The organism is Luteibacter sp. (assembly GCF_036499525.1).
In the GTDB taxonomy this organism is placed as follows: domain Bacteria; phylum Pseudomonadota; class Gammaproteobacteria; order Xanthomonadales; family Rhodanobacteraceae; genus Luteibacter.
On record NZ_DASYDO010000071.1, the window covers coordinates 57,672 to 111,676 of the forward strand.

Consider the following 54,005-nt stretch of genomic DNA (forward strand, 5'->3'; position numbering starts at 1 on the left):
CGATGCGGCGGAAGGCTTTCGCCAGCGCGGCGCCGTCGCGGCGCATCACGTCGCGGACGTGGTCCAGCTCTTCCGGTGTCTTACGTGCCTTCTGGGCGGTGGACGGATTCGGCGCGCGCACCTGCTTCACCGTGGCGGGCAGGCCCTCGAGCAAGGCCACGACGACGCGGCTGGCGTCGTACAGGAGCACGGCGTCGTCGGGGAGGGCGGCGATGGCCGAGCCCGCGGTGACGTAGTCGGCCAGCGAGATGCCGTCGGCGGCCAGCGCAGCTTTCACCTCGGCCGGCACTTGGGCGCCGTCCACGAACAGTGTGGCCGTGGATTCGCCGATCAGCAGGTGGGCGAGGAAGACCGGGTTGTACTCGACGTCCGCGCCGCGCAGGTTGGTCAGCCAGGCAATATCGTCGAGGCTCGAGAGCAGGTGGTGCGTGGCGCCCGCCCGGCGCATCGCGGTGCGAACATGGCGCAGCTTGTCGGTGCGCTCCACGGCGGCGAACGGGGCGGCGTGGGTGAAGACCGGTGCCGCGGGCCGGGCAGGTCGACCGATCCAGGCCGAGCCCGGCAGGTCGAGGTCCGTGCGCAAGATGGCACCGCCCTCCTGGAGGAGCCGGGCGAGATTTTCCGCCCCCGCGACCGCGAGGCTGTCGCCGGCGATGGCGAGCACATCGCCCTCGTTCAGCTTCTCGGCCAGCCAGCCCACGTGCTCGGGCGTATGTGCCACGTTGAGCTTCATCAGGGGCAGCCCACTGCCGGCGAGTTCCGCCTCGGCCTGAGAAAAGTAGCGGGAGTCGGTCCACAAGCCGCCGCCCGTGGCCGTCACCACCAGGGTTCCGGCCGAGCCGGTGAATCCGGAGAACCACTCGCGGGCCTGCCAGCGAGGCGGCAGGTACTCGGAAAGGTGCGGATCGGCCGAGGGGATGACGACCGCGGCGACGCCTTCACGGACCATGGCGGCGCGAAGGGCCTGCAGACGGGTAGGGATAGGGGAGGTGCTCATCGGCCCATGGTAGCGAAATGGCTTGCCGGGGCGATCGGGGATTTCCGTTCAGGTGGCACTCGCGAGCGGGGGCGCACTTAGGTAAAATACATATTTCCAGCACTGGCTGCTCGCATGACTCCCCTGATTTTCGTCACCGGCGGTGTGGTGTCTTCCCTCGGGAAAGGCATCGCAGCGGCGTCGCTTGCCTCCATCCTCGAGGCGCGTGGTCTTTCCGTGACCATGATGAAGCTCGATCCGTACATCAACGTGGACCCGGGCACCATGAGCCCGTTCCAGCACGGCGAGGTGTACGTCACGGACGATGGCGCCGAGACCGACCTGGACCTGGGCCATTACGAGCGCTTCGTGCGCACGCGCCTCACCGGCAAGAATTCGATCACCGCCGGCAAGATATATGAATCCGTGATCCGCAAGGAGCGGCGCGGCGATTACCTCGGTGCCACAGTGCAGGTGATCCCGCACATCACCGACGAGATCAAGCATTCCATCCACGAGGCCACCCGCGGTTTCGACGTGGCCCTGGTGGAGATTGGCGGTACCGTAGGCGACATCGAGTCGCTGCCGTTCCTCGAAGCCATCCGCCAGCTGCGCATCGAGCACGGCCCGGAGAAGTGCATGTTCGTGCACCTTACCCTGGTTCCTTACATCAAGGCCGCGGGCGAGATCAAGACCAAGCCCACCCAGCATTCGGTGAAGGAACTGCGCTCCATCGGTATCCAGCCCGACGTGCTGCTGTGCCGTTGCGAAGAGCCGCTGCCCGACGGCGAGCGTCACAAGATCGCGCTGTTCACCAATGTGCCGAAGAATGCCGTCATCAGCACCATCGATGTCGACGTCATCTACAAGCTGCCCATGTGGCTGCACGAGCAGGGCCTGGACGAACTGGTCATCCGCCGTCTCGGCCTCGACGCCGGTCCGGCCGACCTGTCCAGCTGGGAGCGCACGGTCGAGGCCGTGGAGCATCCGCGCGACGAGGTCACCGTCGCCATCGTCGGCAAGTACGTGGAACACAAGGACGCCTACAAGTCGCTGGGCGAGGCGTTGCGCCACGGCGGCATCAAGCAGAGCACGCGGGTAAACCTGCACTGGGTCGATTCCGAAGACGTGGAAGCGCGCGGGGCCCGCACGGTACTCGGCGATGCCGATGCCATCCTGGTGCCCGGTGGCTTCGGCAAGCGCGGTTTCGAGGGCAAGATCCTCGCCGCGCAGTTCGCCCGCCAGACCGGCATCCCTTACTTCGGCATCTGCTACGGCATGCACGCCGCCGTCGTGGAGTTCGCGCGCAACACCGCTGGCCTCCCGCTGGCCGATTCCAGCGAGAACGATCGCAACACGCCGGACCCGGTGATCGGGCTGATCACCGAGTGGACCACCGCCACCGGTGAAACCGAGGTGCGCACCGAGCGTTCCGACCTGGGTGGCACCATGCGCCTGGGTGCGCAGGAGTGCCGCCTGAAGGCCGGTACGCTGGCCCGCGAGTTGTACGGCGAAGACGTGGTGCGCGAGCGCCATCGGCATCGCTACGAGTTCAACAACCGTTATCGCCAATCGTTCGAGGACCTCGGCCTTGTCATCTCCGGCAAGTCGATGGACGACCTGCTGGTGGAGATCGTCGAACTGCCGCGCCAGGTCCATCCGTGGTTCCTTGGCTGCCAGGCGCATCCGGAATTCACTTCCACGCCGCGCGAAGGCCACCCGCTGTTCATCGGCTTCGTCCGCGCCGCGCGCGAGTACAAGGCCGTTCGCGATGGCGAAAGGCTCGCCATCCGCTCCGAGGAGTCCGCTGCATGAAGCTTTGTGGTTTCGAGGCTGGTCTTGACCAGCCGCTGTTCCTGATTGCCGGCCCCTGCGTGATCGAATCGATGCAGCTGCAGCTCGACGTCGCTGGCAAGCTCAAGGAGATCACCGGCCGGCTTGGTATCAACTTCATCTTCAAGTCCAGCTTCGACAAGGCCAACCGCTCTTCCGGCTCCAGTTTCCGCGGCCCCGGCCTGGAAGAAGGCCTGAAAGTGCTCGACGCCGTGAAGAAGCAGATCGGCGTGCCCGTGCTTACCGACGTGCACGAGTACACCCCGATGAACGAGGTCGCCGCCGTCGTCGACGTGCTGCAGACTCCGGCCTTCCTCGCCCGCCAGACCGACTTCATCCAGAACGTGGCCCGTGCCGGCAAGCCGGTAAACATCAAGAAAGGCCAGTTCCTCGCCCCGTGGGACATGAAAAACGTGGTGCAGAAGGCCTTTGACGTGGGCAACCACGACATCATGGTCACTGAGCGGGGCGCGAGCTTCGGCTACAACAACCTCGTTTCCGATATGCGCTCGCTCGCGGTCATGCGCGAGACGGGCTGCCCCGTGGTGTTCGATGCCACGCATTCGGTGCAGCTGCCTGGCGGCCAGGGCACCAGCTCCGGCGGTCAGCGCGAGTTCGTGCCGGTGCTGGCGCGTGCAGCGGTGGCGGTGGGCGTGGCGGGCCTCTTCGCCGAAACCCATCCCGATCCGGCCAAGGCGTTGAGCGACGGCCCGAACGCCTGGCCCCTCGACCAGATGGAAGAACTGCTCGAGACGCTGATGGAACTCGACCAGGCCGTGAAGCGCCGCGGGTTTACGAAGCACGCCTGATCGTTCCTCCGGGACGGTATCATTGACGGAATCGCGGGGGAGGCTGGCTGGATGACTGACGACAACGGGATCCACGATGCCGCCGCACCCCGCCAGCACGTGCTGCGCATGCCGCAGTCGGGTCACGGTGTCGCCTCGTTCGTCATCGCCCTGGTTTCCGGCCTCGTCATCCTGGCCGCCATCACCTTTTCCGCGTTGATCGTCGCTTCCGGCGATTCCGGACAGCATATGGCCGTGTTCGGCCTCATCGGCATCGTGATGTGCGCCTTCCTGGTGCTCTCGCTGGTGGGGCTCGTGCTCGGGCTCATCGCCCTGCGCCGCCAGGATCGCCGCCGCACGTTCGGCGCGATCGGGTTCGGGCTCAACGCACTCATCCTCGTCGGTACCGCGGGCCTCATGCTCGTCGGCACCTTCTTCAGTCATTCCAGCTCGTAACGGGAAGCGCATGACCACGTCCATCACCACCATCCACGCCCGCGAGATCCTCGATTCGCGCGGCAATCCGACCCTCGAAGCCGAGGTCACCCTCGCCGACGGTTCGTTTGGTCGCGCGGCCGTGCCCAGCGGCGCGTCCACCGGTACGCGCGAGGCCGTCGAACTGCGCGACGGCGACAAGGGCCGCTACGGCGGCAAAGGTGTGAAGAACGCGGTGGCGAACGTGAACACCACGATCGCCAAGGCACTGGTGGGCTTCGACGCCGCCGACCAGAAGGGCGTGGACACGAAGCTGATTGCGCTCGACGGCACCGACAACAAGGGCAAGCTGGGCGCCAACGCGCTGCTCGGCGTGTCAATGGCGGCCGCGCACGCCGTGGCGGCCTCCCGGAAGCAGGCGCTGTGGCAGTACCTCATGGTGGACGGTGGCGGTTCGTTGCCGGTACCGATGATGAACATCATCAACGGCGGCGCGCATGCCGACAACAATGTCGACGTGCAGGAGTTCATGGTGCTGCCGGTAGGCGCGCCGAGCTTCGCCGAGGCGCTGCGCCACGGCGCCGAGATCTTCCACGCGCTGAAGTCCGTGCTGAAGGGCCGTGGCCTCAACACCGCGGTGGGCGACGAAGGCGGTTTCGCACCGAACCTGAAGTCCAATGTCGAAGCGCTCGACACCATCCTTGAAGCCGTGCACATGGCCGGCTACAAGGTTGGCAGCGACATCCTGCTCGGCCTCGACGTGGCCAGTTCGGAGTTCTTCAAGGACGGCAAGTACGACCTCGAGGGCGAAGGCAAGGTCTTCACGCCGGAACAGTGGGTGGACACGCTGGCGTCCTGGGCCAGGCAGTACCCGATCGTCACGATCGAGGACGGCATGGCCGAAGGCGACTGGACCGGCTGGGCCCACCTCACCAAGGCGCTGGGCCAGGGCGTGCAGTTGGTCGGCGACGACCTGTTCGTGACCAATCCGAAGATCTTCGCCGAAGGCATCGAGAAAAAGATCGCCAACGCCATCCTCATCAAGGTCAACCAGATCGGCACGCTGTCGGAAACGCTCGAGGCCATCGCCATGGCCGATCGCGCTCAGTACGCGGCCATCGTGTCGCATCGCTCGGGCGAAACCGAAGACACCACGATTTCCGACATCGCCGTAGCCACCACCGCGACGCAGATCAAGACCGGCTCGCTGTGCCGGACCGACCGCGTGGCCAAGTACAACCAGCTGCTGCGCATCGAGGAAGCCCTCGGCGCGAAGGCGAAGTACGCCGGCCGGGCTGCGTTCCCGAACCTGTCGAAGCTGCCTGGCTGAGTCCTGTCTTGAGCAACGCGGCAATCCTGCGCTGGGTCGGCCTGATCCTCGTCATCGTCCTCATCGCACTGCAGCTGAAGCTGTGGGTCGGCGGTGGGGGCATGGCCGAGGTCGATTCCCTGCGCGAATCGGTCAGGAAGCAGACCGAGGAGAACGCGGGGCTGCAGAAGCGTAATCAGGCCCTGGCCGCCGACGTCGAAGACCTGAAGCATGGCGAGCAGGCCACCGAGGCACGCGCACGGCAGGAATTGGGCCTGGTCAAGCCGGGCGAAACCTTTTATCAGGTGGTCGAACCGGGGGCGGCCACCAGCGCGCCGCCGCCGCCGCCCCCCGTCGCGCCCGGCGGCCAGTGATGGACGCGCTGTGGTGTGTCCTGCCGGCCGCCGGAAAGGGCGTCCGCGCAGGCGGCGACCGGCCGAAGCAATATCAGCCGATCGGAGGGCGGCCAATGCTCGACCACACGCTCGAGCGTCTGGCGGCGCATCCCTCGATCGCCGGCCTCATGGTGGCCATCGCTGCGGACGACCGACACTTCGCCGCGGTGGACAGCATTGGCGGCAAGCCGCTGCGGGTCGCCATCGGCGGTGGCGAGCGCAGCGACTCGGTTCTGGCGGGGCTGCTGGCGCTGCCTGCGTCCGTTCGCGACGACGACTTCGTGCTCGTCCACGACGCCGCGCGTCCGTGCGTACGCGCGGATGACATCTCGCGCCTGATCGAGCGGGCAGGGCAGGTGGACGGCGGGCTCCTGGGCGCACCGCTGCGCGACACCCTGAAGCGCGCGGATGCCGGTTGTCACAGCATCGACACCGAACCGCGCGAGGGTCGCTGGCGGGCATTCACGCCGCAGATGTTTCGTCGCGGGGCGCTGGTCCATGCACTTCGCCTTGCCGGCGAAGCGGGTATCGTGGTGAGCGACGAGGCGATGGCCATGGAACGGCAGGGCGTGTCGCCCCTGCTGGTGGAAGGCTCGGAAGACAATATCAAGGTGACCACGCCGGCCGATTTCGCGCTGGCGGAGTTCCTTCTAGGGAGAACACGGTAATGCGCATCGGCCAGGGATTCGACGTCCACGCATTCGGCGAGGGCGACCACGTGATGCTGGGCGGCGTGCGCGTGCCACACACGCACGGCGTGCTGGCGCATTCCGACGGCGACGTGGTGCTGCACGCGCTGTGCGATGCGTTGCTCGGTGCATTGGCGTTGGGCGATATCGGCAAGCACTTTCCGCCATCCGACGAGACGTGGCGTGGAGCGGATAGCCGCCGCTTCGTTCGCGCGGTGGGCGCGATGCTGAAAGAACGAGGCTACGAACTCGGCAACGCGGACATGACCGTCGCCTGCGAAGCGCCGAAGGTAGGCCCGCACGCGTCGGCCATGCGCGAGATCATCGCCGCGGACCTCGGCGTGGACGTGGACCGCATCAGCATCAAGGCGACGACGACCGAAACCCTCGGCTTCACCGGTCGCCGTGAAGGCATCGCGGCGCTCGCCACAGTCCTGGTACTGCGCGCATGAGCGAGATCGAACCGCGCCCGGCGACGCCTCGCCTGCACGACAGGCTGGAGGCGATCACCGACCTGCTTCGGCGCAGGGAAGACCTGCTCGCGTTCGCGGGTGCGGTGCCAGGCGGCAACGACGCCGCGCTGGATGCCGCCGATGCGGAACTGCAGTCGCGGCTCGACGAGTTGCATCCAGCTGACCTGGCCGACGTGCTCGAATCGTTGCCGCTGGTGGATCGTCTCGCCGTCTGGCAGCGCGTGCGCTCGGATCGCGACGGCGACATCCTGCTGGAAGTCTCGGATTCCGTCCGCGAAACGCTGATCGCGGACATGGACGATCGCGAGATCCTCGCCGCCGTCGAGCCACTGGACGCCGACGAGCTGGCCGACCTGGTCGACGACCTGCCGACCGAGGTACTGCCGGAACTGATGGCCAGCCTCGACGCGCAGGAGCGCGAGCGCGTGCAGGCCGCGATGTCCTACGAGGACGACCAGGTCGGTGCATTGATGGACTTCGACATGGTCACCATCCGCGAGGACATCAGCCTCGAGGTGGTGCTGCGCTATCTGCGACGTTTCGACGAGCTTCCGGCGCAAACGGACAAGCTGTTCGTCGTGAATGCGGACAACGTGCTCACCGGCGTGCTGCCGCTGCACTGGTTGCTGGTGAATCCGCCCGAGAAGATGGTCCACGAGATCATGGCGCCGGACGTGAACACCTTCCGTCCGGAAGACGATGCTTACGACGTGGCCCAGGCCTTCGAGCGCTACGACCTGGTGACGGCGCCAGTCGTCGATGCGCAGCAGCGCCTGATCGGCCGTATCGCCGTCGACGCGATGCTCGACTTCATCCGCGAGGAGAGCGAAACCGAGGCGCTGTCACGCGGCGGCCTGCGTGAGGAAGAAGACATCTTCGCCTCCGTGTGGAAGTCCGTGCGCAACCGCTGGGCCTGGCTGGCGATCAACCTCGTCACCGCCTTCATCGCCTCGCGCGTCATCGGCCTGTTCGAGCATTCCATCGAAAAGCTCGTGGCCCTCGCGGCGCTCATGCCCATCGTGGCCGGCATTGGCGGCAACTCGGGCAACCAGACCATCACGATGATCGTGCGCGCGATGGCGCTTGAGCAGATCGGCGTGTCGCAGGCCAGGCGCCTGTGGCGCAAGGAGCTGGCCGTCTCGCTGGTCAACGGCATCGTCTGGGGCGGGGCCATCGGCATCGTCGCGTGGATGCTCTACGGCAGCATCCCGCTTGGCGTGGTGATGACGGCCGCCATGACGCTGAACCTTCTTCTCGCGGCCTTCATGGGCGTGGGCATTCCCATGCTGATGACGAAGCTCGGGCGCGATCCTGCGCTGGGCTCCAGCGTGCTCATCACGGCGATGACCGATAGCGGGGGCTTCTTCATCTTCCTCGGCCTCGCCACGCTGTTCCTGCTGTAGGACTTTCCATGAGCGACACCGAACTCCCCTTCGCCTTCGGCGCGCCGCCGCTGCGTGCGCGTCTTCGCGCGACGCCCCAGGATTTCTTCGTCGAGGAGGTCCTTGGGTACGAGCCGGACGGCGCGGGCGAGCACGCCTTCCTGATCGTCGAGAAGCGCGGGACGAACACCGACTGGGTCGCACGCGAACTGGCGAAGTTCGCCGGTACGGCGCCGATGAATGTCGGTTACGCGGGCATGAAGGATCGGCACGCCGTGACGCGGCAGGCGTTCACGGTGCAGTTGCCGGGCAAGGCGGATCCGGACTGGTCGACGTTTCCGCATGCGGAAGTTTCGATCCGGTCACTGGGCCGGCATTCGCGCAAACTCAAGCGCGGGGCGTTGCGCGGAAACCGGTTCGTGCTCGTGCTACGCGAGATCGAAGGCGACCGCGGGGAAGCGGAAGCGCGTCTCGCCGCCATCGCGGCGCGCGGCGTGCCCAATTATTTCGGCGAGCAGCGTTTCGGGCTTGGTGGCGGCAACGTGGCGCAGGCGCGGGCGATGTTCGGCGGGCGGCGCGTTGATCGCGACAAACGTTCCATCCTGCTTTCGGCGGCGCGTTCGCACATCTTCAACGGCGTGCTCGCGGAGCGCGTGGCTGCCGGCACGTGGGATGCGCCGATGGATGGCGAGATCTGGGCGCTCGACGGTTCACGTTCGTGGTTCGGGCCTGAGCCGTTCAACGACACATTGGCTGAAAGGCTGGGTCGTTTCGACATCCATCCGTCCGGGCCGCTATGGGGCCGCGGCGAAACGCCTGCGGGCGATGCTGCCGGTGAACTGGAGCGGGCGGTCGCTTCACGCGACGAGGATCTTGCGAAAGGCCTGGCCGATGCGCGCATGGACCAGGAGCGCCGCGCGCTGCGCTTGCAGCCGCGCGATTTCGCGTGGCGTGGGCTGGAGGATGGTGCGCTTGAAGTGTCCTTCGGCCTTCCGGCCGGTGCCTATGCCACCACGGTAATCCGCGAACTGGCGGTGATTTCGTAGGAGCGCGCCCTGCGCGCGACATGTTTTGAGGCCATGACCCGGAGCTTGCGCGCCAGCTCCGGGACTGTCGCGAAAAGATGTCGCGCGCAGGGCGCGCTCCTACGTTCCTCTCAGCAGCACGACCACCGCCCCGGTCCCGCCCTGCATCGGCCGCGCGGAAGCAAAAGCCACCACATCGTCACGCCGCCGTAGCAATCGATCCGTCAGCCCCTTCAACACCGGGCCGGCGGCTTTCGAGCGAAGGCCCTTGCCATGGATGATCCGCACACAACGAATTCCGTCGTGCCGGCATTCGGCAAGGAATTCGGAGATGGTCAGCTGTGCCGCCGCCGCGTTCATCTGGTGCAGGTCCACGTCGGCCTGGATACTGAACTGCCCGCGCTTCAGCTGTTTCAGCAGCCGGGGAGGGTAGCCGTCGCGCAGGTACGACAATTCCTCGCCCACCTCGAGATCGGCCGGGTCGTAATCGAACAGTATGGAATCCGCGGGCACGGCGGCCTCGTCGGCGTCGCGCATGTGCGGATGCGGCGCCGGACGCGGCTTTTCGGGCACGGCCTCGACCTCGGGAAGAGGGCGAACTTCCCCGATCGCCTCGCGAAACAGGCGGCTGTCGTCGTCGTTTACCTTCGGCGGGCGTCGCGTCATGCCCCCATCCTAACCTACGGTGTCTGCGTGGCCGTTCCGTGAATCCCGCGGCCCGCTCCGGTAGACTTGGACGGTCGGGCGGCTCCCTCGAGATCGGGTCGCCCCGCCCGTTTTTCGATCTGGATCAGCATGCAAGTTCTGGTTAGCAACGACGACGGCGTGGAGGCCCCTGGCATCCAGGTGCTGGCCGAGCGTCTGGCCGAGTTCGGTACGGTGACGGTGGTCGCTCCCGATCGCGATCGCTCCGGCGCGAGCAATTCGCTCACGCTCGATGCGCCCATCCGCGTGCACCGGCTGGACAGCGGCGCGTACCGCGTCGCCGGTACGCCTACCGACTGCGTGCACCTGGCGCTTTCGGGCCTGCTCGACCACGAGACCGACATCGTCGTGTCCGGGATCAACAGTGCCGCCAACCTCGGCGACGACGTCATCTATTCGGGTACCGTGTCCGCCGCGATGGAAGGCCGCTTCCTCGGGTTGCCCGCGATCGCCGTCTCGCTGGTCACGCATGAGGATTCCGGCCGCCATTTCGATACCGCCGCGAGCGCGGTGCTGATGCTGATGCGCCGCCTCATCGTCGACCCGCTGCCGGCCGACACCATCCTCAACGTGAACGTGCCCGACCTTCCCTGGGAGCAGGTGCGCGGCTTCGAGGTCACCCGCCTCGGCAAGCGCCATCGCTCGGCGCCCGCCATCCGCACGGCCGATCCGCGCGGCCGCGCGATGTGGTGGATTGGTCCGCCCGGCGAGATCGACGACGACGGTCCCGGTACCGACTTCGACGCGGTCCGTCGCGGCTACGTTTCGGTCACGCCGATCCACACCGACCTCACGCGCGTGCAGGCGCTGGAGAAAGTCAGCAGCTGGATGCTGTCGCTTTCCTCGGCGATGGACGACGAGGAGGCGGCCTGACGTGGTGAACATGCATGCACTTCCTCCATCGGCCCTGCGCGGCGAGGGAATGACCTCGCAACGCGCGCGCGATCGCCTGGTGGCCAAGCTCGTGGAAGAGGGCATCCGCGATGAACGCGTGCTGGAAGTGATCCGGCAGCTGCCGCGCCACCATTTCATCGACCAGGCGCTGCATTCGCGCGCCTACGAGAACACCGCGCTGCCGATCGGCCACGGCCAGACCATTTCGCAGCCCTGGATCGTGGCGCGCATGACCGAGGCACTGATCGAGCACGGCATTCCGGAACGCGTACTGGAGATCGGCACCGGGTCCGGGTACCAGGCCGCGGTGCTCGCCGGCATCGTGCCGACCGTCTATACCGTGGAACGGATCGAGGAACTGCTTCGCCAGGCGCGCCGCCGCTTCCGTCAACTCGGCATCGCGAACCTGCGTTCGCGCCACGACGACGGCAAGCTCGGCTGGGAATCGGACGCCCCTTTCGACGCCATCATCCTTACCGCGGCGGGCGATCGCGTGCCGGCGGTCCTGTTCGACCAACTCAAGCCCGGCGGCGTGCTCGTTGCGCCGGTGGGCAGTCCCAGCCAGCAGGTGCTGGTGCGCATGCGCAAAGACGAAAACGGAGAGATCCACCGCGAGGACCTCGGCGCGGTGAGCTTCGTTCCGCTACTGGGCGGCATTGGTTGATGCCAGGCAATCATAAGGAAACCGGCTGAATGCGGATGTTTTCATCGCTGTACGAGCGCGCGATCGTCTGGGCGCGCCATCGCCATGCGGTCCGCTACCTCGCGGTACTTTCCTTCGTCGAAGCCTTCATCTTCCCGGTGATGCCGGAAGTGATGCTGGCGCCCATGATGCTTGCGCAGCCGCGCAAGGCATTCCGCTTCGCGAACTGGAGCCTGCTGTTCTCGCTGCTTGGTTCGCTCGTCGGCTATTCCCTCGGCCATTACGCGTACGAGGCGCTGAAGCCGCTGCTTGAGTCGATGCACCTGCTGGCACCGATCCAGAAAGGCGTGGCCAACCTGCAGCAGGATATGCAGGCGCATTCGCTGGGCCTGTACATCGTGCTGGCGATGGCGGCGCTGCAGCCGGTGGTGCCGATGAAGTTCGTGACCTGGGCCTCCGGCATCGTCGGCGTGCCGGTGTTGCCGTTCCTCATCTGCATGCTGATCGGCCGCGGCAAGCGGGTATGGCTGCTGGCGCTACTGGTGCGCGTCTTCGGCGAACGCGCTGAACAGATGCTTCGCAAACACATCGAGTGGATAGGGTGGGCTGTTATCGTAGCCATCATCCTGCTTGCCGCCTGGTGGTTCCTGTTGCGATGAGTGACCGTGAAGGGAGATCCGCGATGCTCGTGACCCGTCCGCTTGCCCTGCTGGTCGTCCTGGCCGCGAGCCTCGTGCTTGCCGGCTGCGACCTCGCTCCGCGCAGTTCGGTGGTCGTCACGCGCAGTAGTGCCGGTGGCTACACGCCAGCCAAGGTCTCCACGCCGCCGCCGGCGCCCGGTGGCAGCTACCGGGTGGTGAAGGGCGACACGCTCTATAGCATCGCCTTCCGCAACAAGGTGGATTTCCGCGACCTTGCCAGCTGGAACGCCATCGCGTCGCCGTACACGATCTGGCCGGGGCAGGACCTGCGGCTGTCGCCGCCGGGTCGCGAAGCGAAGCCGGCCGCGCCGGCGACGCATCCCGCGCCCGTGGTCGCCGCGGTACCGCCACCGCCGGCCGGGCACCCCAGCCAGCCGAACCAGCCCAGCCCCGCACCCCGGCAGGGTTTCGCTCCCGTCACCGAGTCCGACACGACGCCTCCCGCCGTGCCGGCGCCGGCCACGACGACGAACACGCCGGTGGTCATTGCCGGCAAGCCGGCCGAGTCCCTCGTTCCGCCGCCCCCGGCACCGACGGCTCCCGCTACCCAAGCCCCGGAACCCGTCGAGAATCCACCGGCTTCCACACCCGTCGTCACCAAGGGCGCCACGCGCAGCGTGGGCGGCATCGCCTGGCGCTGGCCCGCCGACGGCACCATGCTGAAGAAGTTCTCATCCGGCGACGCGATCCCCGGCATCGAAGTTGGCGGCAAGGCGGGCGACCCGGTCCGTGCCGCCGCCGACGGCGTGGTGGTCTACAGCGGCAATGGCCTCGTGGGCTATGGCGAACTCGTCATCATCAAGCACAGCGACAGCTTCCTCTCGGCGTACGGCCACAACCGGAAGCGTCTGGTGAAGGAAGGCGAGAAGGTGAAGGCAGGGCAGAGCGTGGCCGAGATGGGCTCCACCGGCGCGACCCGCGACGAACTGCAGTTCCAGATCCGTCGCGACGGCAATCCAGTCGACCCGCTGCAGTACCTGCCACCGAGGTAGGAGCGCGCCCTGCGCGCGACAGCTTTTCACGAGGAACAGCAGGCCCTGCTTCTCACCGCCTCAAAACATATCGTACCCGACGCGGGCATAAACGCGCAGGGCGCGCTCCTACATGGAATGGGCTTCGCGGTCGCGGCGCGTTTCGAACGCCTGAAGATGCGCATACGCCACTTCAAGCATCGGCGCCGCCACACCTGCATCGCGCGCACGACGAAGCATGTCGCCGACGATGTGGTCGGATTCGATCCGCTGTCCCGCTTCCAGGTCGCGCAGCATCGATGCCGTGAGCGTCGAGCCTTCCGCGGTCAACGTCTTCCAGGCGAATGCGCGGGCGTTGTCGGGTACGGCATGCCCCGAGGCGCGGGCCACGTTCAGGCATTCCTCGTACATGCGCTCGATGAGCTGCCGTCCATCGCCGGTGGCGACGATATCGCCGACACTGGCGCGGAACAGGCACGTGCTTCCCGCCAGCGTGGCGAGGAAGGCGAACTTCGCCCACAGGTCGCGCTGGATGTCGTCGGAGTGTTTGTAGTCCACCTTCGCGGTGGCAAAGGCTTCGGCGATGGCGGCGCACCGTCCGGCATGCTCTTGCCCATCGCGCTCGCCGAAGGTCACCGAGGCGCCGTTGCCGAAATGGATGATTTCGCCGTTGGGGCCCCTGGCCGCGCTGATCACGCATAGGCCGCCGACGACCCGCTCGGGACCGAAACGGCTGTCCAGCATCGGATAGTGGGCCAGGCCGTTGAGGACCGGCAGGACAGCCGTGTCTTCGCCCACCGCGGGATCGATGGCCTCGATGGCGGAATGCAGGTCATAGGCCTTGCTGGACAGCAGGACGAGATCGAACGAGCCGGCGTCCGCCACCGTCTCGGCCAGCACATGCTTCACCCGCAGGCTGGCGTCTCCGAACGGGCTGACGATCACTAGCCCTTTCGCATCCAGTACGCGGGCCCGCTCCGGACGGACCAGGAAGGTGACATCCAGTCCGGCCTGGGCGAGCCGCCCCCCGAAATATCCGCCGGTGCCGCCGGCGCCAAGGACGAGGATGCGCATTGGGTTATGCCTTCATGGGAGGATGAATGCCGCCAGAACCCGCCGCCCCTCGCCCGCAAGCAGGCTATAAGTGCGGGCCGCCGAGCCATTGGTCATGGCTTCGATGCCGATACCCCGGCGGAGGAAGCCGGCCATGACTTCGGCCGGCGGGAACACCTGGCGTTCGCCCGTGCCCAGGAGGACGAGTTCCGGCTCCAGGGCGGCGATCTTCTCGACATCGGCCAGGGTGAGGCGGGAGGCGTCCGTGACGTCCCAGTCCTCGATGACCTGTTGCGGTGTCAGCAGGATGCTCTTGTGGAAGTCGCGGTCGACCACCGTGACCGTATCGGCGCCGACGCGGCGCACGAAAAGATAATCGCCGGGATGTTCGAACGACAGGTCCATGGGAATTACCGGGGCAGGGCGAGCTTCGGATCCTGCTCGTTTCGACGGAACAGGACCACGACATGGCCGATCTCCTGGACCGCTTCCGCGCCGGTCTGGCCGGCGAGGAAGGCAATCTGCTCCTGGCGCTCGTCCTTGTCGCCCCCGGAAAGCTTCACCTTCACCAGTTCATGGATGTCGAGGGCCTGGGCCAGCTCCTTGGCGACGGCCTCGGTGGCTCCCTTGTTCCCCAGGAGGATGACGGGGCGGAGGTCGTGGGCGAGGCTGCGCAGGTAGCGGCGCTGTGTAGGGGAGAGCATGCGTTCAGTTTCGGTTCGCGGCGGATAGGCGGCAAAGGGTATCATGCGAGGCTTGCCCACTTCTTCCGCGGGTCCACCCGATGTCACGCAGCAAGAGCAGTTCCCGCTGGCTTCGGGAGCATTTCGACGATATTTACGTCAAGCGCGCCCAGGCCGAGGGCCTGCGTTCGCGCGCCGTATTCAAGCTCGAGGAGCTCATCGACCGCGACCGCCTGATCAAGCCCGGCATGACCATCGTCGACCTCGGCGCGGCCCCGGGCGGCTGGTCTCAGCTGGCCCGGCAGCGTCTGGGCGATACCGGCAAGGTGATCGCCCTGGATATCCTGCCCATGGCAGGGCTGGCCGGCGTGGATTTCATGCAGGGCGATTTCCGCGAGGAATCGGTCCTGCACGAGCTGGAAGGCAAGCTGGAAGGTCAAAAGGTCGATCTTGTCCTATCGGACATGGCCCCCAATATGTCGGGTGTGGCACTAGCCGACCAGATCCGCGCCATGGACCTTTGCGACCTGGCCCGCCAATTCAGCCTCGACTGGCTGAAGCCCGGTGGTTCATTTCTAGTGAAGCTGTTCCAGGGGGCGGGTTTCGACGAGTACCTCAAGAACTTGCGCGCGGACTTCAGTCGCGTGACGATGCGTAAACCGAAGGCTTCCCGCGCGCGTTCGCGGGAAGTTTATGCGCTGGCGACAGGACTGAAGTCCGCGTCCCGGCAACCAGGCGAGAACCGCGCATGAACGAGATGGCAAAAAACCTGTTGCTCTGGCTGATCATCGCGGTGGTCCTTCTAACCGTATTCCAGACCTTCAACCCGCACAGCGGCGCGTCGCAGGACATGTCCTACACCACCTTCGCCCAGCAGGTGGATAACGGCAACGTCGCCAGTGGCACCATTACCTCCACCGCCCCGCCGACGGTCACCGGCAAGCTGAAGGACGGCGGTTCCTATCGCACCGTGGTGCCGGTAGTGGGCCTGTCCACCAGCGACCTCGTGAAGACGATGCGCGACAAGGGCGTCGAACTGCGCCAGGAGCCGGCCGATAACGGCTTCTCCCTGATCGGCCTGCTGTTCAACTGGCTGCCCATCATCATCTTCGTGGCCGTGCTGATCTGGTTCATGCGCCAGATGCAGGCGGGCTCGGGTGGCCGCGGCGCCATGAGCTTCGGCCGCTCGCGCGCCAAGCTCCAGGGCGAAGACCAGGTCAAGGTCAACTTCAACGACGTCGCCGGTTGCGACGAGGCGAAGGAAGAAGTTGGCGAACTCGTCGAATTCCTTCGCGACCCGGGCAAGTTCCAGAAGTTGGGTGGCAAGATCCCGCGCGGCGTGCTCATGGTCGGTCCCCCCGGCACCGGCAAGACCCTGCTCGCCAAGGCCATCGCGGGCGAGGCCAAGGTACCGTTCTTCTCGATCTCCGGTTCCGACTTCGTCGAGATGTTCGTCGGCGTCGGCGCCAGCCGCGTGCGCGACATGTTCGAGCAGGCGAAGAAGCACGCGCCCTGCATCATCTTCATCGACGAGATCGACGCCGTCGGCCGCCATCGCGGCGCCGGCATGGGCGGCGGTCACGACGAGCGCGAACAGACCCTCAACCAGTTGCTGGTCGAGATGGACGGTTTCGAAGGCACCGAAGGCATCATCGTCATCGCCGCCACCAACCGTCCCGACGTGCTCGATCCGGCGCTGCTGCGTCCGGGCCGTTTCGACCGCCAGGTGGTGGTTGGCCTGCCCGACGTGAAGGGGCGCGATCAGATCCTAAAGGTGCATATGCGCAAGGTGCCGACCGCGGCCGATGTCGACCCGATGACCATCGCGCGCGGCACGCCGGGTTTCTCGGGCGCCGACCTCGCCAACCTCGTGAACGAGGCCGCGCTGTTCGCCGCCCGCGAGAACGCCCGCGAAGTGCGCATGAGCCACATGGACCGCGCACGCGACAAGATCCTGATGGGCGCGGAGCGCCGCTCGATGGCGATGAACGACGAAGAGAAGCGTCTCACCGCCTATCACGAAGCCGGTCACGCCATCATCGGACGGCTCGTTCCCGAGCACGATCCGGTCTACAAGGTCACCATCATTCCGCGTGGCCGCGCGCTGGGCGTGACGATGTACCTGCCGGAAGGCGACCGCTATAGCATGAACAAGGTCGCGATCGAATCGCAGCTGTGTTCGCTGTACGGCGGCCGCGTGGCGGAAGAGATCATCTTCGGCCACGACAAGGTCACCACCGGCGCGTCGAACGACATCGAGCGCGCGACGAAGATGGCGCGCAACATGGCCACGAAGTGGGGCCTGTCCGACGAGCTTGGCCCGGTCACTTACGGCGAAGAAGAAGACGAAGTCTTCATCGGTCGCTCTGTCACGCAGCACAAGAGCGTGTCCAACGAAACCGCACGCAAGATCGACGAAGTGGTGCGCACCATCCTCGACCGTGCCTACGCGCGCAGCAAGGACCTGCTCACCACGAACATCGACAAGCTGCACGTAATGGCCGAGACGCTGCTGCTGTACGAGACGATAGACGCGCGCCAGATCGACGACATCATGAACGGTCGCGAGCCAGGTCCGCCGGCTGACTGGCAGAAGCCTGGGTCGACGCCACCGCCACCGCCACGCGGTGACGCGGGCTCGGCACCCGACAAGGTCGGGAAGCCGGCGACACAGCTCTAAGAGGAAAGGGCGGCCAGTGTGCCGCCCTTTCTCGTTTTTACCCCCTCGCGTGCGGGTGTGTTACCGATTTGCGAAAAAAAAGATGTAAAAAGTGTTGACGCACACGCCGGATATCTGAATAATTCCGCTTCTCGGCACGGCGCTAACGCCTCACGGCGGTAGTCTCCGGGTCAACGGTTTAAAGTGTGCGCCCGTAGCTCAGTTGGATAGAGTACCAGGCTACGAACTTGGTGGTCGGGAGTTCGAATCTCTCCGGGCGCACCATCTTTAAGCAAGACCATCGCGTTTGTGCGGCGGTCGCGGTTGTTGAAAGTGTGGTGTGTTCAAAACGGATTGACGGGCTTGGCTTTGACCCGTAACATTTGAAGGCTTCAGCCCAATGTATCGGGATGATGCTTGAAGTTTCGGGGTATAGCTCAGTCTGGTAGAGCGCCAGCTTTGGGAGCTGGATGTCGGGGGTTCGAATCCCTCTGCCCCGACCAGTTGGCGTTCTACGTACAGTGCCTGCGCCTGTAGCTCAATCGGATAGAGCATCGGCCTTCTAAGCCGACGGTTGCAGGTTCGATTCCTGTCGGGCGCGCCAATTGAAGTTTTATGGTGGGCGTAGCTCAGCTGGTTAGAGTACCGGATTGTGATTCCGGATGTCGTGGGTTCGAGTCCCATCGTCCACCCCACTTACAACGCAAGTTTCAAACGGGCCGTTAGCTCAGTTGGTAGAGCAGTTGACTCTTAATCAATTGGTCGTAAGTTCGAATCTTACACGGCCCACCAAATGCAAAGGCGCTCAGGGGAACCTGGGCGCCTTTTTCTTTTTGTGCGCAGGGCGTCGCCCCGACGATCCGAAGAAAGTCGTTTGTGACATGATTGTGTCAGTGTAGTTTCACGACTTTCAGCGCCTCGCGAATCTGGCGGGCCGAGCAGGGGCCCGAATGATCGTTCAAGACCAGGCGGCCCGCGGCCCCGAAAAACGCGCGCTGCCAGCGCTGGTGCTGAGCGCTGCTGTGGCTGTCTACATCCTCGCGGCACTCAATCGCAGCCTCTGGTCCGAACTGCATGAGGCACTGTCGGCCTCGCGGAACATGGAAGGATTCTGGGCGCTGAGCGCGACCGTTTGTTGTCGACTCGCAGGCAACCTCATCATGATCGTCGCACTGGTCACGTGGCCGCGCATCGGCAAGGGCTTGCTGGCCCTGTTGATCCTCGTGTCGGCGGCAAGCGCGTATTACGCTCAGACCTTCGGCGTGCGCCTGAACGAAGAAATCATCCAGAGCGTCTTCGAGACGCAGCGTGCCGAAGCGGCGGCCTTGATTACCCGGGATTCCGTCACATGGATCGTCCTGTTCGGTGTGCTTCCCGCCGTGCTCGTCCTGCTGGTACCGCTGCGCTTCATGCCGAAGTGGCGGCTGCTTGGCTGGCGGGCGGTCATCGTGGCGGCTGCCGTCGTGTTGATGTTCGTGCCGCCCCTGTTTGCCGGACGCAGCTACGTCTACTTCGAACGCAATCATCGCGGGATGTACGACGTATTCAATCCCTATGCCGCGCTGAGCGGCACCTTCCACTACCTGCAGCGCAACGTCCTCCGCCGCAAGCAGGCGATGGCGCCCATCGGTACGGACGCCGCGCTTGCTCCCGACGCCGGCGCGACCAGCCACAAGCGCGTGGTCGTGCTGGTGGTGGGAGAGACCGCGCGGGCGGAGAACCAGTCGCTACAGGGCTACGCGCGCGAAACCAATCCCGAGATGAAGCGCGCCGGCGCCATCTATTTCAGCGACGCCTGGTCGTGTGGCACGGCGACCACGGTGTCGGTCCCCTGCATGTTCTCCAACATGACGCGCGAGAAGTTCGACAAGCCCGCGGCGAAGGCACACTGGAATGCGCTGGATGTCCTGCAGCATGCCGGCGTGGATGTGTACTGGCGCGACAACGACGAAGGCTGCAAGGACGTCTGCCTGCGCGTGCCCAACGACGATCTCACCCATGCAAAGGTCGACGGCCTGTGTGACGCGAATGGCTGCTTCGACGAGGTGCTGGTGGCCGACCTGCCCGAGCGCCTGGCGAAGATGCGGTCACCCGCGTTGCTGGTGCTGCATATCAAGGGAAGCCACGGCCCGGCCTATTTCCGGCGCTATCCGAAGGCGTTCGATGTCTTCGGACCCGGCTGCGACACGGAAGAAGTGCAGACATGCACGTACGCCCAGACCGTGGCCAGCTACGACAACACGATCCTCTATACCGACCATATCCTCGGCAAGGTCGTGGACGCATTGAAGGCGGCGCCCGAAGTCGACGGCGCCATGATGTACCTGTCAGACCACGGCGAATCGCTGGGCGAGAACGAGATCTACCTTCACGGCGCAGACTGGGCCACGGCACCGACCCAGCAGAAGCACGTGCCCATGCTGATGTGGCTGTCGCCCGGCTGGGTACGCGACAGCGGCGTGGGCCTGGACTGCATGGAGCGCCGGCGAGTGCAGCCGGCAAGCCAGGACAATCTCTTCCATACGCTGCTTGGCTTCTTCGGCACGCGAACGACGGTCTACAACCCGGAGCTCGACCTGCTGGCGAGTTGCCGGGCGTGAGGGTCGCGCGTGTGGACCCGCAGCCGTCGGCCCCCTAGAATGATGCGGCGCGCGAGAGTGGCGGAATTGGTAGACGCACCAGATTTAGGTTCTGACGGGGCAACCCGTGCGGGTTCGAGTCCCGCCTCTCGCACCATTCTGATCCAGCCATTCAGGACCGAACCGTGAGCAGTAACGAAGAACTGATTCGCCGCCTGTATGACGGGTTCAACAAAAGAGATATCGAGGCTGTACTTGCGGAATTGGCCGACGACGTAGCCTGGGCTAACGGAATGGAAGGCACGCACGTCCACGGGCGCGATGCCGTCCGCGACTACTGGACCTTCCAGTGGTCTGTCATCGACCCGGCAGTCAAGCCGTTAAGTGTTGCTTGTGGGGAGGGCGGGGTGGCGATCGTCGAGGTGCATCAGGTGGTCCGCGATCTTCAGGGCCAGATTCTTCTCGATGAGGTCATCCACCACTCGTTCCGCATAAAGGACGCCCGCGTGCTGCGCTTCGACATTGTCGGGGCATCCGAGCTCAAGAACGTTGCTCACTGATGTCACGGCCCGGCCGCGGCCTCCGTGCGACGCGCGACGACGGTTCCCAGTGCGGCTAACGCCACGGTAATCGCGAAGTTCGCCGCGAATGCCGCGGTGTGCGAAAGATCCAGCAACGCGGCGAACAACGATCCGCCGATGGCCAGCGTGGTTGCCACCATCAGCGATTCACACAGCTGCAGCGCCGAACTGTTCATGCCTTGCTCGTGCTCGCCCGACATCGACAGCGCGAGCACCGCGACGGTGCCATAGAGCATGCCCATGCCGAGGCCAGTTAGCAGCCATCCGGCGACGGAAGCCGCGACCGGCATCCATGCGAAAGTACTCAACGACGCCGCTATCGCCCCTATCACCATCATCGCCGCGCCGCGGCGAAGCAGCGTCTGCCGCGACACCTTCGCGTAGTGACCCTGGTACCACGAGCCGGAGAACCAGCCGATGGCGCCGACGCTGATCGCGATGCCGGACCACATCGGTGAGAGACCGTGCTCGCGTGAGAACGCCAGCGGCAGGAAGGCCTCGGTGCCGAAGAAGGCGGAGGCCGCCACGCCGCGCAGGGCGATCACAGCGGGCAGACCGCGGGCGGCCCGGAGCGTGCCCGGTGGGAGCAGACGCTTCCCGCACACCACCAACAGGACGATAGCTGGCAGGAACAGGAGGGCCGCCCGCCAGCCCTGTTCCTGGCCGGCAAGGAAGAGCAGGCATACGCCGAGGGACGCACCGATCGCGTTCGCCATCCGTGGCGTCGCGTCCGTGCCCGCCTTGCCGCCGGGCTGGCCCAGCGAGCGCAGCGCGCCACGCAGCCCGGCCGCGGCGGGGATCGCGAGCAGGGGAACGCCGAGGAATACCCAACGCCAGCCGACGTGCTCGACGATCGCGCCGCTCACCACCGGGCCGATCAGGGCCGGCACGACCCAGCCCGCCGAAAATGAAGCAAAGACCTTCGGTCTCAGCGATTCCGGATACAGGCGAGCCACGATGACGTACAGCGCCGGCGAGAGGCAGCCCGCGCCGAGGCCCTGGACGAGGCGTCCCACCAGCAGCGTGGGCATGTCGCGTGCGAAACCCGCGATCAGCAGTCCCGCGACGAAGCCCGCCAGGCCGGTCCACATCGCCGGTGCCGGGCCCTTGCGGTCGCTCCAGCGGCCGGACAGCGTCATGCCGATCACGCTGGTCGCGAGCACGCCACCGAAGGCGAGGGCATAGGCTTTCAGGCCGTTCAGCTCCCGCGCCACCGTCGGCATGGCCGTGGTGACGGCCAGGGCTTCGAAGGCGATCAGGGAGATGAGGGCCACCATGCCCAGGGTGGCTGCCCGGTAAGGCGGCGCGAGGATGCCCTCAGGGGGTGACTCGACGGTCACGGCGTTCGGTTCGGACGTTCCCACGTTCATTCGGATTCCTGGGGGAATAGGGGAGTCTCGCACGCTTGCGCGGGAGAATCGGAGGGCGCAGGATGCGACCTCAACCATTGTTTAGGTCAAGCGGATGCGCGAATTGAGCGTGGGCGAGGCGGCCCGGCGGGCCGGCGTGGCCGTGTCGGCACTGCACTTCTACGAACGGAAGGGCCTGATCCGCAGCCTGCGTACGTCCGGCAACCAGCGTCGCTACGGCGCGGACGTGTTGCGCCGGCTTGCTGTGATCCGGGTTGCCCAACGGGTCGGGATACCCCTGGAGACCGTCCGCCGGGCTTTTGAGGCCCTCCCTGAAGAGAGAACGCCCACCCGGGAGGAATGGGCCATCATGTCGGCCGCCTGGCACGAAGAGCTGGAGGAGCGGATCGCCCAACTGGTCAATCTCAAGGATCGGCTGACGGACTGTATCGGCTGTGGCTGCCTGTCCCTGACGGCCTGCGCCCTCGCGAATCCCGGCGACACACTAGCTGCGGAAGGGGATGGCGCGAGGCGCTGGGAACCCCGCTGAGGCAGGTTGCGGCGGTGTGAGCGCAAAACGTAGAATGGGCAGTCATTTGCGGGGTTTTTCGCCGCCGGGGAGCAGGTCGCGGCGGCCGGCCTCGTATTCGCGGTGGGTCCCTTTGTTTCGGTTACGGCGAACGGATGTTCGCCATCGCGCCACGTCCGTGGTGGTTTCAGGAGAGGTCATGCAGGTTTCGGTTGAGAATGTCGGCAAGCTCGGGCGCAAGCTCACGGTGAAGTTCCCGGCTGAGCGTCTGGAGACGCAGGTCAGCGAGCGCATCGCGGAAATGGGCCGTACGGTGCGCCTCAAGGGCTTCCGTCCCGGCAAGGTGCCGACCAACGTGATCAAGCAGCGCTTCGGCGCGCAGGTCCGTGGCGAAGCCCTCTCCGACCTCATTGGCAGCACGCTGCGCGAGGCCTTCCAGCAGGAAAAGCTGCAGCCGATTGCCAACCCGTCGGTCGACACCACGGGCAATGCCGAGGACGGCGAAATCGCCTACACGGCCACCTTCGAAGTGATGCCGGAGTTCCCGGCCATCGACGTGTCGGCGATCGAGATCGCCCGTCCGAAGGCCGAGGTGAAGGACACCGACATCGACAAGATGATCGAGACCCTGCGCACCCAGCGCCGCAGCTTCGACGAAGTCTCCCGTGCCTCGAAGGAAGGCGACTTCGTCATGTTCGAATACGCCGCCGCCTCGGGCGACTACCGTTTCCCGGCCGAAGGCCTGGAGCGCGCAGGCAGCGTGCTTGGCTCCGGCACCCTGTTCAAGGCCCTGGACGAGGCCCTGACCGGCCGCGCCGCGGGCGAAGACCTGGTCCAGGACGTCGCCTTCCCGGAAGACTTCCGTAATCCGGACCTCGCCGGCAAGACCGCCAGCGTCACGTTCAAGATCGTGAAGGTGCAGGAGCCGAACCTGCCGGCCATCGACGCTGACTTCGTAAAGATGTTCGGTGTGGTCGACGGTGACATCGAGACCTTCCGCAAGGAAGTCCGCGCCAACCTCGAGCGTGAGCTCAAGGCCACCCTGATGGCCCGCCTGAAGTCGGAAGTGGCCGAAAAGCTGGCTGGCGCCCACCCGGAGCTGGACGTGCCGGACCTGATGGCGAACGCCGAAGCCCGCAGCCTGGCCGCCGGCAACCTCCCGCGTGGACAGGAGCCGGGCGCCGAGATGGTCGCCGAGGCCCTGCCGTTCGCCCGCAAGCGCGTCATCGCCGCTCTCCTGATGGGTGAGATCGCCCGCAAGAACGAGCTTCGCCTCGACCGCAAGCGCCTGAGCGAGATGCTGGCCGCCATCGCCTCCACCTATGAGGAGCCGGAGAAGGTCATTGAACTGTACAACGGCGACCCCCAATTGATGTCAGGACTGCAGAACCGCGTCATGGAAGATCAGGTGGCCGAGTGGGTGGCGGACAACGCCAAGACCACCGACCAGGCACTGACCTTCGACGAAGTGATGCGGCCGATCGGCGCCTGAGGCGCCTGTCGTTGTCACAACCGGGCCCCACACGAAGGAGAGACCCCATGTCCATGGCTCCGATCCAGAATCTCAACCTGGTGCCCATCGTCGTCGAGCAGACCTCGCGTGGCGAGCGTTCGTACGACATTTATTCGCGCCTCCTCAAGGAGCGCGTGATCTTCGCAGTCGGTCCGGTCGACGACTACATGGCCAACGTCATCGTGGCCCAGCTGCTGTTCCTCGAGTCCGAGAACCCGGACAAGGACATCAGCCTGTACATCAACAGCCCGGGCGGCTCCGTCACCGCGGGCATGGCGATCTACGACACGATGCAGTTCGTGAAGCCCGACGTCAGCACCATGTGCATTGGCCAGGCCGCCTCCATGGGCGCCCTGCTGCTGGCGGCCGGTGCGGCCGGCAAGCGGTACTCGTTGCCGCATTCGCGCATCATGATCCACCAGCCGTGGGCAGGCGGTATCTCCGGCCAGGCGACCGACATCGAGATCCACGCCCGTGAGATCCTGACGATGCGCGAGCGCCTCAACGCGATTCTCGCCCGCCACAGTGGCAAGACGGTGGAAGAGATCGCCCGCGATACCGAGCGTGATCGCTTCATGAGCGGGGCGGAAGCCCAGGCTTACGGACTGATCGACTCGGTGCTCGACAAGCGAACGGTCGATACCGTCCGTTCAGCTTGATTCAACATTTCGCTTGTGAAATCCGGCACTTCGCCCCTCCTTTCGGGGGCGGGGTGCTGTGCTATTCTCAAAGCGCACCTGGATTCTCAGTAGGGCCCAAAGCATGAGCGACGAGCGGCAGAGCCGTTCCAACGACGGCGGCAAGATTCTTTACTGCTCTTTCTGCGGCAAGAGCCAGCACGAGGTTCGCAAGCTGATCGCTGGTCCCAGCGTGTTCATCTGCGACGAATGCGTCGAGCTGTGCAACGACATCATCCGCGAGGAACTGGAAGAGAAGGCGGCGTCCGGCCGTACCCAGCTCCCGAAGCCGCGCGAGATCATGGAGGCGCTCGACCAGTACGTGGTCGGCCAGACGCGCGCCAAGAAGGCGTTGTCGGTCGCCGTGTACAACCACTACAAGCGCATGGAATCGCGCCAGAAGAACGACGACGTCGAACTCGGCAAGTCCAACATCCTCCTGATCGGTCCGACCGGTTCGGGCAAGACGCTGCTGGCCGAAACGCTGGCGCGCCTGCTCAACGTGCCGTTCACGATTGCCGACGCCACCACGCTCACCGAAGCGGGTTACGTAGGCGAGGACGTGGAAAACATCATCCAGAAGCTCCTGCAGAAGAGCGACTACGACGTCGAGAAGGCGCAGAGCGGCATCGTCTACATCGATGAAATCGACAAGATCTCGCGCAAGAGCGAAAATCCGTCGATCACCCGCGACGTGTCCGGCGAAGGTGTGCAGCAGGCCCTCCTGAAGCTCATCGAGGGCACGCTCGCCTCGGTGCCGCCGCAGGGCGGCCGCAAGCATCCGCAGCAGGAATTCCTGCAGGTCGACACGCGCAACATCCTCTTCATCTGCGGCGGCGCGTTTGCCGGCCTGGAGAAGGTGATACAGCAGCGTTCCGAAACCACCGGCATCGGCTTCGGGGCCGAGGTCCGCTCGAAGGAGCGCACCGAAAACCTCGGCAAGATGCTGTCGGAAGTCGAGCCCGCCGATCTGGTCCGTTTCGGCCTGATCCCGGAGTTCGTCGGTCGCCTTCCGGTCGTGGCCACGCTCGACGAACTCGATGAGGCTGCCCTGGTGCAGATTCTCACCGAGCCGAAGAACGCCGTCACCAAGCAGTTCCGCAAACTGTTCGACATGGAAGGCGCCGAACTGGAGTTCCGTCCGGAGGCACTGACCGCCATCGCTCGCCGCGCGTTGAAGCGCAAGACGGGCGCGCGCGGATTACGCACCATCCTCGAGCAAGTGCTGCTCGACACGATGTTCGAACTGCCGTCGCTGGAGCATGTCAGCAAGGTGGTGGTCGACGACGCCGTGATCGACGGACAGGCGGAGCCTTACCTCATCTACCGCGGCAACCTGCAACAGCAGCGCATTGCGGGCGAGGGTGGCGACGCGGCCTGATCGCAGCAGCATAAGGGCATCACCGGCGGTCCCGGCGTTCACGACGCCGGGACCGTTTTTCTTTGCGTGGCGCGCTCTTGATCGATCCTTTGCGAACCACCACTTGACGTGTATGGCGGCTCCGGCGCAGTGTCGGGTCGCGCCCCCACCCACCTGAGGGAAACCCCAAGCACATGGCGAAGAATCGCAGCCAAACCACGAGCGGAGCCGAGCTGGACCTGTTGCCGGTCCTGCCCCTGCGCGACGTCGTCGTCTACCCGCACATGGTCATTCCTCTGTTCGTCGGCCGCGACAAATCCATGCGCGCGCTTGAGCGGGCGATGGAAGGCGAACGACAGATCCTGCTCGTCGCACAGAAGAGCCCCGATATCGACGATCCATCCGTCGGCGACCTGCATTCGGTAGGCACGCTCGCCGGCGTCCTGCAGCTGCTGAAGCTTCCCGATGGTACCGTGAAGGTGCTCGTGGAAGGCCAGTCGCGCGTGCAGGTCGACGCGTTCGAAGACGAGGCCGGCATGATGAGCGGCCGTGCGCGTGTCATCGAGCCCGTCTACAGCAACAACGAGCGCGAACTCGATGTCGTTTCGCGTTCGCTCGTATCCCTTTTCGAACAACTGGTGAAGCAGAGCCGCAAGCTGCCGCCGGAAATCCTGGCGACGCTTTCGGGCATCGACGATCCGTCGCGCCTCGCCGACTCCATCGCCGCGCATCTTTCCGTGCGCATGGCCGATAAGCAGCGCGTGCTGGAAACGTCTGACGTGGGCCAGCGCCTCGAACTCCTCATCGGCCTCGTCGATGGCGAGATGGACCTGCAGCAGGTCGAGAAGCGCATCCGCGGCCGCGTGAAGTCGCAGATGGAGAAGAGCCAGCGCGAGTACTACCTCAACGAACAGATGAAGGCCATCCAGAAGGAGCTGGGTGAGGGCGAAGAGGGCACGAACGAGATCGAGGAGCTGCAGAAGAAGATCGACGGCGCCGGCATGCCGACCGCGGTGCTCGCGAAGGCCCGTCAGGAATTCAACAAGCTGAAGCAGATGTCGCCGATGTCCGCCGAGGCCACCGTGGTCCGCAACTACCTCGACTGGGTGGTGGGCGTGCCGTGGAAGAAGCGCAGCAAGGTGCGCAAGGACCTCGCGCTGGCGCAGGAAACGCTCGATGCCGATCACTTCGGCCTGGAGAAGGTCAAGGATCGCATCCTCGAGTACCTCGCCGTGCAGCAGCGCGTGAACACGATGAAGGGCCCGATCCTCTGCCTTGTCGGCCCGCCCGGCGTGGGCAAGACCTCGCTTGGTCAGTCGATCGCCAAGGCGACAAACCGCAAGTTCGTTCGCATGAGCCTCGGCGGCGTGCGCGACGAGGCTGAGATCCGCGGCCATCGCCGTACGTACATCGGTTCGATGCCGGGCCGCATCGTGCAGAACCTCAACAAGGTCGGCACGAAGAACCCGCTGTTCGTCCTGGATGAGATCGACAAGATGTCGATGGACTTCCGCGGCGATCCTTCCTCGGCGCTGCTGGAAGTGCTCGATCCCGAGCAGAACCACGCGTTCAACGACCACTACCTCGAGGTCGACCTCGACCTCTCCGAGGTGATGTGGATCGCCACCGCCAACTCGCTCAACATCCCGGGCCCGCTGCTCGATCGCATGGAAGTGATCCGCATCCCGGGCTACACCGAGGACGAGAAGCTCAATATCGCGCAGAAGTACCTCCTGCCCAAGCAGCTGAAGGCCAACGGCCTGAAGGCGGAAGAACTGGCAGTGGATGAGGATGCGCTGCGCGACATCGTGCGTTACTACACGCGCGAATCCGGCGTGCGCAACCTTGAGCGCGAAATCTCGAAGATCTGCCGCAAGGTGGTAAAGGAACTGGCGCTGGGCACCGTGCCGGACAAGGCGAAGGCCAAGCCGGTCAAGGCGGCGAAGGCGGGCAAAGGCAAGGTCGCCGCGCCGGGCCATGTCAGCGTGCACAGAGGAAACCTCGACCATTACCTTGGCGTGCGCCGCTTCGACTTCGGTCGCGCGGAACAGCAGAACGAGGTGGGCCTGGTCACCGGTCTTGCCTGGACGCAGGTGGGCGGCGACCTTCTCAGCATCGAGGCCTCCGTGGTCCCGGGCAAGGGCCGCCTCATCCATACCGGCCAGCTCGGCGACGTGATGAAGGAATCGATCCAGGCGGCGCTGAGTGTGGTGCGCGCAAGGGCGGCGGCCCTGGGTATCGAGCCGGACTTCCACGAGAAGCTCGACATCCACATCCACGTGCCGGAGGGTGCGACGCCGAAGGACGGTCCGAGCGCGGGTATCGCCATGTGCACGGCGCTCGTCTCGGCGCTCACGAAGGTGCCGGTCCGTTCCGAAGTCGCGATGACGGGCGAGATCACGCTGCGCGGTCGCGTGCTGCCGATCGGCGGCCTTAAGGAAAAGCTGCTCGCGGCCCATCGCGGCGGCATCACCACGGTGATCATTCCGGAGGAGAACAAGAAGGACCTGGTCGACATCCCGGAGAACATCACCGGTTCGCTGGACATTCATCCGGTGAAGTGGATCGACGAGGTGCTGGACCTGGTCCTTGAGCGGCCCCTGGGTGTGAAGAAGGCGGGCGAAAACGGCAACGCGGTCGATGTGCCGCGCGCGCAGGGCAAGCGAGGCAAGGGCAAGCCGTCTCCGTTGCTCACGCACTGACCTTCCATCGTTCCGTGTCACGAACAAGGGCCCACGCCAGTGGGCCCTTTTCGTTTTCGTCGTCCTGTCACGGACGCTTCGCGATAATCGTTTTTTGCATTTCGTGCAAGCCTCCCCGAACGATGCACACCTGCTGAAAGCCTTGGTATTCCTTGTCTTGCGATGGTCGGAGGGCGCTGGTATAAAGGCCACACCGCCATCGCCCGCGCCGCAAGGGCGCCATGGATCGCGGGGTTGCGTTCGCAACCTGACGTCTTCTCGTGAAGGATCGCCGTCCGGCGATTCGAATTACCTTTGAAGGGAGTTACGTAATGAACAAATCCGAGCTTATCGACGCCATCGCCGAGAAGGCTGAACTGTCGAAGGCCGATGCCGGCCGTGCGCTCCAGGGCCTCATCGAAGCCGTGAAGGACGCCCTGAAGAAGGGTGACGATGTCGCCGTCGTCGGTTTCGGCACCTTCAAGGTCCGCAGCCGCGCTGCTCGCACGGGCCGCAACCCGCGCACCAACGAAGAGATCAAGATCCCGGCGTCGAAGGTTCCGGCCTTCACGGCTGGCAAGGCGCTCAAGGATCACGTAAACTAATCGGTCTTACCGTCCAGGGTGCTTAGCTCAGCGGTAGAGCGTCGCCTTTACACGGCGCTGGTCGGGGGTTCGATCCCCTCAGCACCCACCAGACGGAAAGTTGGAGTGGTAGTTCAGTCGGTTAGAATGCTGGCCTGTCACGCCGGAGGTCGCGGGTTCGAGTCCCGTCCACTCCGCCATTGGTCCGCAAAGGCGCCCGCGTGGCGCCTTTGCTTTATCTACCTTTCGCGAGTCGCATCATGCTGCAAGCCCTGCGTAACAAGATCCATGGCTGGCCCGCCGCCATCGTCCTCGGTATCTCCGTTTTCGCCGTCGCGTTCTTCGGTATCGAGTCGTACTTCGTCTCGCATGTCGATACCTACGTAGCCAAGGTCGGTGAGCACGAAATTTCGCAGCAGGATTGGCAACAGCGACTCAACGAACTTCGCCAGCAAGCCGCGGCGGACCCGCGCTCGCCGTTTACCGCGGCCGACCTCGAGAAGCCCGAGCTCAAGCAGCGTGTGCTCGACGGCATGATCAGCCAGGCCCTGCTGCAGCAGGCGAACACCGATCTTGGCCTCGCCGTTTCGGATGCCAGCGTGCGCGACGCCATCGCCACCGATCCGGGCTTCCAGGTCGACGGCCAGTTCAGTTCCAACACCTATCGTGCCGTCCTCGGCATGCAGGGCATGAGCCCGGGCATGTACGAGCAGCGCGTGCGCAACTCCCTCTCCACCCAACTCATTCCCCAGGCCATTTCGAACACCACCCTGGTCAGCAACGCGGACGTGGATGCGTTCTTCCGCCTGCGCCTTCAGCAGCGCGATCTGCGCTTCGTCGAACTGCCGCGCCCTTCGCTTACCGACGCCAATGTGCCGGACAGCGAGATCGAGGCGTTCTACAAGTCGCACATCGCCGACTACACCACGCCGGAACAGGTGTCCGTGCAGTACCTCGAAGTGAAGCAGGCCGACCTCAAGCTGGGTGAACCCACCGACGAGCAGTTGCACGCGTTCTACGACAAGTTCAAGCAGCGCTACGCGCAGCCCGAGCAGCGAGAGGCGTCGCACATCCTCGTCAACGTCCCTAAGAACGCCACTCCGGACCAGCAGAAGGCCGCGCTTGAGAAAGCGAAGAAGATCGCCGCGGAAGCCACGCCGGAGAACTTCGCCAAGCTGGCCGCCGGGAACTCCGACGACCTGGGTTCGAAGCGTACGGGCGGCGATCTCGGCTGGCTGGAAAAGGGCGTGGCCAACGCGGCCTTCGACACCGCCTTGTTCGGCATGAAGAAGGGCGAGATCACGAAGGAGCCGGTGCTGTCGCCCGAAGAGGGCTACCACATTATCTGGCTACGCGATGCCCGCGATGGCGATGCGAAGCCTTTCGCCGAAGTGCGCGCGCAGCTTGCGTCCGACTGGGCCAAGAACGAAGGCGAGCGCCTCTACAACGAGCGCGCTGGCCAGCTGGCCGACCTTGCCGAGCGCAACCCCGGTTCGCTCGAGCCGGCCGCCAAGGAACTCGGCCTTGAGATCAAGACCTCGCCGCTGTTCGGGCATGAGGGCGGCCCGGGCATTCCGGCCGACCCGAAGTTCGTTGTGGCGGCGTTCGCCGACGACGTGCTGAACCAGGGAAACAACTCCTCGCTGGTGCAGGTGGACAAGGGCGACGCAGTGGTCATGCACCTCGCCAAGCACAACGCGGCGGCGCCCAAGGCCCTTGCCGACGTGACCGACGCCGTCCGCCAGCGCATCCTCGACGAGCGTGTGGACGCGCTGGCGAAGAAGCATGCCGACGAGCTCGTCGCCGAACTCGCCAAGGGTGGCGACGTCGCGGCGCTGGCGAAGGTGCCCGTACGCACCCTGGCCGGGGTCGATCGCAACAAGCTCGGTAGCCTCACCGATGTACCGCCGGCGATCCTGCAGCAGGCCTTTACGCTGCCGCACCCGGCCGATGGCAAGCCCAGCTGGACCTCAGTGAAGACGGACAACGGCGCCTACGCGCTGGTGGCAGTGGACAAAGTGGTCGACGGCGATCCCTCCAAGGTCGAGAAGGCCCAGCGCGATGCACTGCGCGGCCAGATGATGGACGCCATGGCCCAGGCGACCACCATGGAATACATCGAGGCGCTGAAGGTCCGCGGCGAAATCAAGATCGCCCAGGACCGCATGTAAGCTATCTCGGTCGGGCGACGCGTTTGCGGAACTACCCGCAAGCTGGACGTGATCCAGCCTGCGGGTCGGGGGTCTTCAACTGAGCCTTCGTGCTCCGTGCTTCCACGTACCGGTCAACCTTGGGAGGGGCCCCGGTCGCGGCCCTTGCCCTTGTCGATCCCTGCCAGCTTCTCGCGCCCCTTGTTCGTCTGGGGCATGGCCTCGCGTCCCTGTTTGTCGAGGCCTTTTCTGTTGCCTACCAGTACGCCCTGAACATTCGGACGACCGTCACCGATCGTAGGCTTCGCTTGCCTTCGCGCAGGTAACCGAAGCTCCGTTTCCCGTAGCGACAACGCCCGATCGTTCTCGGCGCCTGGCGTTTTCCATGTGCCTTGCGCCCGGGGGGCGTGCGTGTGATCCGCAGGCTCCTTCAGTTTGTGCTCCGGAGTGTGGGGACGGTTCCCGGCGACTGCCTCGGACAGGGCCCTCGAGGCGCGTGCCTCGGCGACAGCCGTGAGCCGTCGCTCCAGTCGTCCGCCGACGGTTTGTTCCCTCTGCTTCTTCCATGGGTCCCTGAATCGCAGGTCTTGACCCGTACCTTTTTCCGCGGTGGGCGTCGTCGGCGGCGTCTGAGGGACTTGGTCGCGGGATCCGGCCCCGGCCACAAGGTCGGCGTATTTCCTGAGATTATCCGGCAACCCCGGTAGGGGTGGAGCATCGGCGCTTGTCTTTTGGGCGCCGATGGCGGAGCGCATCTTCCGCAACAGCTTCCTGGTGCCGGATTCCTCCTTTCCCTGGTTCTCGGTGGACGCCGAAGCTTTCGGGAGCAATGGTGCGGCCTCTTCGTCTCTTTCGCCTTTTTGCGGGCGGAGGTTGAACAGGGATTTCGTTTTCTTCATATCTGGCATCGTGTGGTCCTGCTTGGTCTGAATTCGACAGACCCTTGTGCGCAATCCATCTGCACACGAAAGGCCGAAATACACGTGGGCTTGCACCCTGTCATTCGACGGCTTGCCCGGACTGTTTCGCTTTGCCCTTGCCTGTCTTGCCGCGCGACGAGGATCCGGATGCGGCGTTGCCCTTCGCACTCTCGTTTTTCAACGATGGGGCCGAGCGGGATGGCTTGAGCGCCTTTTTCTTGGCAAGAAGACTGTCGTACTGATGTTGCTGGCCTTCGCTCTGTTGCTTCAACGAGGACATCAGGGCCTTCATGTCGCGTCCGGCGGCCAGTGAAGTGAACGTATTCGGGTCCGGCGTGAGTGCTGCAGAAGGGGGCTTTGGACGCTGAGATTTGCCACCTTCCATCCCCACCGTGTTTGCTTTTCTCAAAGGATCCCTGGCGCGTTCCTTTCCTTTATCCTTGCTGACAGTTCGTTTCTGCTCGGCCGGCAGGTCGCTGATGACACTCGAAATCGACATGCGATCGAGCGATTTGGCAGGCGCGCGCCTGGGCCCTCCGAAGGTGTCGGTTTTTAGCATTGCTTTTTCCGCCAGGCGCGCCTGGTTTTTCCGGACGTTCTCTGCCCGTTTTGCTTCCGGCGACGTCGAGGGGGCCTCTGCCGAGGACGGCTTGGCCGGAGCAGAACCGACAGGGCGATAATCCTTGGGCGGGGGAGCGAAGGCCATGGATCCGATGGACTCGACACTGGACGTGCTGGGCCGGCGCTGCAGCGCGTCGGGTGTGTCGAGCGATCCAAGATCTTGCGAGGGTTGCGGACGATGCCGATTCCGGTTGAACAAGCTGGCAAGCTTCGATGTAGCCGCCTTGCTCGTTACGTCGGTCATCGATTTCGAGAACTGGTCTTTCAGGCGTTTCATCTTCTTCTCCTCTCATGTGTGACGGAAACGTATAAACGCGTTATTCCCCGCCGATCACGGCTTCCACTCTGGACACATCGGGAAGCACGCGCCCCGAAGCGAGGTCGGTCGCGATGTGGGTACGGATTCGCTCCATGAACCTTCGATAGGCATCCTCGGGTAGTTGTCCGCTCGCCGTTCCTGCGATGGCGTCCTCCAGCAGGAAAGCCTCCTCCAGTACTGGGTGCGCCCGCGCCGTGGATCGGCGCTCATCGACAGTGAAGGCTTCCAGATAGGAAGAAGCTGCGTCGGGGGCGGGGGCGGCCGGGGGATCCCCACTCGATTCCGATTCGATATCGACGCGCGCGAGTTCCGCGTAAAAGGCATCCGCGATACGATCGGCCTCTTCCCCGGAGACAGGATCGTCATCCGGGATGTCCTCGCCGGGGCCGTTTTGGTCGGATTCTTCTTCGCCGGACAGCGATTCCGGATAAACGATGGCCTCGATCGCCGGCAGTGGTGCGGTGGGAACCTGCGGCACCGGTTGCACGCGGCTCTTGAAGGTCTCCTCCTGGTACCAGCGGATCTTTGTCGCCTTTATCGCCGGGCAGCCCCGGGCGAAGATCAGCTCCTCGTCCTGGGTGATGTCCTTCACTTCCTGAGGGAGCATCAGTGCGCGCGATTGCTCGCTGAAGTTCACCGAGCGGGAACGTGCCTGGCCCAGGCCACCGCTGTGGGAAACGGATTTCACGTTGACCGTGAAATTGCCCATTTCACGGCTGATCTCAGTGGCCACATCCATGTCGGCGGGTGTGTAGCAGATGCGTACCGCGTGGTTCTGGAAGAAGTTCCTGGCAGCGTCCTCGCCATAGACTTCCCGCACCTGGCTGGGCGACTGGAAGATGGGCAGGAGACGCAGGCCGTAGCCACGGAGGAAGGCGATGGCGTCCACGACGATCTGCAGCTTTCCGAGAGAGCGGAACTCGTCGAGGATGAGCAGGCATTGGTATTTCAGCGCCGGGTTGTGTTCGGGCAGCTCGCGGGTGTTGATGTCGACCACCTGCTGGAAGAACAGGTTGAGTAACGGCGCGAGGCGGCTGAGGTTGTCGGGCGTGATCCCGATATACACCGTGATGCGGCGCTCGCGGAGCGCACGGATGTCGAAATCGTTATCGGCGGTAGCGGCATCGAGGATGGGATTGAGGAACAATTCGAAGCGGGAGGTGAAGGTTTTCCGGATCGACGTGCGCGTGTTGTCCGCCGTGTTGATGTAATCCTTCAGCGAACTCGAGCAGACCAGGGAGAGAGGTTTGTCGCTTCGCTGGCGATAGTCGATGAGGGCGGTCAGGTTTTCATCGCTGCCTTGCATCGCTTCGCGCGCGACTTGCCCCAGCGTCCGCGGCTTCCCCTCGGTTTCGAATACGTACAGCACCATCCCGAGGAACAGTGACCGGCAACTCGCGGTCCACAGCGGATCCGTACCGGGCACATCCGGGAAGATGATGTTGCCGATCTTCTGGATGTCATCGACGATCAGTCCAGGATCGTCGCGAATATAGGCCAGCGGATTCCAGCGATGGGTGTGTCGTTCGGGCGAGGCGGGATCGAACAGGTACACCTCGTGGCCGTTGGCCTTGCGGAAGCCGGCGGTGAGAGTCCAGTTCTCCTTCTTGATGTCCAGCACCACCGCGGAGTGGTTCCAGTTGAGCAGGTTGGGGATGACGATGCCCACGCCCTTGCCCGAACCGGTGGGCGCCGCGAGCATGATGTGCGGCAGCTGCTGCAGGCTGGCGGTGAGGAACCGCTTGCCATGCCGACCGAGGATGACGCCGTCCCCCTGGTTGGTCAGCAAGCCATGGCGGCGCATGTCGGAGGCCCGGGCGAAACGCGCGGTGCCATGCAGTGACTGGCGTGGCTTCACGAAGGCTAGCGCGAGCGGGATGAGCAGGGCGAGGGTGGCCGCGCCGGCACCGATCATCAACGGCTTACGCACGCCAGGCACGGTTCCATAGGCCCCGTAGTAGTCGAACCACGTTCGAAGGTCGATGTCGTGCGCCGCTTTTCGAAAGAGGATCAAGGTGAACACATAGCCAGCGAGATACATCCACGCAGGCACGGCAGCCGCGACCAGGCCGATGGCAAGGGTCGCCTTAACCCAGGATGGTGCGCTTGCGTTGTGGCTCATAATAAATTCCGGTAACGCGACGGCGACCGTCCACGATGCTGAACTGCACGACGATGTCGACCAGCATGAACAGGAGCTGCTTGATGTCCTCGCGGGCGAGTTGCGAACCTCCCGCCGACTCCTTGATAAGCAACATCAATTGCTCGATGGCGAGTTGCGGGCTGGTGGCGTGCACCGAGGTGATCGAACCCGGGTGACCCGAGTTCACATTGCGCATGAAATAGAACGCTTCGTCGCTTCTCAACTCGGCAAGCAGGATGCGGTCAGGTTTCATGCGAAGGCACGATTCCAGCAACATTTTCGGCGTGGCCTTGCTCACGCCCTGGCCATCCTTGGAATAGAACAGGCGAACGTGGTTGGGTTGGTGGAGGATCTCCAGCTCGGGCGTGTCCTCGATGGTGATGAGGCGTTCGCCCGAAGGGATGAGGTCGACAAGCGCCTTCATGATCGTGGTCTTGCCCGAGCCGGTAGCGCCGGAAATCACGATGTTCTGGTGCGAGCGCACGGCCAGTTCAAGGAAATCGCGGATGCGATCGGCCTGGAGCAGGCCAAGCAACTCCTCCTCGACAGCAAAATTGCCGGCGCCGCGGGTCACCACCTTTTCGAAGGCGCCGCTGCGTTCGTAATCGTCGAGCGTGAGCCGCAACAGTGAAGGCTTGCGAATCGTAAGGCTTACGGTTCCCGGGCGTACGGCTGGCGGCACGATAGCCTGCACGCGCTCGCCGGAGGGCAGGGCGGCAGATACCACCGGCGCGCTCTCCGAAATGGTCTGCTGCGTGGACGTTGCGATCAGCTTCGCGAGCATGCGCAAATGCTCGTACGTCAGCTCGGGCATCTCGTGACGTGTCCAGCCATCTTGCCCTTCCGTCCATGCCTCACCAGGCTGGTTGACCGCCACTTCGGTCACCGTGCCCGCCAACAGGCGGCGCAAAGGCGTCAGGTAGGTTTCCACCGCGGAAAACGGAAACGTGGTCTCTGCGGAGGCTGGAAGGGGGATGCTCATGACCTGGGGGCTCATGTCATGTCCCTCCCGCGATCGGCGGCGGGGTCGCCGCCAGCCCGTACACGTTGCTGAAATCCAGATCGCGGGCCACGAAGATCGAGATGTGACCTCCCTGTGCCTTGTCGAGCGTGGGCGGAATGTTGACGGTGTTTTGCAGGATGGTGGACACCGCGTCGTTCGATCCGCTCGCAGCGGAAGACCCGAAGTTCAGCGTGTTGCCGCCGTTTTCATTCCTGGATGACTCGTATTGGCTGAGGTCGTTGACGAACGAAACAAGCAGCGCGGCGCCGAAGCGTGCCCAGAAGTGGTTATTGACCACGCCGTCCAGTCCCGAGCGGCCCAGTGCGTCGGTCGACGGCGAATCGATGTTCACGATGACGCCGTTAGGGGTTTCCACGCGCGTCCATAGTACGAAGATGCGATCGAGGCCCGGCCGCAGCTGCGCTGACTGGTATTGACCCACCACGCGTGAACCGCGCTCAAGGAGCAGCACGTTACCGTCCGTGGAATAGATATCACGGGTCAGCATGCATGACGTCATGCCAGGCTGCTGGCTGTTGATCGCGGTGACCAGGACGCAGTCGAGGAATGTGCCCTGTGTGATCGTGAGATGCGGGTCGGCCAATAATGACGCCGATACCGCGGTGCCACGGGTGGCGCTGAGTGCACTGCCCAGACTCGACCCGCCCGCCCCGGCGGCGCGGGCCTGGCCCTGTGCCAGGCCCTGCGCCGCGTCTGCCGCGCTCGGTTTGTGCACGGTCGCCAGGAGAGGAGCGCGCCGCCGGCGCGCGGCGAGGATCAGCGCGGCGCGCTGCTCGTCGGTGAGCTGTATGGCCGCGGGTGGCGCCGGCGGCTTCGCAGCGGACGCCAGCGCGGGAAGCGGTGGCCTGGCCCCATGCCCTCCGGCGAAGGCGTCGCGGGTCATCGTGGGGAGCACGCTGGCCGCCGCGTGGGGCTCTTCCCTCGCCGCGTTGCGTTCGCGGAGGTTGCCGAGCAACTTGTGCACACCCAGCGAGATCAACATCACCACGGCCGCCGCCATGAGGAACAGCATCAGCCATTTGTTGCCTCGCCGGGTCTTGCCCACCTGCGGGATGCCACGGGCCTGTTCGCCTTCGGCTGGTGCCTGGTCGTCTGGCATGCTCATCGGGTCGGGGCTCCTGTGGCCTTTTTGTCGTGGGGCAAGGGCCATCCGCTCGCGCCTGGTGGAGGCGGCAAAGGCTGCCCTTTTGCTCCCGCGCCATTGGATTGCGTGGTGGGAATCGTGGATGGCGCAGCGGGGATGTCCGCAGGAGCGTCGGCCGATCCGGCCTTGATCGTCCGTTTCACTTCAGGCGATGTCGTATTCGTCGGGGACGCCACGCCGTGGTCATCGAATCCGCGATTCTGGATGCAGGCCACGAACTTCCCGCGGCGAAGCACGAAGCGCGAAGCGGTCCGCTGCACCACGTAATAGTCGTCGTGCATGCTTCCGTTCACGATGCTCTCGCTGCCGTCGTGGTCCATGATGAAGACAGCGGGAATTTCCTGGGCAGCCGGGAAGCGCATGTACGTGAAACGTCCATCGTCGAATATTTCAGACGGTTGCATGTCGCGGCCGCCACAGCCGTAGTAGTTCCAGTTCCGCGCAAGAGGCGGCTTGGCGAATGCCTGCTGCACCTGGCGCTTGCTGGCCTGGGCGGCACCATGGCCGTCGTCTTCCGGGTAGACGTAGCGCACCTGGAAATACATGTCGTGGCTTTTTCCCGAGGAAGGGCCATGGGTATTCCTGGCATCCAGCGATAGCTGGTACACGCGCTTGTTGGTCACCACGGTCATGTTGGTGACGGCATTGTCTTCGCTTGGCTTCACGAAGAGGTGGTTGGCGGCCGGGGCAACCTCCCATGCCACGGAATCACCCAAGGCGATGTTTTCGGTCGTCTCTCCCGGGGCGAACTGGATATCGGTGGAGTAACCATAATGGCCGACGACCTTCACCACGTCCGCGGCGTTGTAAAGCACGTCCTTGATGCGTGCATCGTAGCGGCCGTCCTTCGGCCGGGACTCGGCGCAAGCCACGCCGGCGACCATGGAAAGGGCGATCAGCCCCCATATGTGTAAGCGCATCGGTCAGCTTCCCGTCGCTACCGTCACCGGATCGAGCCGGTAATCGTTCACCTGAAATCCCACCGGATTGACCAGCCGCGCCTTGGCGTCGGCGGCTGTCTTCGTATAGCGGTAGGTGATCGTCGCGATCCAGCTGGTTTCGCGCGGGGCGGCGTTGGGAAACCGCTCCATGCGGGAGAAGCGGACCTGGGCCACGCCCTTGCCGAGGAAGGCGATGGAATTGACCGTGACTTCCACGGTGCCGTCGGTGCCGTAGACCTTGGTGGGCGACTGCGGATTGTCCGGCTTGATCTTCTCGACATACGCGTCCGCCACGCCCTTGGCCGACATCAACGAGATGGCTTCGTAATCGGGAAACGCCATCGCCGTGGAATATTCCTCGCGGTAGTTCACGTAGCGGGCGAGGAAATACTTGTCGACGGCTTCATTGAAAGTTACGGTCTGCTCGTCGATGCGAGTCACGATGTCCGTCGCTCCGGTGTTCTTATCGACGCGGACCACGAAGGGTTCCACGGTCTTCAGCGGGGTTAGCAGGGCCACAGCCACGCAGGCGACGAGTCCCGTGGTGATTCCGCCGGCGGCGACCGCCCACGCGCGTTGCTCGCTCTTGCGCGCGCGCGCGATCTCGTCGGTTTCCCAGTATTTCGATGCCTCGGCGAATGCCTTGATGGACGCGTCGCTCATCGTGACGTGTCCTTGCCGGGCGGGGTGTAGTGGTTGGGGGTGTTGAGCCGATAATAGGTGCCCGAGCAGCGCGGGGGTTTGTCCATGCTTCGGGCGCAGCCGGCCATGCCGGCTGCAACGGCCGCGAAGACGGCCATCCATAGGATTGTTCGCATCGATCGTTCTCGGTAGTCGCGGGCGTAAGGGAGGTCAGCTGCCGGACCAGGTTTTCCTGGCCATCCCCTGGGCGTGGGAAAGCGGTGAATTGAGCGAGGCGGCGCCGTACTGGCTGCCGAGGCCGCCTTTTCCCTGGCGTCCGCCGGAGAAGGACGACCCCGCGCTGAGGCGGCTGGTCATTCGATTGGCCGACCCCGCGATGCGGCCGGCGAACTGCTGCGCCGACAAGGCGATACCTTGTCCCAGCGCCGCGGCCATGACCTGGGTCTGCCAGAGCACGGTGATGATGGCGATGGCTGCGGTCAGCACCTTCACCATGTTGAGGATCGTGTCCTCCCAGCTGTCCTGCGGCAGGGCGGTGACGAACTTGTCGAACACCGAAAAGCACAAGGACACCGCCGAGGCGACCAGCAGGAAGAGGATGGCCATGCTGACGACCTGGCCAAGCCACGCCTCGAAGAAGCGTTGCGTCGCCTGGAAGATCGCCATGAGGATGAAGAACGGCCCGACGGCAAGCAGCAGCGCCAGGGAGATGAAGGTGACGAAGACGATGCCGGTCGCGATCGCGACGATGATCGCCACCACAAGGTAGAGGATCATCGCGATGAGGTAGTAGCCGATGGCACCGTCGAAGATGCTCAGGCTCTCGGCCATGTCCCATGCCTTGCCGGCGATCCCAAGACCCTGGGACAAGGAGTTGTCGAGGATGTCGGCAAGGTTGGCCGCCCCATTGCCTCCTGCTGCCCCGCCTCCGGTAGAGATCATCGTCGAGGCCAGCTCGGCCGGCGCATGGACGAAGAAGTCCACGATCACCCCCTGGTAATCGCTCGCAGTCAGGCCGATCAATGAAATGGTGATGATGCGCAGGATGCGCCGGATCCCGTCGCCGAACGGTTCCTGGATCTGTCCGCTGGCGATCCCTGCGCCCCAGAGGAGCACGTAGATCACCATCATGTCGACCGCGGGACGCGCGATGACGTCGATCAGCGCCTGTGAATTGGTCTGCGCGAACTGAGTGATCGTGTCGACGATGCCGTCGAGGAGGAAGTGAGCCACGCGTGTGTTGTCGGCGGCGCCGCCACCGTCCACGGGTACATCCTGGAACATGGGTCAGTAACTCCTGCTGTTGCGCCCGAACATTTTCTGCTTGGTCTGGATCTCGCGGACTTTGTCTGAATGCTCTTCCATGTGTTCCAGCGCCTGCGCCTTCACCAACTCGTTGGTGATGTCCGCCGTTTCAAGCTGGATGCGCGCGGTAAGGTCGGCCGCGTCTTTCAGGCTTGTCGCCGTCGCGATCCTCGCGCGCAGCGCTTCCAGGCGGGCCGAATGCTTCACCGCGTTCTCATAGATATCCTCGCTGGCAGCCATGGAACTGGCGGCGCTGTCCAGGTCGGCGGACATGTTTCCCTTCGCGAAGGGGTTCACCTTCGAAAAGAACGATTGCGATGTGCTGGAGTTGTCCTTCTGGATCGAACGCGCCATATCGCTGGCCGCGCCCGTCGAGCTCATGAGGTTCAGGGAAGCTTTAGCGTTTCCGGGGAGACTGTCGTCGGGTTGGAAGGAGAGGTTGCCGAACTCCGTGATGCCGGACCCGATCGCATCCTTTACGTCGTTGAGCTTCGACACCGTTTCGGCGGCTGACGCGGCCGTCTTGGTGGCAATTGCGATCTGGGTCGCAAGCGACACATTCGCGGTGACGAGTTGCGCGTCCGCGAGCGGCGCATCGACGACGAATTGCGCGTTCGACCGGGGCGCAAAGAAAGACGTGGCGAGGAAAAGCGTGACCGCGACGCTTGTGAGCCATTTCGATGTCATGGGATCTCCTTTGGGATTAACCGCGTTCGCGGCGCATGGCCTGGAAAACAGGCAACCAGTCGTCCGGCCGTTCGCCCGTGCGGGCAATGGCGCGCTCGGCCAGGTCGACGGTATTGGCGGTTCCGGATAGCACGGCCAACTCGTCGTCGAAGCCGCGCAGGTTCAGTTCGCAGACGGTGGAATTGGGCCCTTGCTTGAACAGGAAGCCGCGCAGGTTGGCTTCGACCATGTCCTTGCGGACGATGTCGTACTCCCGTTCGGACAACTTGAAGCCGTCGACGTAATCGTCCCGGGTGGCTTTCGCGTTCGGCAGGTAGAGCTGTGTCACGCATTGTTCGATGAGCTGTTTGCTGATGCGGGAGCGAAGCACGTCCGAAGGGCTTTGCGTGCCGAACAGTGCCAACGCGTTGCGCTTGCGGTAGGTTTTCACCGCATCCAGCGCCTTGCTCTCGAAGTAATCGTCCATGAGCATTTTCCAGAACTCGTCCATGTTCAGGATGAAACGGCGGCCGTCGATCAACTGTTCCATACGATGGAACAGGTACATCACGGTCACGGTACGCGTTTCGTCGTTCTCCAGGAAATCGGTTACGTCGTAACCAAAGTGGCGGCCGTGGGACAGATTGATGAGGTCCACGGGGTTGTCCAGCAACCAGCCCAGCGACCCGCCCGCGCACCATTTGCGGAAACGCGCGGCATTGCCGTCCGGGTCGGTAGGATCGAGGAATTCCAGGATCGAGGAGAAACGGCGCGTTTCGAACGGCATGGCGTAGATGCCGTTGACGGCGTCTTGCACTTCGCGCTCGCGGTTGGGCGAAAAACGGAACGACTCGTCGTCTCCCTTGATGCAGCGTCTGACCAGTTGCATCACCATGGCGCGGTTGCCCGGGTTGTCTTCCATGGCGCAGGGGTTGAATCCCGTGGGCACGCCGTTCTTCAGCGTGAAGTACTGACCACCCATGGCCTTGATGAAGATCGCCTGGCCCTGATCCTTGTCGAAGGTGAACACGGTGGGCTTGTACTTCTCCGCCTGGGCGAGCATGAAGGCCTGGATCACCGTCTTGCCCGCGCCCGTGGGCCCGAGCAGCAAGGTGTGGCCCGCCACGCGATCGTCGGCGTCGCTTTCGGTGACACCGCGCCGCGAAGAAGGTGGCAGGTGAAAGTTGAAATAGAACGGCGTGCCCGAGGTGGTTTTCAGCAGCGTGAGCGCGGGTCCCCACTGATTGCCGCCGAGGCGACCGTGCGGGTAGTTGTGGAAGCCGGTGTAACCGACGATGTTGCTCGAACTGATCGGGGCGGGCCGTGGCCGCATGCGGAAGTTGCCTGGCAACTGCGCGAAGAAGGCGGCTTCGATGCATTCGTCTTCGCGGGCCACGAGGAAACCCGATTCGCCAAGGACCGCGCGACTGATGGCGATGCGCTCGGACAGCTCCTTCGGCGTATCGCCTAGCAGCATCATGCTCAGGTGATGTTCGCCGAAGACGACGCGGCCGGCCGTGAGGTCGTCCAGGGCCTGGCCGATGTCGCCGATCTGCGAGGCCGACGTATCGTTGGCGTTGACCAGGAGACGTTGTTGCTTCTGCAATGCTTCCGCGGCTTTCTGCCGACCGAACACGGCGAACGATTGGGTAAGCACGAAGGGGAACGGCACCGTCAGCAGCATGTTGAGGTGCCCCGGTTCAGTACGCTCCACCTGGTAGGAGGCCGCACCCAGCATGGCGCCGATGCGCGCCTGCGTCGCGCCACGGATTTCCAGTTGGTCTACGCCGAACGAGACCCGGCTGGTCACCATGCCATAGCGCACCGAACCCTTGGGAACGGGAATGCGCTGCCACTCGCCGTTGATCAGCATCGCGAACAGTTCCAGCGGCTCCGAACAGACGACGCCCTTGTGCTCGTAGAGTTCCAGGCGGCGCACGCCGTAGCGCGAGAGACCGGCCATGATGGTGTCGGTGATCTCGTCCAGGCGTTCGTTGTTTTCGTGGATGCTCTCCAGCGCGGCCTCATGGTTGCGCCGTTCGCCGAACCTCAGCAGATTCGACTTGCCGGACTTGCCGCGCACCACGATGGTGAGGTAATGCGAATTGACCATCATCTCCAGGCCGCCGAGGCTGGCCTGGTAGCGCTCGTTGAGGCGGCCTGCGAAATCCTTGGCAAAGTTGCCCTCGGGATAATCGCTACGCGCTTCGCGGACGGTATGCATCCAGACGGCGATATCTTCCGCCGCGACGTTGCGGACGAGGCCGGTGAGGGCGTCATGCCACGCCTGGACATCGGCATCGTCGGCCGTCTCGTGCGCCACGCCGGCGATCTTGATCGTCGTCAATGTATCGCCGGCCTGCGTGCGCAGGTTGTATTTCGAAACATGCGAGGAGAACGGTATGTACTCCGCCAGCGGTTTCGACTGGTTCATCAAGGCTTGTTTCGGAGACAACATGGGCATCAGCGCCTTGACCGGGAGGGCAGGGCGGCGTACGAACCGCTGCGCCAGTAGGCGCGGTCACGGTGCGTGGCCTTGGTGGCGAGTTGCAGGGCGAGGTAACGGAAGGCGCGAGGGTCGCGCGCGCAGACCAGCCGGGCCAGCCCGTATAAGACGATGCCCATGCCCAGGGCGGCGATCTTCCAGGTGACGTCGAGCTGGACCAGGTTCGCGGTGAGGAAGCTCACCGCGCTGCTGCCGACAATGAAGATCAGCGCGTCCACCGGCAGGCCGAACAGGGTGGCAGGGCGGGTCAGGCCGCCGAAGAGGGGGTCGCTGCGCAGGGGACTCATGCTCAACCCCCGGTGCCATAGAGGGCGTCGACCACTTCGGTCGCGAGGCCGGCTACGACAGCGCCGATGATGACCTGTCCGACCGTGGCCCAGGACATCCGGCCGAAGGCCGCCATCACGCCCGATCCGATCACGGACACCACGAGGATGGCGTGCACGGCAGTCTTGATCCAACTCACCGCGCTATTCGATTTGGTCGTCAGTGAGCCAAGGTCCTGCGCCAGCGCGATGCCGGGGCAGAACAGCACGATGGCAAACAGCACCAGGCTCAGGAGCGTGGCGATGGATCCGGAGTGGCGGGAGAGAAGGGTCGTCTTTGGGACTGCTATCACTTCGTTTTCCTGTAAATTGGCAATAACTGTTTCTGCTCCGGTTAAAGGAGCCTCGCAATCAATAGAGGGGATTATTTATTTCGCCTCGGGTATGGCCCATCCATGGACCCTTCTTAATCCTTATTCGGTAGCCTTATTGACGATGGTCACGAAAGAAGGCGGTGAATCGGATAATCCCTGTTTCCCTTCCGTCCCCGGGTCCGGGCCGGAAGTTTCCTCCCGCCGCCAGCGCGCGCGGGCGAACACATCCCAGGCGGGCGGCGTGCCATGGGTTTCCACGCCCTGGCGGTTCATGAGTTCGCGCAAGGACTTTTCCACGGTGTCGGGGGATTCGCCTCGCGCTACGCGCTCGTTCGCTTCGCGCAACAGGTCGTCGACCGTGCTGGGGCTGTCCTTTGCCCAGATGCACTGCGCGATCGACAGACATAAGAGGGCCGGTCCCGCAATGAAGGGGATTTTCATTTTCGGCATATTAGTTATCACCGTGGGGAGCCCGGCGGTTAATGCCGGATCGATGTGCCATTAGTAACGCATGCCTGCAGGCATGCGTTACTCCCCCAATTGGGGGGTGATTATCGAATGCGATTTGAATCGGTGACACGGTTCTCATTAATCGAATGCGCTCGAAAACCATTGCAACCAAAACGCCGCACCGACCATGCGGAAGCGCACGGATGCACGTCGCGACTACAATGGCGGCCTTGACGCGTCAAAGGAACCATCCGTGATCATCCAACCCAAGGTCCGCGGCTTCATCTGCACCACCGCCCATCCGGCCGGCTGCGCGAAGAACGTCGAAGAACAGATCGCCACCACCAGGGCCAGCGGCACGTTCGCCGACGGCCCGAAGAACGTCCTGGTGATCGGCGCGTCCACTGGCTATGGCCTGGCTTCGCGTATCACGGCCGCGTTCGGCCACGGCGCGGCCACGCTCGGCGTGTTCTTCGAGAAGCCGTCGAGCGAGACGAAGACGGGCACGGCGGGCTGGTACAACTCGGCGGCATTCGACAGGCTGGCACGCGAAGCGGGCATGTTCAGCCGCTCGATCAACGGCGATGCCTTCGCCGACGAGACGCGTGCGCGCGCCATCGAGATCATCAGGAACGAGATGGGCGGCAAGGTCGACCTCGTCGTCTATTCGCTGGCATCGCCAGTGCGCAAACTGCCGAAGACCGGCGAAGTAGTGCGCTCCGCGTTGAAGACCATCGGTGAAACATTCACTGCATCGTCGGTGGACACGAACAAGGACGCCGTCATCCAGGCGACGGTCGAGCCCGCCACGGAACAGGAAATCCAGGATACCGTCACCGTCATGGGTGGCGACGATTGGGCGCTGTGGATCGATGCGTTGAGCGAAGCCGGCGTGCTCGCCGAGAACGCCACCACTATCGCCTACAGCTACGTGGGCACCGAGATCACCTGGCCGATCTACTGGCACGGCACGCTCGGCCGGGCGAAGCAGCACCTCGACCGCACGGCGAAGAACCTGCGCGACCGCCATGCCGCGAAGGGCCTGCGTTCGTACGTGGGCGTGATGAAGTCGGTGGTGACCCAGGCCAGCTCGGCCATCCCGGTCATCCCCCTTTACGTCTCCATGGTCTTCAAGATCATGAAGGCGAAGGGCATCCACGAAGGCACCATCGAACAGATCAACCGCCTGTTCCACGACCGCCTGTACCGCACCGACGGTAGCCCGGCGGAAACGGACGCCGAAGGCCGCGTGCGCCTTGACGACTGGGAACTGCGCGACGACGTGCAGGGCGAGTGCAAGGCCCTATGGCCGACCGTCACTACGGAAAACCTGTGGCAGGTCACCGACTACGCCGGCTACAAACACGACTTCATCAAGCTGTTTGGTTTCGAGGCCAGGGGCGTCGACTACGACGCTGACGTGAGCCCCGATGTGCAGTGGGACGTCGTGCAACTCTGAGGGAACTCAGCGCGCCGCCGTAAGCTTCAGCACCTGCCCAGGCTTCACCGCCTGGGTCTGCAGGTCGTTCCACTTCATCAGCTGTTCCACGCTCACCTGGTGATGGCGGGCGATGGACCACAGCGATTCGCCAGTGTTGACCTTGTAGAACACGATCTGCGGCTCGTCGTTCGCGATGGCCTTCTTCTTCGACGACTTCTTTGAAGCCTTGGCAACGGTGGGCTTCGCATCCGCCACGGGCTCCGGTGCTTCCGCCACCGCGTCGACCGGCCCCAGCTTGTACTGGTCCGCTGCCGACTTGGGCAGCAGCAGGCTCGAACTTACCGTGCCCCTGGTGGTGCGGTAAGCCGGATTGAAGTCGCGCAGATCGTTCATCGAGAGGCCGGACTGTTTGGCCGCCTGGGCGAGGGACTGCGGGCTCGACACCTGCACCACCTGCAACGTGTTCTCGGTATCGCGGCGGGGCAGGGACACATTGAAGCGGGCCGGATCGCGCACGATGCACGCCATCGCCATCAGCTTCACCAGATGCTCGCGAGTCACGGGCTTCATCGGCACGTCGGGGAGGCCGTCGTCGTTCGTCGGCCCGCCGTGCTTGTCCAGCTTCTTCTTCAGCCCGAACTCGCCCGCGTTGTAGGCCACGTCGACCAGGCGCCAGTCGCCCAGGTCGTCGTAGTACCGGCGCATCATGTTCATCACGGATTCGGTGGACTTGGTGATGTCGAGCCGCTCGTCGTAATTCTTCTCCACGCGCAGGCCGAGCGTGCGCGCGGTCTGCGGCATGATCTGCCACATGCCCGCGGGGCGATTCTTCGCGCCGGGCACGTGGCGATACTGGCTTTCCACCCAGGGCAGCAGCGCGAACTCGCCGGCCACGCTGTGCTTCGTCGCCGACTTGTGCGCATAGACGATCAGCGGCAGCACTTCGTTCACGTTCTGCTCGAAGCGGTTGGGCGATTTCGTATACGTGCGTGCCCAGGCCAGCACCTTCGGATCGGCGTCGCAGCCGGGCAGGGCGAAGCTCTCGCGCATGTCCGACCAGAAGTCCGCCGGCTGGGCCGGACGCAGGAGCTTCGGCGCCATGGCCACGTCTTCCACCGGCTCGACCGGGGCCACCGTCGCGGCCGGCTGCTGCGGCACGGGCTTCGGCACGTTGCCGGCGCAGGCGGTGAGGAAGAGGGGAATCAGGGCGGGCAGGAGACGACGGTTGAGTACGTTCATGCGGTGAAAGTGTCCTTGGCCCGGCGCAGCGCGGCGAAGCGCTCCGTCCGCGTGGCGTGGTCCTGGCCCTGGGACTGGGCCCAGCGGGCGATGGCCTCGCTGTCCACGCGCAGGAACGGATTGCTGGCGCATTCCTCGGCAAGGCGGCTCGGCACGCTTGGCCGGCCCTCCGCGCGGAGGCGCGCCACCTCGTCCGAACGGCGGCGCAGTTCGCCATTGTCGGGATCGACGCTGAGCGCGAATCGGATATTGGCCGCGGTGTACTCGTGCGCGCAGCACACGAGCGTTTCCGGCGGGAAGCTGGCGAAGCGGTCCAGGGAGGCCAGCATCTGCCCGGGCGTGCCCTCGAAGAGCCGGCCGCAGCCGATGCTGAACAGGGTGTCGCCGCAGAACAGGAAGCCTTCGCCGGCATAGGCGATGTGCGTGCTCGTATGTCCCGGCACCGCCATGACCTTGAACGAGGCCTTCGGCGCATCCAGTGTGACCGTGTCGCCGTCGTCGACGATCTGGGTCTTGTAGGGAATACGCGTATCCAGCGGCGCGATCACCTCGACGTCGTGATCGCGCACGAGGTCGAACACGCCGCCGATGTGGTCGTTGTGGTGGTGGGTCAGCAGGATGGCCGTCAGCCGCCAGCCGCGCGCGGCCAGCGCAGCTTCGACGGGGGCGGCTTCACCGGGATCCACGACGAAGGCATTGCCAGCGTCGTCGGCGACCAGCCAGATGTAGTTGTCGCTCAAGGCCGCGACGGGGACCCAATGCATCGGGCAGGCTCCGTTACGTCGATAGGGCGTGAACACCCAAGGAATGGCCGCCGGGAGTGGTGCAAACCGGGCGGGGCGGCCGGACTATATCAGCCGGGTATATCTCGCTCGTTAGGAAGTCATTAACCGCTGTGGCGACGTCCAAACCGTTTAGACTCGAAGCGCATGGTCCAGTTCAGTCCCGACATTTACGCTACCCCGCAGATCGGCAAGCTCCTTGCCGATGAGACGCGCGTGCTCGCGCCGATGCTGGCCCGCTGCACGGGGGACCATGGCCTGCACCTCACGGCGGCCGCTCAGGGCGAGCCGCCGGCCATCCCCCTCCTGGGTCACTGGGCCACCCTCCGCGTCTCCGGGGCGCTTTTGGGCGGCGATATACATGCGAGTGGCCTGGAGGCCCTGCCTTTCGCCGACGAATCGTTCGGTGTGGTTCTGTTACGCCACGCCCTGGAAACCACGGCCCGCCAGGACAACCTGCTCGACGAAGCCATCCGCGTGCTCGCGCCCGGGGGCATGCTGGCGATCACCGGCATCCATCCGGTAGGCCTCTGGTCGCCCTGGGTGGCGAGACAGAGTCGCGGCGTCCGGCCGCGCCTCACCTGGCCCTGGTGGTGGAGCCAGCGCCTCGTGCGCGACGAGTTCGAACTGTCGATGCCGCGCCGCGTGGGCAACGCATGGCCGCGCGCGGGCGGTGTCGCTGTCGGCGAATCGCTGGTCGGCGGCGGCTACCTGCTGGTGGCGCGCAAAAAACGTCCGGCAGCGGTACCCTTGCGCGCCCGCGCGGCCGCCGTGCCCACGCCCCTTCCCGGAACGCTGGCCTCGGGTGCGCGCCGCAATGCCCCCGAATCGATAACCTGAAAGTAGTCCATGACCGAAACCGTTGAAGCGTTTACCGATGGCGCCTGCCTGGGCAATCCCGGGCCCGGCGGCTGGGCCGCATTGCTGCGCGCGAAAGGCATCGAGAAGATGCTTTCCGGCGGCGAGGCCGATACCACGAACAACCGCATGGAAATGATGGCGGCCATCTCCGCCCTCGAAGCGCTCACCCGGCACTGCAACGTGCACCTCATGACCGATTCGAAGTACGTGATGCAGGGCGTGCAGGAATGGGTGCCGAAGTGGCGCCGCAACGGCTGGAAGACGGCCGACAAGAAGCCGGTGAAGAACCAGGACCTCTGGATTCGCCTCGACGAGGCCGCCGCCGCGCACACCGTCACCTGGGAATGGGTGAAGGGCCATAACGGCCACGTGGAAAACGAGCGGGTCGATGTCGCCGCGCGCGACCAGGCCATCATCTTCAAGGCGAAAGGGAAGGTGGCATGAGGCAGATCGTGCTCGATACGGAAACCACGGGCCTCGAAGCACACCTCGGTCATCGTCTCATCGAAATCGGCGCGGTGGAGATGGTGGGGCGTCGCCCGACCGGGCGTACGTTCCACACCTACCTGAATCCCGAGCGCGCCATCGACGAAGGCGCGCGCGAAGTCACCGGCATCCAGGACGAGTTCCTCCTGGACAAGCCGTTTTTCCGCGACAAGGCGGAAGAGTTCCTCGAGTTCATCCGCGGTGCCGAGCTCATCATCCATAACGCCGCGTTCGACGTGGGCTTCATCAACGCCGAACTGAAGCGGGTGGGCGCGCACTATGGTCAGGTCACCGATCACGCCACGGTGCTCGACACGCTGCTGATGGCCCGTTCGATGTACCCCGGCCAGCGCAACAGCCTGGATGCGCTATGCAAGCGCCTGGGCGTGGACAACGCCCACCGCGACCTGCACGGCGGTCTGCTCGATGCCCAGTTGCTGGCGGACGTCTATATCGCGATGACCTCGGGCCAGGTGGCGCTCGACTTCGCCTTCGACGCCAGCACCGACAGCCGCGGCGCGAACATCCTCGGCGACATCGTCATCACCCGCCGGCCGATCGTGCTTCGCGCGACCGACGAAGAGTTGCAGTTGCATACGCAACGCCTCGACGCGATCGATAAAGCCGCCGGTGGGCAGAGCATCTGGCGCAAGCTGGAATCCGAAACCATTCACTAAGCTTGTGTGAGGGCCGCTTCTGCGGCAATGGGTGCGCTAGCGATGCGGTTAACTCGCAATGGCGAGTTCATGCCTTATGCGGCTTCGTGACGTGGCGGGGAAGCCAGCAGCCGTCGCCCTCGCCGCGAAGGCTTACGTCGTTCCTTGGGAAAGGAGGAGCCGCTGCGCGGCTCAGTGTCTTATGGCTTGCGCCCCGGCGGACCCGGGCGTTCGGGCGGGGTCTTCGACTCGGCATCCCTGCCTCGACGAAGACGGCCGGCCATCCAGGCCGGCCCCCTGCGGGCCTTTTCCGCCCGAACGCCCTCGACTCCAGACATCGCGGCGAGGGCGACGGCTGCTGGCTTCGGACCATGAGGTTTCGTGTTGGAGAGCAAAAGCCGATGGGGCGCTTCTTGGTGCTGGTGAACCGGGCATTGGACACCGTCTTTCGCCGGTGCGACGTGACGTAACAGTCGTGCCTGCGCAGGCGGGCACCCAGCGCCTTATTCCGCCAGCAAGCAAAAGCATTCCTTCGGCTCTACGGTCCGATCAACTGGCAGCCCGTAACAGGATGGCCGTGATGTTGTCCCGCCCGCTTCCACCCAGTGCTTCAAGCAAGAGGTGATCGACACACTCCTGCGCTGCGATATCCGTGCGCGACACAATCTCGCCGATGCGTCGGTCGTCGACCTCGTCGGTCAGTCCATCGGTGCACAGCAACAGACGCACGCCGGCGGTGAGTTCGCCGCGGGCCAGGCCGATGTGCAACTGGTCCGGCGAGGTGATTCCCAGTGCCTGGGTCAGTACGCTTCGCTGCGGATGGATGCGTGCCTGGGCTTCGGTGAGCTCACCCGCTTCGACCAGGGCTTCCACGATGGAGTGGTCGTGCGAGAGTCGTTGCAGTGCTCCGTCCCAACGATAGATGCGGCTGTCGCCGACCCAGGCGGCTTCATAGTGTTGCCCGACGATTCGCACGGCGGCGATCGTCGTTCCCATGGGGCGGGACTCGGCCAGACCGCTCGACCGGGCGATCAGCGCCTCGTTCACGCGCTGGATCGCGTCCACCAGTGACTGGCCGGCGGCGACCTGCGCCGTCACGCCATCCCGCGCCGTGGCCGAGGCCACCTCGCCATGTTGGTGTCCGCCCATGCCGTCCACCACCAGGAACAGCCCAAGGCCGGCGTCGGCGTAGTAGGTATCCTCGTTGCGCGTGCGGCGGAGCCCCGTGTGCGTGCCGTGTCCGAACTCGATCATGTGGGCCTTGGGGAGAGCGTGGGGAAGGGCGCCATACGCGCCCGGATGCCTTGGCAGGATGCCCCATCGAAACCCTGTTGTCACGGCAGGGAAGACCCACTATTATTGCGGGCCCGGCAGGGCTCAAACTCTGCCGTCGACCGTTCACGGAGAGGTGGCAGAGTGGTCGAATGTACCTGACTCGAAATCAGGCGTACGTGTAAGCGTACCGTGGGTTCGAATCCCACCCTCTCCGCCAGTGAAATCAAAGGGCTACGCAGCAATGCGTGGCCCTTTTTTCTTGCTTGGCGCTAGGCCCCGTTTCCGCTGTGTACGGTTTATGTACGAATTGCGCGCGGCCTCGTACACGGCACCTGCGCGCCGCTGCGCAGCGCAACCACCTTTCGTACCCTTGCCTACGCCCTTGTGGCCACAAGGGCCGCGCACGCGGTCGGGGCGACGCTGCATGACGGCACGTGGCAGCACCATCGGCGCGCAATTTGCCCTCGCCTAGCCACGTATAGTGCGGATCACACAGGGAGCCTATAGGGGGCGCTATGAATGATTGGCTTTGGCCGGCAGCGACAGTGTTGGCAACGGTACTTGGCCCGATCCTGGCCGTGCAGGCTCAGAAATGGATTGAGCGTGCGCAGGAGCGGAACCGGCGTAAGTCCTGGGTGTTCAATCAGCTCATGGCGACGCGTGCTAGCCGTTTGTCTCCGGATCATGTCCAGGCACTAAACATGATCGACCTGGCTTTCTACGGGCGCAGGGATTTCGGCAAGCTTCGTGCGACCAAGACGGAGATTGCTGTCACCGATGCGTGGCATGAATACCTTGACCACCTGGGCACAAAAACCGAAGACGGTACGTGGCTCGCGCACGGCGATGAACTGTTCACCAACCTTCTTAGTGCCATGGCTGCTGATGTGGGCTATTCGTTCGATCGCGTGCAGCTAAAGAAGGGTGCATATTCCCCGGTAGGCCACGGAGAGCAGGAGCAGCTTCTCCTAGCGATACGCCAGTCAGTCAGCGATGTCCTTTCCGGGAAACGTCCGATCAAGATGGAAGTCACAGACTTTCCATTTAGCCAAGAAGCCGTGGACGCGCAAGTTAAGCTTCAGGGCAGGCTGGCAGAAGCCCTGGGTGGCGATGGCGCACTACGCGTCACGATGGTGCGGGGGGAGGGCGAGCCTAACGACGTGGGGTGACCACGACGCCATATGTTGTACGCGGCTGGCAGCGTTGCTACCGGCATTACTTAGAAGGGGAGTCCGTCAGAATCTTCGGCATATTTCTCAAAGCCGTGGTTGCACAGAAGACCTTCAAGTTCGTCGAGGGGCAACGTTTTATGTCGACGCAATGCGCTTATAAGCGGTCCCAACTCAGAGCTGCCAGTCACTTTCGGGTTTCCTGACGCACCTGCGATGAGGCGTCGAATCTGATCGCCCGAAAAGTCGCTGGCGTACTGCCTCATTTCTTTCGCCACCTTGTTCGCATTATCGACGGAATACGATTGCAAGTAGAGGTCGATAAATCGATCTGCCAGCTGCGATGGAAGCGCGAAGAAGATATTGCTCGACAGCTCCTTGAGCGACGCTCTCTTGATCCGATCCTCTCCGCTTGCGCGAAGGGGTTCCACGGCCAGTACAACGTCAAGGTAGTCCAACTTTTCCTCTGGCAGGGCTTTTACATAGTTCTTCAGCTTCTGTGAAACGTCTTGTTCCAAGTAATTCCATGCATCGGGCATCTCTTTCAGTAAGTAGACAAGAGAGAGGAGATTGACATCCTCAATCTGACGCGCGATATCTGAGATTTTTTCTTTTACGGCGGCTTGGTACTGGGTCGGGTGCAGTGCGAAAGTAGCCTTAAGTGCCGCTGCAATTCGAAGGCGAAACTTGAAGTCGTTCGATTCCTTTTCCTCGAGTAAGTACTTTTTCAGAAGCACCACGACGAAGTTTCGTATGAGCGAATCGCGAGCCTTTTTTAATGGGCCGGTCTGGAGAGATGCTTTGGCAGCATCGCGGTTAGTGGGGAAGTATTCCGAAGAAACCTCTTTAACCAGTCGCTCTAATGCGTATTTGCCTTGAGCCGGTGGGTGCTGTAGCACGCTTGTGATCGCGGATCTGATGTGCAGACGTGCAAGTTCCGCAGAAGGGCTATAGGCCTGACCGTCTGCGATCAGGGAAGGGTGCGCACACCTGTTCCTGTCCTCGCGAAGACGGTCAAGGTCGATGAATTCGATGGGCGATAACCATTCAAATTTGTCGCGGGCTACCGAAAGTAAGTCCTTCTCAAATCGCAAAGCCTCTGTGACATCACCACTGGTTCTAATCTTCTCCAGCGTGACCGCGTGCAACTCTGCTTCT

The 54,005-nt window shown here is 64.2% G+C and carries 52 protein-coding genes and 9 tRNA genes (1 of these 61 only partly in view); 38 read left to right on the top strand and 23 right to left on the bottom strand.

The window, feature by feature from the left end:
- Positions 1–997, bottom strand: partial view of an aminopeptidase P family protein gene (locus VGM71_RS14945; RefSeq protein WP_331546557.1) — the 5' portion only. Its footprint begins 803 nt before the window's first position; 997 of the gene's 1,800 nt are visible here — the first part of the coding sequence; the start codon lies at positions 995–997; its stop codon lies off the left edge, out of view.
- A gap of 114 nt (positions 998–1,111) precedes the next feature.
- Here VGM71_RS14945 and VGM71_RS14950 point away from each other — a divergent pair, with 114 nt between their 5' ends.
- Genes VGM71_RS14950 through truD form a run of 9 tightly spaced genes read left to right on the top strand, consistent with a single transcriptional unit; the run spans position 1,112 to position 9,326 of the window.
- Positions 1,112–2,791 (top strand): CTP synthase, encoded by a 1,680-nt coding sequence (locus tag VGM71_RS14950; protein WP_331546559.1) that lies wholly within the window; start codon positions 1,112–1,114, stop codon positions 2,789–2,791.
- Entirely contained in the window at positions 2,788–3,618 is an 831-nt protein-coding gene (gene kdsA, locus VGM71_RS14955; protein ID WP_331546561.1) for a 3-deoxy-8-phosphooctulonate synthase, read from the top strand. Before VGM71_RS14950 ends, kdsA begins: the two co-directional genes overlap by 4 nt.
- 51 nt (positions 3,619–3,669) lie before the next feature.
- Positions 3,670–4,053: a hypothetical protein gene (locus tag VGM71_RS14960; RefSeq protein ID WP_331546563.1), complete on the top strand. Its 384-nt coding sequence runs from the start codon at positions 3,670–3,672 to the stop codon at positions 4,051–4,053.
- A gap of 10 nt (positions 4,054–4,063) precedes the next feature.
- The gene (gene eno, locus VGM71_RS14965) at positions 4,064–5,362 is read left to right on the top strand and encodes a phosphopyruvate hydratase (protein ID WP_331546565.1); all 1,299 of its coding nucleotides are present in this window, start codon (positions 4,064–4,066) and stop codon (positions 5,360–5,362) included.
- A gap of 23 nt (positions 5,363–5,385) precedes the next feature.
- Positions 5,386–5,715 carry a cell division protein FtsB gene (gene ftsB / locus VGM71_RS14970; RefSeq protein WP_331546667.1) on the top strand — a complete coding sequence of 110 codons (330 nt, stop codon included), beginning with the start codon at positions 5,386–5,388 and terminating at the stop codon, positions 5,713–5,715.
- Entirely contained in the window at positions 5,715–6,404 is a 690-nt protein-coding gene (gene ispD, locus VGM71_RS14975) for a 2-C-methyl-D-erythritol 4-phosphate cytidylyltransferase (protein ID WP_331546567.1), read from the top strand. The genes ftsB and ispD overlap by 1 nt, the downstream gene beginning before the upstream one ends.
- The gene (gene ispF / locus VGM71_RS14980; RefSeq protein ID WP_331546569.1) at positions 6,404–6,877 is read left to right on the top strand and encodes a 2-C-methyl-D-erythritol 2,4-cyclodiphosphate synthase; all 474 of its coding nucleotides are present in this window, start codon (positions 6,404–6,406) and stop codon (positions 6,875–6,877) included. The genes ispD and ispF overlap by 1 nt, the downstream gene beginning before the upstream one ends.
- Positions 6,874–8,301: a magnesium transporter gene (gene mgtE / locus VGM71_RS14985; protein WP_331546571.1), complete on the top strand. Its 1,428-nt coding sequence runs from the start codon at positions 6,874–6,876 to the stop codon at positions 8,299–8,301. The genes ispF and mgtE overlap by 4 nt, the downstream gene beginning before the upstream one ends.
- An 8-nt stretch (positions 8,302–8,309) precedes the next feature.
- On the top strand, positions 8,310–9,326 hold the full coding sequence (truD, locus tag VGM71_RS14990) for a tRNA pseudouridine(13) synthase TruD (RefSeq protein WP_331546573.1): 1,017 nt from the start codon (positions 8,310–8,312) through the stop codon (positions 9,324–9,326).
- Positions 9,327–9,425: 99 nt separating this feature from the next.
- Here the strand turns inward: truD and VGM71_RS14995 are convergent, their stop codons facing one another.
- Positions 9,426–9,971: a Smr/MutS family protein gene (locus VGM71_RS14995; protein ID WP_331546575.1), complete on the bottom strand. Its 546-nt coding sequence runs from the start codon at positions 9,969–9,971 to the stop codon at positions 9,426–9,428.
- A 129-nt stretch (positions 9,972–10,100) separates the two neighbouring features.
- On the opposite strand from VGM71_RS14995, the gene surE reads away from it, so the two are divergent.
- The 4 genes from surE to VGM71_RS15015 are packed head-to-tail and all read left to right on the top strand — an operon-like array spanning position 10,101 to position 13,240.
- Entirely contained in the window at positions 10,101–10,883 is a 783-nt protein-coding gene (gene surE, locus VGM71_RS15000) for a 5'/3'-nucleotidase SurE (RefSeq protein ID WP_331546577.1), read from the top strand.
- A gap of 49 nt (positions 10,884–10,932) precedes the next feature.
- Entirely contained in the window at positions 10,933–11,568 is a 636-nt protein-coding gene (locus tag VGM71_RS15005; RefSeq protein WP_331546579.1) for a protein-L-isoaspartate(D-aspartate) O-methyltransferase, read from the top strand.
- Positions 11,569–11,597: 29 nt separating this feature from the next.
- Positions 11,598–12,206 (top strand): DedA family protein, encoded by a 609-nt coding sequence (locus VGM71_RS15010; protein WP_331546581.1) that lies wholly within the window; start codon positions 11,598–11,600, stop codon positions 12,204–12,206.
- A gap of 23 nt (positions 12,207–12,229) precedes the next feature.
- On the top strand, positions 12,230–13,240 hold the full coding sequence (locus tag VGM71_RS15015; protein WP_331546583.1) for a peptidoglycan DD-metalloendopeptidase family protein: 1,011 nt from the start codon (positions 12,230–12,232) through the stop codon (positions 13,238–13,240).
- 108 nt (positions 13,241–13,348) lie between these two features.
- On the opposite strand, the gene panE is transcribed toward VGM71_RS15015, so the two are convergent.
- From panE to yhbY, 3 genes are read right to left on the bottom strand one after another with little or no spacing between them, the layout of a single operon-like run.
- Positions 13,349–14,293: a 2-dehydropantoate 2-reductase gene (gene panE, locus VGM71_RS15020; protein WP_331546585.1), complete on the bottom strand. Its 945-nt coding sequence runs from the start codon at positions 14,291–14,293 to the stop codon at positions 13,349–13,351.
- Between the two features lie 12 nt (positions 14,294–14,305).
- Positions 14,306–14,677, bottom strand: coding sequence for an Mth938-like domain-containing protein (locus tag VGM71_RS15025; protein WP_331546587.1), 372 nt, complete (start codon positions 14,675–14,677; stop codon positions 14,306–14,308).
- A 5-nt stretch (positions 14,678–14,682) separates the two neighbouring features.
- Positions 14,683–14,976 carry a ribosome assembly RNA-binding protein YhbY gene (gene yhbY / locus VGM71_RS15030; RefSeq protein ID WP_331546589.1) on the bottom strand — a complete coding sequence of 98 codons (294 nt, stop codon included), beginning with the start codon at positions 14,974–14,976 and terminating at the stop codon, positions 14,683–14,685.
- Between the two features lie 80 nt (positions 14,977–15,056).
- Here yhbY and rlmE point away from each other — a divergent pair, with 80 nt between their 5' ends.
- The 10 genes from rlmE to VGM71_RS15080 all read left to right on the top strand — a co-directional run bounded on the left by rlmE (position 15,057) and on the right by VGM71_RS15080 (position 20,753).
- Positions 15,057–15,707, top strand: a complete 651-nt coding sequence (gene rlmE, locus VGM71_RS15035; RefSeq protein ID WP_331546591.1) for a 23S rRNA (uridine(2552)-2'-O)-methyltransferase RlmE — start codon at positions 15,057–15,059, stop codon at positions 15,705–15,707.
- On the top strand, positions 15,704–17,635 hold the full coding sequence (ftsH, locus tag VGM71_RS15040; protein WP_331546593.1) for an ATP-dependent zinc metalloprotease FtsH: 1,932 nt from the start codon (positions 15,704–15,706) through the stop codon (positions 17,633–17,635). The genes rlmE and ftsH overlap by 4 nt, the downstream gene beginning before the upstream one ends.
- Positions 17,636–17,822: 187 nt before the next feature.
- A tRNA-Arg gene (locus VGM71_RS15045) sits at positions 17,823–17,899 on the top strand.
- A 141-nt stretch (positions 17,900–18,040) separates the two neighbouring features.
- Positions 18,041–18,117 (top strand) — tRNA-Pro (locus VGM71_RS15050).
- 24 nt (positions 18,118–18,141) lie between these two features.
- Positions 18,142–18,218 (top strand) — tRNA-Arg (locus VGM71_RS15055).
- A gap of 14 nt (positions 18,219–18,232) precedes the next feature.
- Positions 18,233–18,309, top strand: a tRNA-His gene (locus tag VGM71_RS15060).
- Between the two features lie 21 nt (positions 18,310–18,330).
- Positions 18,331–18,406 (top strand) — tRNA-Lys (locus tag VGM71_RS15065).
- Between the two features lie 158 nt (positions 18,407–18,564).
- Positions 18,565–20,214 (top strand): phosphoethanolamine--lipid A transferase, encoded by a 1,650-nt coding sequence (locus tag VGM71_RS15070; RefSeq protein WP_331546595.1) that lies wholly within the window; start codon positions 18,565–18,567, stop codon positions 20,212–20,214.
- A gap of 51 nt (positions 20,215–20,265) precedes the next feature.
- Positions 20,266–20,350: transfer RNA gene (locus VGM71_RS15075), tRNA-Leu, on the top strand.
- A gap of 28 nt (positions 20,351–20,378) precedes the next feature.
- Positions 20,379–20,753: a nuclear transport factor 2 family protein gene (locus VGM71_RS15080; protein WP_331546597.1), complete on the top strand. Its 375-nt coding sequence runs from the start codon at positions 20,379–20,381 to the stop codon at positions 20,751–20,753.
- A gap of 2 nt (positions 20,754–20,755) precedes the next feature.
- Here VGM71_RS15080 and VGM71_RS15085 read toward each other — a convergent pair whose 3' ends face one another.
- A complete protein-coding gene (locus VGM71_RS15085; protein WP_331546599.1) occupies positions 20,756–22,144 on the bottom strand; it encodes an MFS transporter in 1,389 nt (462 codons plus the stop codon).
- 94 nt (positions 22,145–22,238) lie between these two features.
- Between VGM71_RS15085 and soxR the strand changes: the two genes are divergently transcribed.
- From soxR to VGM71_RS15130, 9 genes are all read left to right on the top strand, one after another.
- Positions 22,239–22,673, top strand: coding sequence for a redox-sensitive transcriptional activator SoxR (gene soxR / locus VGM71_RS15090; protein ID WP_331546601.1), 435 nt, complete (start codon positions 22,239–22,241; stop codon positions 22,671–22,673).
- A 178-nt stretch (positions 22,674–22,851) separates the two neighbouring features.
- A complete protein-coding gene (tig, locus tag VGM71_RS15095; protein WP_331546603.1) occupies positions 22,852–24,144 on the top strand; it encodes a trigger factor in 1,293 nt (430 codons plus the stop codon).
- Positions 24,145–24,197: 53 nt separating this feature from the next.
- The gene (gene clpP, locus VGM71_RS15100) at positions 24,198–24,824 is read left to right on the top strand and encodes an ATP-dependent Clp endopeptidase proteolytic subunit ClpP (protein WP_414675145.1); all 627 of its coding nucleotides are present in this window, start codon (positions 24,198–24,200) and stop codon (positions 24,822–24,824) included.
- Between the two features lie 103 nt (positions 24,825–24,927).
- On the top strand, positions 24,928–26,223 hold the full coding sequence (gene clpX, locus VGM71_RS15105) for an ATP-dependent Clp protease ATP-binding subunit ClpX (RefSeq protein WP_331546607.1): 1,296 nt from the start codon (positions 24,928–24,930) through the stop codon (positions 26,221–26,223).
- A gap of 173 nt (positions 26,224–26,396) precedes the next feature.
- Complete coding sequence (lon, locus tag VGM71_RS15110; protein ID WP_331546609.1) at positions 26,397–28,904, top strand: endopeptidase La; 2,508 nt, start codon at positions 26,397–26,399, stop codon at positions 28,902–28,904.
- 311 nt (positions 28,905–29,215) lie between these two features.
- The gene (locus tag VGM71_RS15115) at positions 29,216–29,488 is read left to right on the top strand and encodes an HU family DNA-binding protein (protein WP_072321387.1); all 273 of its coding nucleotides are present in this window, start codon (positions 29,216–29,218) and stop codon (positions 29,486–29,488) included.
- A gap of 16 nt (positions 29,489–29,504) precedes the next feature.
- A tRNA-Val gene (locus tag VGM71_RS15120) sits at positions 29,505–29,579 on the top strand.
- 11 nt (positions 29,580–29,590) lie between these two features.
- Positions 29,591–29,667, top strand: a tRNA-Asp gene (locus VGM71_RS15125).
- 60 nt (positions 29,668–29,727) lie between these two features.
- A complete protein-coding gene (locus VGM71_RS15130; RefSeq protein ID WP_331546613.1) occupies positions 29,728–31,638 on the top strand; it encodes a SurA N-terminal domain-containing protein in 1,911 nt (636 codons plus the stop codon).
- A 113-nt stretch (positions 31,639–31,751) separates the two neighbouring features.
- Here the strand turns inward: VGM71_RS15130 and VGM71_RS15135 are convergent, their stop codons facing one another.
- The 13 genes from VGM71_RS15135 to VGM71_RS15195 all read right to left on the bottom strand — a co-directional run bounded on the left by VGM71_RS15135 (position 31,752) and on the right by VGM71_RS15195 (position 44,929).
- Positions 31,752–32,525, bottom strand: a complete 774-nt coding sequence (locus tag VGM71_RS15135) for a hypothetical protein (protein ID WP_331546615.1) — start codon at positions 32,523–32,525, stop codon at positions 31,752–31,754.
- 91 nt (positions 32,526–32,616) lie between these two features.
- The gene (locus tag VGM71_RS15140; RefSeq protein ID WP_331546617.1) at positions 32,617–33,435 is read right to left on the bottom strand and encodes a hypothetical protein; all 819 of its coding nucleotides are present in this window, start codon (positions 33,433–33,435) and stop codon (positions 32,617–32,619) included.
- 40 nt (positions 33,436–33,475) lie between these two features.
- Positions 33,476–35,599, bottom strand: coding sequence for a type IV secretory system conjugative DNA transfer family protein (locus tag VGM71_RS15145; protein ID WP_331546619.1), 2,124 nt, complete (start codon positions 35,597–35,599; stop codon positions 33,476–33,478).
- Positions 35,565–36,602, bottom strand: coding sequence for a P-type DNA transfer ATPase VirB11 (gene virB11, locus VGM71_RS15150; RefSeq protein WP_331546621.1), 1,038 nt, complete (start codon positions 36,600–36,602; stop codon positions 35,565–35,567). The genes VGM71_RS15145 and virB11 overlap by 35 nt, the downstream gene beginning before the upstream one ends.
- A gap of 16 nt (positions 36,603–36,618) precedes the next feature.
- Positions 36,619–37,749: a type IV secretion system protein VirB10 gene (gene virB10, locus VGM71_RS15155; RefSeq protein WP_331546622.1), complete on the bottom strand. Its 1,131-nt coding sequence runs from the start codon at positions 37,747–37,749 to the stop codon at positions 36,619–36,621.
- Complete coding sequence (gene virB9, locus VGM71_RS15160) at positions 37,746–38,708, bottom strand: P-type conjugative transfer protein VirB9 (protein ID WP_331546624.1); 963 nt, start codon at positions 38,706–38,708, stop codon at positions 37,746–37,748. The genes virB10 and virB9 overlap by 4 nt, the downstream gene beginning before the upstream one ends.
- Before the next feature lie 3 nt (positions 38,709–38,711).
- Positions 38,712–39,392, bottom strand: coding sequence for a virB8 family protein (locus VGM71_RS15165; RefSeq protein WP_331546626.1), 681 nt, complete (start codon positions 39,390–39,392; stop codon positions 38,712–38,714).
- Positions 39,393–39,581: 189 nt separating this feature from the next.
- Positions 39,582–40,655, bottom strand: coding sequence for a type IV secretion system protein (locus VGM71_RS15170; RefSeq protein ID WP_331546628.1), 1,074 nt, complete (start codon positions 40,653–40,655; stop codon positions 39,582–39,584).
- Between the two features lie 3 nt (positions 40,656–40,658).
- Positions 40,659–41,450, bottom strand: a complete 792-nt coding sequence (locus VGM71_RS15175; RefSeq protein WP_331546630.1) for a type IV secretion system protein — start codon at positions 41,448–41,450, stop codon at positions 40,659–40,661.
- Positions 41,380–43,776, bottom strand: a complete 2,397-nt coding sequence (locus VGM71_RS15180; RefSeq protein WP_331546632.1) for a VirB4 family type IV secretion/conjugal transfer ATPase — start codon at positions 43,774–43,776, stop codon at positions 41,380–41,382. The genes VGM71_RS15175 and VGM71_RS15180 overlap by 71 nt, the downstream gene beginning before the upstream one ends.
- Positions 43,777–43,805: 29 nt before the next feature.
- Positions 43,806–44,135, bottom strand: a complete 330-nt coding sequence (locus VGM71_RS15185; RefSeq protein WP_331546634.1) for a type IV secretion system protein VirB3 — start codon at positions 44,133–44,135, stop codon at positions 43,806–43,808.
- A 2-nt stretch (positions 44,136–44,137) separates the two neighbouring features.
- Entirely contained in the window at positions 44,138–44,467 is a 330-nt protein-coding gene (locus VGM71_RS15190; RefSeq protein ID WP_331546636.1) for a TrbC/VirB2 family protein, read from the bottom strand.
- A gap of 120 nt (positions 44,468–44,587) precedes the next feature.
- The gene (locus VGM71_RS15195; protein ID WP_331546638.1) at positions 44,588–44,929 is read right to left on the bottom strand and encodes a hypothetical protein; all 342 of its coding nucleotides are present in this window, start codon (positions 44,927–44,929) and stop codon (positions 44,588–44,590) included.
- A gap of 262 nt (positions 44,930–45,191) precedes the next feature.
- On the opposite strand from VGM71_RS15195, the gene fabV reads away from it, so the two are divergent.
- Positions 45,192–46,397, top strand: coding sequence for an enoyl-ACP reductase FabV (gene fabV, locus VGM71_RS15200; protein WP_331546640.1), 1,206 nt, complete (start codon positions 45,192–45,194; stop codon positions 46,395–46,397).
- A gap of 6 nt (positions 46,398–46,403) precedes the next feature.
- Here fabV and VGM71_RS15205 read toward each other — a convergent pair whose 3' ends face one another.
- Together VGM71_RS15205 and gloB are read right to left on the bottom strand one after the other, a co-directional pair.
- Positions 46,404–47,618, bottom strand: coding sequence for a transglycosylase SLT domain-containing protein (locus tag VGM71_RS15205; protein ID WP_331546642.1), 1,215 nt, complete (start codon positions 47,616–47,618; stop codon positions 46,404–46,406).
- Entirely contained in the window at positions 47,615–48,382 is a 768-nt protein-coding gene (gene gloB / locus VGM71_RS15210; protein ID WP_331546644.1) for a hydroxyacylglutathione hydrolase, read from the bottom strand. The genes VGM71_RS15205 and gloB overlap by 4 nt, the downstream gene beginning before the upstream one ends.
- 165 nt (positions 48,383–48,547) lie before the next feature.
- On the opposite strand from gloB, the gene VGM71_RS15215 reads away from it, so the two are divergent.
- Genes VGM71_RS15215 through dnaQ form a run of 3 tightly spaced genes read left to right on the top strand, consistent with a single transcriptional unit; the run spans position 48,548 to position 50,424 of the window.
- Positions 48,548–49,240, top strand: coding sequence for a methyltransferase domain-containing protein (locus VGM71_RS15215; RefSeq protein WP_331546646.1), 693 nt, complete (start codon positions 48,548–48,550; stop codon positions 49,238–49,240).
- Between the two features lie 9 nt (positions 49,241–49,249).
- Positions 49,250–49,705: a ribonuclease HI gene (gene rnhA, locus VGM71_RS15220; protein WP_331546648.1), complete on the top strand. Its 456-nt coding sequence runs from the start codon at positions 49,250–49,252 to the stop codon at positions 49,703–49,705.
- Positions 49,702–50,424, top strand: coding sequence for a DNA polymerase III subunit epsilon (gene dnaQ, locus VGM71_RS15225; RefSeq protein WP_331546650.1), 723 nt, complete (start codon positions 49,702–49,704; stop codon positions 50,422–50,424). Before rnhA ends, dnaQ begins: the two co-directional genes overlap by 4 nt.
- A gap of 528 nt (positions 50,425–50,952) precedes the next feature.
- On the opposite strand, the gene VGM71_RS15230 is transcribed toward dnaQ, so the two are convergent.
- Positions 50,953–51,657 (bottom strand): PP2C family protein-serine/threonine phosphatase, encoded by a 705-nt coding sequence (locus VGM71_RS15230; protein WP_331546652.1) that lies wholly within the window; start codon positions 51,655–51,657, stop codon positions 50,953–50,955.
- Positions 51,658–51,805: 148 nt separating this feature from the next.
- Between VGM71_RS15230 and VGM71_RS15235 the strand changes: the two genes are divergently transcribed.
- Both VGM71_RS15235 and VGM71_RS15240 read left to right on the top strand, forming a co-directional pair.
- Positions 51,806–51,895 (top strand) — tRNA-Ser (locus VGM71_RS15235).
- A 298-nt stretch (positions 51,896–52,193) separates the two neighbouring features.
- Entirely contained in the window at positions 52,194–52,847 is a 654-nt protein-coding gene (locus tag VGM71_RS15240) for a DUF6680 family protein (RefSeq protein ID WP_331546654.1), read from the top strand.
- 50 nt (positions 52,848–52,897) lie between these two features.
- On the opposite strand, the gene VGM71_RS15245 is transcribed toward VGM71_RS15240, so the two are convergent.
- Positions 52,898–54,005, bottom strand: a 1,108-nt coding sequence (locus tag VGM71_RS15245) for a hypothetical protein (RefSeq protein WP_331546656.1), incomplete at its 5' end; no start/stop codon positions are given.

Coding starts and splice junctions, on each gene's coding strand:
- VGM71_RS14950 (WP_331546559.1), top strand. CDS start 1,112: ATGACTCCCCTGATTTTCGTCACCGGCGGTGTGGTGTCTTCCCTCGGG.
- kdsA (WP_331546561.1), top strand. CDS start 2,788: ATGAAGCTTTGTGGTTTCGAGGCTGGTCTTGACCAGCCGCTGTTCCTG.
- VGM71_RS14960 (WP_331546563.1), top strand. CDS start 3,670: ATGACTGACGACAACGGGATCCACGATGCCGCCGCACCCCGCCAGCAC.
- eno (WP_331546565.1), top strand. CDS start 4,064: ATGACCACGTCCATCACCACCATCCACGCCCGCGAGATCCTCGATTCG.
- ispD (WP_331546567.1), top strand. CDS start 5,715: ATGGACGCGCTGTGGTGTGTCCTGCCGGCCGCCGGAAAGGGCGTCCGC.
- ispF (WP_331546569.1), top strand. CDS start 6,404: ATGCGCATCGGCCAGGGATTCGACGTCCACGCATTCGGCGAGGGCGAC.
- mgtE (WP_331546571.1), top strand. CDS start 6,874: ATGAGCGAGATCGAACCGCGCCCGGCGACGCCTCGCCTGCACGACAGG.
- truD (WP_331546573.1), top strand. CDS start 8,310: ATGAGCGACACCGAACTCCCCTTCGCCTTCGGCGCGCCGCCGCTGCGT.
- VGM71_RS14995 (WP_331546575.1), bottom strand. CDS start 9,971: ATGACGCGACGCCCGCCGAAGGTAAACGACGACGACAGCCGCCTGTTT.
- surE (WP_331546577.1), top strand. CDS start 10,101: ATGCAAGTTCTGGTTAGCAACGACGACGGCGTGGAGGCCCCTGGCATC.
- VGM71_RS15005 (WP_331546579.1), top strand. CDS start 10,933: ATGACCTCGCAACGCGCGCGCGATCGCCTGGTGGCCAAGCTCGTGGAA.
- VGM71_RS15010 (WP_331546581.1), top strand. CDS start 11,598: ATGCGGATGTTTTCATCGCTGTACGAGCGCGCGATCGTCTGGGCGCGC.
- VGM71_RS15015 (WP_331546583.1), top strand. CDS start 12,230: ATGCTCGTGACCCGTCCGCTTGCCCTGCTGGTCGTCCTGGCCGCGAGC.
- panE (WP_331546585.1), bottom strand. CDS start 14,293: ATGCGCATCCTCGTCCTTGGCGCCGGCGGCACCGGCGGATATTTCGGG.
- VGM71_RS15025 (WP_331546587.1), bottom strand. CDS start 14,677: ATGGACCTGTCGTTCGAACATCCCGGCGATTATCTTTTCGTGCGCCGC.
- yhbY (WP_331546589.1), bottom strand. CDS start 14,976: ATGCTCTCCCCTACACAGCGCCGCTACCTGCGCAGCCTCGCCCACGAC.
- rlmE (WP_331546591.1), top strand. CDS start 15,057: ATGTCACGCAGCAAGAGCAGTTCCCGCTGGCTTCGGGAGCATTTCGAC.
- ftsH (WP_331546593.1), top strand. CDS start 15,704: ATGAACGAGATGGCAAAAAACCTGTTGCTCTGGCTGATCATCGCGGTG.
- VGM71_RS15070 (WP_331546595.1), top strand. CDS start 18,565: ATGATCGTTCAAGACCAGGCGGCCCGCGGCCCCGAAAAACGCGCGCTG.
- VGM71_RS15085 (WP_331546599.1), bottom strand. CDS start 22,144: ATGAACGTGGGAACGTCCGAACCGAACGCCGTGACCGTCGAGTCACCC.
- soxR (WP_331546601.1), top strand. CDS start 22,239: ATGCGCGAATTGAGCGTGGGCGAGGCGGCCCGGCGGGCCGGCGTGGCC.
- tig (WP_331546603.1), top strand. CDS start 22,852: ATGCAGGTTTCGGTTGAGAATGTCGGCAAGCTCGGGCGCAAGCTCACG.
- clpP (WP_414675145.1), top strand. CDS start 24,198: ATGGCTCCGATCCAGAATCTCAACCTGGTGCCCATCGTCGTCGAGCAG.
- clpX (WP_331546607.1), top strand. CDS start 24,928: ATGAGCGACGAGCGGCAGAGCCGTTCCAACGACGGCGGCAAGATTCTT.
- lon (WP_331546609.1), top strand. CDS start 26,397: ATGGCGAAGAATCGCAGCCAAACCACGAGCGGAGCCGAGCTGGACCTG.
- VGM71_RS15115 (WP_072321387.1), top strand. CDS start 29,216: ATGAACAAATCCGAGCTTATCGACGCCATCGCCGAGAAGGCTGAACTG.
- VGM71_RS15130 (WP_331546613.1), top strand. CDS start 29,728: ATGCTGCAAGCCCTGCGTAACAAGATCCATGGCTGGCCCGCCGCCATC.
- VGM71_RS15135 (WP_331546615.1), bottom strand. CDS start 32,525: ATGCCAGATATGAAGAAAACGAAATCCCTGTTCAACCTCCGCCCGCAA.
- VGM71_RS15140 (WP_331546617.1), bottom strand. CDS start 33,435: ATGAAACGCCTGAAAGACCAGTTCTCGAAATCGATGACCGACGTAACG.
- VGM71_RS15145 (WP_331546619.1), bottom strand. CDS start 35,599: ATGAGCCACAACGCAAGCGCACCATCCTGGGTTAAGGCGACCCTTGCC.
- virB11 (WP_331546621.1), bottom strand. CDS start 36,602: ATGAGCATCCCCCTTCCAGCCTCCGCAGAGACCACGTTTCCGTTTTCC.
- virB10 (WP_331546622.1), bottom strand. CDS start 37,749: ATGAGCATGCCAGACGACCAGGCACCAGCCGAAGGCGAACAGGCCCGT.
- virB9 (WP_331546624.1), bottom strand. CDS start 38,708: ATGCGCTTACACATATGGGGGCTGATCGCCCTTTCCATGGTCGCCGGC.
- VGM71_RS15165 (WP_331546626.1), bottom strand. CDS start 39,392: ATGAGCGACGCGTCCATCAAGGCATTCGCCGAGGCATCGAAATACTGG.
- VGM71_RS15170 (WP_331546628.1), bottom strand. CDS start 40,655: ATGTTCCAGGATGTACCCGTGGACGGTGGCGGCGCCGCCGACAACACA.
- VGM71_RS15180 (WP_331546632.1), bottom strand. CDS start 43,776: ATGAACCAGTCGAAACCGCTGGCGGAGTACATACCGTTCTCCTCGCAT.
- VGM71_RS15185 (WP_331546634.1), bottom strand. CDS start 44,135: ATGAGTCCCCTGCGCAGCGACCCCCTCTTCGGCGGCCTGACCCGCCCT.
- VGM71_RS15195 (WP_331546638.1), bottom strand. CDS start 44,929: ATGAAAATCCCCTTCATTGCGGGACCGGCCCTCTTATGTCTGTCGATC.
- VGM71_RS15205 (WP_331546642.1), bottom strand. CDS start 47,618: ATGAACGTACTCAACCGTCGTCTCCTGCCCGCCCTGATTCCCCTCTTC.
- gloB (WP_331546644.1), bottom strand. CDS start 48,382: ATGCATTGGGTCCCCGTCGCGGCCTTGAGCGACAACTACATCTGGCTG.
- VGM71_RS15215 (WP_331546646.1), top strand. CDS start 48,548: ATGGTCCAGTTCAGTCCCGACATTTACGCTACCCCGCAGATCGGCAAG.
- rnhA (WP_331546648.1), top strand. CDS start 49,250: ATGACCGAAACCGTTGAAGCGTTTACCGATGGCGCCTGCCTGGGCAAT.
- dnaQ (WP_331546650.1), top strand. CDS start 49,702: ATGAGGCAGATCGTGCTCGATACGGAAACCACGGGCCTCGAAGCACAC.
- VGM71_RS15230 (WP_331546652.1), bottom strand. CDS start 51,657: ATGATCGAGTTCGGACACGGCACGCACACGGGGCTCCGCCGCACGCGC.
- VGM71_RS15240 (WP_331546654.1), top strand. CDS start 52,194: ATGAATGATTGGCTTTGGCCGGCAGCGACAGTGTTGGCAACGGTACTT.